58 protein-coding genes (1 of these 58 cut by a window edge) are annotated in these 57,671 nt (G+C 47.9%); 28 read left to right on the forward strand and 30 right to left on the reverse strand.

The window, feature by feature from the left end; genetic code table 11:
- From pdxY to queF, 7 genes are all read left to right on the forward strand, one after another.
- Positions 1 to 256 carry the 3' end of a pyridoxal kinase gene (pdxY, locus tag ABJO30_06275; GenBank protein ID MEP3232415.1) on the forward strand. Its footprint begins 647 nt before the window's first position, so the window shows 256 of its 903 coding nt (coding positions 648-903); its start codon lies off the left edge, out of view; the stop codon is at positions 254 to 256.
- Positions 257 to 374: 118 nt separating this feature from the next.
- Entirely contained in the window at positions 375 to 1,037 is a 663-nt protein-coding gene (locus ABJO30_06280) for a carbonic anhydrase (GenBank protein ID MEP3232416.1), read from the forward strand.
- Positions 1,038 to 1,085: 48 nt separating this feature from the next.
- The gene (locus ABJO30_06285; protein MEP3232417.1) at positions 1,086 to 1,517 is read left to right on the forward strand and encodes a hypothetical protein; all 432 of its coding nucleotides are present in this window, start codon (positions 1,086 to 1,088) and stop codon (positions 1,515 to 1,517) included.
- Between the two features lie 105 nt (positions 1,518 to 1,622).
- On the forward strand, positions 1,623 to 2,933 hold the full coding sequence (locus tag ABJO30_06290) for a transcription antitermination factor NusB (GenBank protein MEP3232418.1): 1,311 nt from the start codon (positions 1,623 to 1,625) through the stop codon (positions 2,931 to 2,933).
- A 119-nt stretch (positions 2,934 to 3,052) separates the two neighbouring features.
- Positions 3,053 to 4,768: a heparinase II/III family protein gene (locus ABJO30_06295; GenBank protein ID MEP3232419.1), complete on the forward strand. Its 1,716-nt coding sequence runs from the start codon at positions 3,053 to 3,055 to the stop codon at positions 4,766 to 4,768.
- 93 nt (positions 4,769 to 4,861) lie between these two features.
- Positions 4,862 to 6,475, forward strand: coding sequence for a bifunctional phosphoribosylaminoimidazolecarboxamide formyltransferase/IMP cyclohydrolase (purH, locus tag ABJO30_06300; GenBank protein MEP3232420.1), 1,614 nt, complete (start codon positions 4,862 to 4,864; stop codon positions 6,473 to 6,475).
- Between the two features lie 34 nt (positions 6,476 to 6,509).
- The gene (queF, locus tag ABJO30_06305) at positions 6,510 to 6,974 is read left to right on the forward strand and encodes a preQ(1) synthase (protein ID MEP3232421.1); all 465 of its coding nucleotides are present in this window, start codon (positions 6,510 to 6,512) and stop codon (positions 6,972 to 6,974) included.
- A gap of 10 nt (positions 6,975 to 6,984) precedes the next feature.
- Here the strand turns inward: queF and ABJO30_06310 are convergent, their stop codons facing one another.
- The gene (locus tag ABJO30_06310) at positions 6,985 to 8,178 is read right to left on the reverse strand and encodes an MFS transporter (GenBank protein MEP3232422.1); all 1,194 of its coding nucleotides are present in this window, start codon (positions 8,176 to 8,178) and stop codon (positions 6,985 to 6,987) included.
- A 167-nt stretch (positions 8,179 to 8,345) separates the two neighbouring features.
- Between ABJO30_06310 and ubiG the strand changes: the two genes are divergently transcribed.
- Positions 8,346 to 9,089, forward strand: coding sequence for a bifunctional 2-polyprenyl-6-hydroxyphenol methylase/3-demethylubiquinol 3-O-methyltransferase UbiG (ubiG, locus tag ABJO30_06315; protein MEP3232423.1), 744 nt, complete (start codon positions 8,346 to 8,348; stop codon positions 9,087 to 9,089).
- Between the two features lie 22 nt (positions 9,090 to 9,111).
- Here the strand turns inward: ubiG and ABJO30_06320 are convergent, their stop codons facing one another.
- From ABJO30_06320 to ABJO30_06335, 4 genes are read right to left on the reverse strand one after another with little or no spacing between them, the layout of a single operon-like run.
- A complete protein-coding gene (locus ABJO30_06320; protein ID MEP3232424.1) occupies positions 9,112 to 9,657 on the reverse strand; it encodes a DUF1178 family protein in 546 nt (181 codons plus the stop codon).
- 5 nt (positions 9,658 to 9,662) lie between these two features.
- The gene (locus ABJO30_06325) at positions 9,663 to 10,505 is read right to left on the reverse strand and encodes a carbon-nitrogen hydrolase family protein (GenBank protein MEP3232425.1); all 843 of its coding nucleotides are present in this window, start codon (positions 10,503 to 10,505) and stop codon (positions 9,663 to 9,665) included.
- A 5-nt stretch (positions 10,506 to 10,510) separates the two neighbouring features.
- The gene (gene grxC, locus ABJO30_06330) at positions 10,511 to 10,768 is read right to left on the reverse strand and encodes a glutaredoxin 3 (protein ID MEP3232426.1); all 258 of its coding nucleotides are present in this window, start codon (positions 10,766 to 10,768) and stop codon (positions 10,511 to 10,513) included.
- Between the two features lie 41 nt (positions 10,769 to 10,809).
- Positions 10,810 to 11,586, reverse strand: coding sequence for a ComF family protein (locus ABJO30_06335; GenBank protein MEP3232427.1), 777 nt, complete (start codon positions 11,584 to 11,586; stop codon positions 10,810 to 10,812).
- Positions 11,587 to 11,716: 130 nt separating this feature from the next.
- Between ABJO30_06335 and ABJO30_06340 the strand changes: the two genes are divergently transcribed.
- Positions 11,717 to 12,586 (forward strand): methyltransferase domain-containing protein, encoded by an 870-nt coding sequence (locus ABJO30_06340; GenBank protein MEP3232428.1) that lies wholly within the window; start codon positions 11,717 to 11,719, stop codon positions 12,584 to 12,586.
- Between the two features lie 75 nt (positions 12,587 to 12,661).
- On the opposite strand, the gene ABJO30_06345 is transcribed toward ABJO30_06340, so the two are convergent.
- The 6 genes from ABJO30_06345 to ABJO30_06370 all read right to left on the reverse strand — a co-directional run bounded on the left by ABJO30_06345 (position 12,662) and on the right by ABJO30_06370 (position 16,600).
- Positions 12,662 to 12,832, reverse strand: coding sequence for a Flp family type IVb pilin (locus tag ABJO30_06345; protein MEP3232429.1), 171 nt, complete (start codon positions 12,830 to 12,832; stop codon positions 12,662 to 12,664).
- A gap of 25 nt (positions 12,833 to 12,857) precedes the next feature.
- Positions 12,858 to 13,139, reverse strand: coding sequence for a hypothetical protein (locus ABJO30_06350; protein ID MEP3232430.1), 282 nt, complete (start codon positions 13,137 to 13,139; stop codon positions 12,858 to 12,860).
- Between the two features lie 99 nt (positions 13,140 to 13,238).
- Entirely contained in the window at positions 13,239 to 13,640 is a 402-nt protein-coding gene (mutT, locus tag ABJO30_06355; protein ID MEP3232431.1) for an 8-oxo-dGTP diphosphatase MutT, read from the reverse strand.
- Between the two features lie 10 nt (positions 13,641 to 13,650).
- Entirely contained in the window at positions 13,651 to 14,433 is a 783-nt protein-coding gene (locus ABJO30_06360) for a GNAT family N-acetyltransferase (protein MEP3232432.1), read from the reverse strand.
- Positions 14,414 to 15,646, reverse strand: a complete 1,233-nt coding sequence (argJ, locus tag ABJO30_06365; protein MEP3232433.1) for a bifunctional glutamate N-acetyltransferase/amino-acid acetyltransferase ArgJ — start codon at positions 15,644 to 15,646, stop codon at positions 14,414 to 14,416. The genes ABJO30_06360 and argJ overlap by 20 nt, the downstream gene beginning before the upstream one ends.
- 42 nt (positions 15,647 to 15,688) lie before the next feature.
- A complete protein-coding gene (locus ABJO30_06370; GenBank protein ID MEP3232434.1) occupies positions 15,689 to 16,600 on the reverse strand; it encodes a peptidylprolyl isomerase in 912 nt (303 codons plus the stop codon).
- A gap of 307 nt (positions 16,601 to 16,907) precedes the next feature.
- Here ABJO30_06370 and secA point away from each other — a divergent pair, with 307 nt between their 5' ends.
- Positions 16,908 to 19,625, forward strand: coding sequence for a preprotein translocase subunit SecA (secA, locus tag ABJO30_06375; GenBank protein ID MEP3232435.1), 2,718 nt, complete (start codon positions 16,908 to 16,910; stop codon positions 19,623 to 19,625).
- Between the two features lie 297 nt (positions 19,626 to 19,922).
- Complete coding sequence (locus ABJO30_06380) at positions 19,923 to 21,152, forward strand: L,D-transpeptidase family protein (protein MEP3232436.1); 1,230 nt, start codon at positions 19,923 to 19,925, stop codon at positions 21,150 to 21,152.
- Positions 21,153 to 21,196: 44 nt separating this feature from the next.
- Here ABJO30_06380 and ABJO30_06385 read toward each other — a convergent pair whose 3' ends face one another.
- Both ABJO30_06385 and ABJO30_06390 read right to left on the reverse strand, forming a co-directional pair.
- Positions 21,197 to 22,192, reverse strand: a complete 996-nt coding sequence (locus ABJO30_06385) for a P1 family peptidase (protein ID MEP3232437.1) — start codon at positions 22,190 to 22,192, stop codon at positions 21,197 to 21,199.
- Positions 22,193 to 22,206: 14 nt separating this feature from the next.
- Positions 22,207 to 23,241 carry a proline racemase family protein gene (locus ABJO30_06390; protein MEP3232438.1) on the reverse strand — a complete coding sequence of 345 codons (1,035 nt, stop codon included), beginning with the start codon at positions 23,239 to 23,241 and terminating at the stop codon, positions 22,207 to 22,209.
- A gap of 80 nt (positions 23,242 to 23,321) precedes the next feature.
- On the opposite strand from ABJO30_06390, the gene ABJO30_06395 reads away from it, so the two are divergent.
- The 4 genes from ABJO30_06395 (at position 23,322) to ABJO30_06410 (ending at position 27,029) form a co-directional block, all read left to right on the forward strand.
- Positions 23,322 to 24,020: a rhomboid family intramembrane serine protease gene (locus ABJO30_06395; protein MEP3232439.1), complete on the forward strand. Its 699-nt coding sequence runs from the start codon at positions 23,322 to 23,324 to the stop codon at positions 24,018 to 24,020.
- Positions 24,021 to 24,320: 300 nt separating this feature from the next.
- On the forward strand, positions 24,321 to 25,070 hold the full coding sequence (locus ABJO30_06400; GenBank protein ID MEP3232440.1) for an electron transfer flavoprotein subunit beta/FixA family protein: 750 nt from the start codon (positions 24,321 to 24,323) through the stop codon (positions 25,068 to 25,070).
- A 20-nt stretch (positions 25,071 to 25,090) separates the two neighbouring features.
- Positions 25,091 to 26,026: an electron transfer flavoprotein subunit alpha/FixB family protein gene (locus ABJO30_06405; GenBank protein ID MEP3232441.1), complete on the forward strand. Its 936-nt coding sequence runs from the start codon at positions 25,091 to 25,093 to the stop codon at positions 26,024 to 26,026.
- 127 nt (positions 26,027 to 26,153) lie between these two features.
- On the forward strand, positions 26,154 to 27,029 hold the full coding sequence (locus ABJO30_06410; GenBank protein MEP3232442.1) for a 3-hydroxybutyryl-CoA dehydrogenase: 876 nt from the start codon (positions 26,154 to 26,156) through the stop codon (positions 27,027 to 27,029).
- Positions 27,030 to 27,101: 72 nt separating this feature from the next.
- On the opposite strand, the gene ABJO30_06415 is transcribed toward ABJO30_06410, so the two are convergent.
- The 3 genes from ABJO30_06415 to ABJO30_06425 form a co-directional block, all read right to left on the reverse strand.
- Positions 27,102 to 28,304, reverse strand: a complete 1,203-nt coding sequence (locus ABJO30_06415; GenBank protein MEP3232443.1) for a hypothetical protein — start codon at positions 28,302 to 28,304, stop codon at positions 27,102 to 27,104.
- 165 nt (positions 28,305 to 28,469) lie between these two features.
- Positions 28,470 to 29,678, reverse strand: coding sequence for a putative 2OG-Fe(II) oxygenase (locus ABJO30_06420; GenBank protein MEP3232444.1), 1,209 nt, complete (start codon positions 29,676 to 29,678; stop codon positions 28,470 to 28,472).
- Between the two features lie 31 nt (positions 29,679 to 29,709).
- Complete coding sequence (locus ABJO30_06425) at positions 29,710 to 30,621, reverse strand: polyprenyl synthetase family protein (protein MEP3232445.1); 912 nt, start codon at positions 30,619 to 30,621, stop codon at positions 29,710 to 29,712.
- 228 nt (positions 30,622 to 30,849) lie between these two features.
- On the opposite strand from ABJO30_06425, the gene mtgA reads away from it, so the two are divergent.
- From mtgA to ABJO30_06440, 3 genes are all read left to right on the forward strand, one after another.
- Complete coding sequence (mtgA, locus tag ABJO30_06430; GenBank protein MEP3232446.1) at positions 30,850 to 31,509, forward strand: monofunctional biosynthetic peptidoglycan transglycosylase; 660 nt, start codon at positions 30,850 to 30,852, stop codon at positions 31,507 to 31,509.
- 144 nt (positions 31,510 to 31,653) lie between these two features.
- Positions 31,654 to 31,839, forward strand: a complete 186-nt coding sequence (gene rpmF, locus ABJO30_06435; GenBank protein MEP3232447.1) for a 50S ribosomal protein L32 — start codon at positions 31,654 to 31,656, stop codon at positions 31,837 to 31,839.
- Between the two features lie 117 nt (positions 31,840 to 31,956).
- The gene (locus ABJO30_06440) at positions 31,957 to 32,373 is read left to right on the forward strand and encodes a hypothetical protein (GenBank protein ID MEP3232448.1); all 417 of its coding nucleotides are present in this window, start codon (positions 31,957 to 31,959) and stop codon (positions 32,371 to 32,373) included.
- Positions 32,374 to 32,448: 75 nt separating this feature from the next.
- Here ABJO30_06440 and ABJO30_06445 read toward each other — a convergent pair whose 3' ends face one another.
- Positions 32,449 to 32,877 carry a heme-binding protein gene (locus ABJO30_06445; protein MEP3232449.1) on the reverse strand — a complete coding sequence of 143 codons (429 nt, stop codon included), beginning with the start codon at positions 32,875 to 32,877 and terminating at the stop codon, positions 32,449 to 32,451.
- A gap of 186 nt (positions 32,878 to 33,063) precedes the next feature.
- On the opposite strand from ABJO30_06445, the gene ggt reads away from it, so the two are divergent.
- Positions 33,064 to 34,653, forward strand: coding sequence for a gamma-glutamyltransferase (gene ggt, locus ABJO30_06450; protein MEP3232450.1), 1,590 nt, complete (start codon positions 33,064 to 33,066; stop codon positions 34,651 to 34,653).
- Between the two features lie 21 nt (positions 34,654 to 34,674).
- On the opposite strand, the gene ABJO30_06455 is transcribed toward ggt, so the two are convergent.
- The 4 genes from ABJO30_06455 to ftsE are packed head-to-tail and all read right to left on the reverse strand — an operon-like array spanning position 34,675 to position 38,055.
- The gene (locus ABJO30_06455) at positions 34,675 to 35,490 is read right to left on the reverse strand and encodes a lysophospholipid acyltransferase family protein (protein MEP3232451.1); all 816 of its coding nucleotides are present in this window, start codon (positions 35,488 to 35,490) and stop codon (positions 34,675 to 34,677) included.
- A gap of 29 nt (positions 35,491 to 35,519) precedes the next feature.
- The gene (locus ABJO30_06460) at positions 35,520 to 36,305 is read right to left on the reverse strand and encodes a YdcF family protein (protein ID MEP3232452.1); all 786 of its coding nucleotides are present in this window, start codon (positions 36,303 to 36,305) and stop codon (positions 35,520 to 35,522) included.
- A 39-nt stretch (positions 36,306 to 36,344) separates the two neighbouring features.
- A complete protein-coding gene (locus ABJO30_06465; protein MEP3232453.1) occupies positions 36,345 to 37,403 on the reverse strand; it encodes an ABC transporter permease in 1,059 nt (352 codons plus the stop codon).
- Positions 37,396 to 38,055 (reverse strand): cell division ATP-binding protein FtsE, encoded by a 660-nt coding sequence (gene ftsE, locus ABJO30_06470; GenBank protein ID MEP3232454.1) that lies wholly within the window; start codon positions 38,053 to 38,055, stop codon positions 37,396 to 37,398. The genes ABJO30_06465 and ftsE overlap by 8 nt, the downstream gene beginning before the upstream one ends.
- A gap of 138 nt (positions 38,056 to 38,193) precedes the next feature.
- On the opposite strand from ftsE, the gene ABJO30_06475 reads away from it, so the two are divergent.
- The 3 genes from ABJO30_06475 to ABJO30_06485 are packed head-to-tail and all read left to right on the forward strand — an operon-like array spanning position 38,194 to position 40,056.
- Positions 38,194 to 39,069, forward strand: coding sequence for an MJ0042-type zinc finger domain-containing protein (locus ABJO30_06475; GenBank protein MEP3232455.1), 876 nt, complete (start codon positions 38,194 to 38,196; stop codon positions 39,067 to 39,069).
- A gap of 43 nt (positions 39,070 to 39,112) precedes the next feature.
- Complete coding sequence (hpt, locus tag ABJO30_06480) at positions 39,113 to 39,658, forward strand: hypoxanthine phosphoribosyltransferase (GenBank protein MEP3232456.1); 546 nt, start codon at positions 39,113 to 39,115, stop codon at positions 39,656 to 39,658.
- Between the two features lie 17 nt (positions 39,659 to 39,675).
- The gene (locus ABJO30_06485) at positions 39,676 to 40,056 is read left to right on the forward strand and encodes a response regulator (protein MEP3232457.1); all 381 of its coding nucleotides are present in this window, start codon (positions 39,676 to 39,678) and stop codon (positions 40,054 to 40,056) included.
- A gap of 26 nt (positions 40,057 to 40,082) precedes the next feature.
- Here ABJO30_06485 and ABJO30_06490 read toward each other — a convergent pair whose 3' ends face one another.
- Positions 40,083 to 42,641: a TIGR02302 family protein gene (locus ABJO30_06490; protein ID MEP3232458.1), complete on the reverse strand. Its 2,559-nt coding sequence runs from the start codon at positions 42,639 to 42,641 to the stop codon at positions 40,083 to 40,085.
- Between the two features lie 312 nt (positions 42,642 to 42,953).
- Here ABJO30_06490 and ABJO30_06495 point away from each other — a divergent pair, with 312 nt between their 5' ends.
- On the forward strand, positions 42,954 to 44,915 hold the full coding sequence (locus ABJO30_06495; GenBank protein MEP3232459.1) for a methyl-accepting chemotaxis protein: 1,962 nt from the start codon (positions 42,954 to 42,956) through the stop codon (positions 44,913 to 44,915).
- Between the two features lie 21 nt (positions 44,916 to 44,936).
- Here ABJO30_06495 and lysA read toward each other — a convergent pair whose 3' ends face one another.
- The 3 genes from lysA to argH are packed head-to-tail and all read right to left on the reverse strand — an operon-like array spanning position 44,937 to position 47,910.
- Entirely contained in the window at positions 44,937 to 46,202 is a 1,266-nt protein-coding gene (gene lysA / locus ABJO30_06500) for a diaminopimelate decarboxylase (GenBank protein ID MEP3232460.1), read from the reverse strand.
- A gap of 18 nt (positions 46,203 to 46,220) precedes the next feature.
- Complete coding sequence (locus tag ABJO30_06505) at positions 46,221 to 46,487, reverse strand: hypothetical protein (GenBank protein MEP3232461.1); 267 nt, start codon at positions 46,485 to 46,487, stop codon at positions 46,221 to 46,223.
- Positions 46,488 to 46,494: 7 nt separating this feature from the next.
- Positions 46,495 to 47,910, reverse strand: a complete 1,416-nt coding sequence (gene argH / locus ABJO30_06510) for an argininosuccinate lyase (protein MEP3232462.1) — start codon at positions 47,908 to 47,910, stop codon at positions 46,495 to 46,497.
- 37 nt (positions 47,911 to 47,947) lie between these two features.
- Between argH and ABJO30_06515 the strand changes: the two genes are divergently transcribed.
- Positions 47,948 to 48,628, forward strand: coding sequence for a TlpA disulfide reductase family protein (locus ABJO30_06515; GenBank protein MEP3232463.1), 681 nt, complete (start codon positions 47,948 to 47,950; stop codon positions 48,626 to 48,628).
- A 14-nt stretch (positions 48,629 to 48,642) separates the two neighbouring features.
- Positions 48,643 to 49,218, forward strand: a complete 576-nt coding sequence (locus ABJO30_06520) for a DUF4329 domain-containing protein (GenBank protein MEP3232464.1) — start codon at positions 48,643 to 48,645, stop codon at positions 49,216 to 49,218.
- A 12-nt stretch (positions 49,219 to 49,230) separates the two neighbouring features.
- Here the strand turns inward: ABJO30_06520 and ABJO30_06525 are convergent, their stop codons facing one another.
- From ABJO30_06525 to ABJO30_06535, 3 genes are all read right to left on the reverse strand, one after another.
- Positions 49,231 to 49,452: a hypothetical protein gene (locus tag ABJO30_06525; protein ID MEP3232465.1), complete on the reverse strand. Its 222-nt coding sequence runs from the start codon at positions 49,450 to 49,452 to the stop codon at positions 49,231 to 49,233.
- A 66-nt stretch (positions 49,453 to 49,518) separates the two neighbouring features.
- The gene (locus ABJO30_06530) at positions 49,519 to 50,607 is read right to left on the reverse strand and encodes a GTP-binding protein (protein MEP3232466.1); all 1,089 of its coding nucleotides are present in this window, start codon (positions 50,605 to 50,607) and stop codon (positions 49,519 to 49,521) included.
- A 5-nt stretch (positions 50,608 to 50,612) separates the two neighbouring features.
- Positions 50,613 to 52,031 (reverse strand): D-alanyl-D-alanine carboxypeptidase family protein, encoded by a 1,419-nt coding sequence (locus ABJO30_06535; GenBank protein MEP3232467.1) that lies wholly within the window; start codon positions 52,029 to 52,031, stop codon positions 50,613 to 50,615.
- A 116-nt stretch (positions 52,032 to 52,147) separates the two neighbouring features.
- Between ABJO30_06535 and ABJO30_06540 the strand changes: the two genes are divergently transcribed.
- The 3 genes from ABJO30_06540 to ABJO30_06550 all read left to right on the forward strand — a co-directional run bounded on the left by ABJO30_06540 (position 52,148) and on the right by ABJO30_06550 (position 55,633).
- Positions 52,148 to 53,236: a TAXI family TRAP transporter solute-binding subunit gene (locus ABJO30_06540; GenBank protein MEP3232468.1), complete on the forward strand. Its 1,089-nt coding sequence runs from the start codon at positions 52,148 to 52,150 to the stop codon at positions 53,234 to 53,236.
- Between the two features lie 168 nt (positions 53,237 to 53,404).
- Positions 53,405 to 54,226: a cyclase family protein gene (locus tag ABJO30_06545; protein MEP3232469.1), complete on the forward strand. Its 822-nt coding sequence runs from the start codon at positions 53,405 to 53,407 to the stop codon at positions 54,224 to 54,226.
- 201 nt (positions 54,227 to 54,427) lie between these two features.
- Positions 54,428 to 55,633 (forward strand): murein L,D-transpeptidase family protein, encoded by a 1,206-nt coding sequence (locus ABJO30_06550; GenBank protein ID MEP3232470.1) that lies wholly within the window; start codon positions 54,428 to 54,430, stop codon positions 55,631 to 55,633.
- A gap of 22 nt (positions 55,634 to 55,655) precedes the next feature.
- On the opposite strand, the gene ABJO30_06555 is transcribed toward ABJO30_06550, so the two are convergent.
- Positions 55,656 to 56,501, reverse strand: a complete 846-nt coding sequence (locus ABJO30_06555; GenBank protein ID MEP3232471.1) for an aldo/keto reductase — start codon at positions 56,499 to 56,501, stop codon at positions 55,656 to 55,658.
- Positions 56,502 to 56,585: 84 nt separating this feature from the next.
- A complete protein-coding gene (locus ABJO30_06560; protein ID MEP3232472.1) occupies positions 56,586 to 57,620 on the reverse strand; it encodes an aspartate-semialdehyde dehydrogenase in 1,035 nt (344 codons plus the stop codon).
- Between the last annotated feature and the right edge of the window lie 51 nt (positions 57,621 to 57,671).

Below are 57,671 nucleotides of genomic sequence, written 5' to 3' on the forward strand. Positions count from 1 at the left end.
ACCGGGGGATTTATTTGCAGGTCTTTTGATGGCACGCTTACTAAGCGGACAAACCCCGCAAAAAGCCTTGCAAACAGCAACCGCTGGGGTTTTTGATGTGTTAGCGCAAACGGTAAAACGCGGGGCCGATGAATTGGTGCTGGTTGAAGAACAATCCCGCATCGACCACCCCATGGCGATGGTCAACATGCGCCGCGTCGGCGGCCCCGTCGTTCGCCGCAAAGGCACAGTGGCAAAACCCACCTCGCTGACATAATTGAACTCAATCATCGCCAAAAACAAATAGGCAAAACCATCTAGCACCGCACAAGGATTGCCACCATCGGCTTGATCTGAAATAAGACGCCGAGATTAACTCATGACGAGGACCTCCCATGCTCGACAAAAAACAATCCTTTCCAAATGACCTGCTTTCTGGATACAAAGAATTCAAAGAAGACCATTTACCAGAAGCCCGCGCGCGCTACGAAATTCTGGCAGAGCTTGGCCAAAAGCCAAAGACCATGATCGTTTCTTGCTGCGACAGTCGTGCAGCACCTGAGACAATTTTCAATTCTGCACCAGGTGAATTGTTTGTCGTTCGTAATGTAGCAAACCTAGTGCCGCCCTATGAAGCTGACGATGGCTTTCATGGCACATCAGCAGCGCTGGAATTTGCCGTGCAAGCGCTCAAGGTTGAGAATATTGTTATCATGGGTCACGGGCGCTGCGGTGGCGTGCAAGCGTTTCTTCTTCAAGATGAAGGTGTGGTCGAAACAAAACCTCTTTCACCCGGTGATTTCATTGGCAAGTGGATTACATTGCTTGAGCCTGCCAAAGATAAAATGATCTGCGAAGATGGCGCTGATTTTGCTTCCCGCAAGCGCGCCATGGAAGAAGCTGGCATTCGCAATTCTATTGACAACCTTATGACTTTCCCCTGTGTTAAAACACAAGTGGAGCGTGGGAAAATCACGTTGCATGGTGCTTGGTTCGATATTTCCACTGGTGAACTCTACACGATGGACCATGAAACAGGCGAATTTTCAACGGCCTAGGGACAACCTTTAGATCGGGCCCTAGTATCAAAGATACGGGAGAAAGACATGAAAATCTTATCACTATCGGTCGCGCTATTGATGGCGGCAATGCCAACATTTGCAACGGCGCAAACAACGATTGAAAAAGATGAAAGTCTAACCGCATGGTACGCCGCCCTTCAAAAGGCCGATGTGCCCGCGATGGAAGGCTTGATGGCGCCAGAAGATTTCTCACCGTTCAACTATGAAATCACCGATCTTGGTGTTGAACAAAACCGCAAAGAATTCATCGAATCCATGGCCGAGTGGGCGGGCGCGATTAACGGCGGCTCGATCGACTATAAAATCACCGAAGAGGGTGAAGGTTTTTTCAAAGCGCTGGTTTGTTATCGTTTTGTTGGCAGCGAATTGCTTGCCGAAGAGAATGTTGGCGTATATGACACAAAAATCACCTCCATTGCACAAGTTGCCAAAGGTGATAGTTGCGCTGATTTCTAGACACGCTGGACCTTTATCCTGACCCAACAAAACAAAAATGCTGACAACGGCAAAAACGATAAAAACCCCCGCCATAAACAAGGCGGTAAGGGTGGTAAAAACACTGTGGGCTTAGCGGCCAGAAAACGCAGCCTGCATTTGCTCACCAAAGTGATTGATGAAGGTGAGCCGCTCGAATATTTGCTGGATCGCAAAGTGCTCGATGAGCTGCCCCCTAACGACCGCAGCCTCGCACGTGCCATCACGTCCACAACCTTAAGACGGCGCTTTCAAATTGAGAAAATCCTCAGCGGCTATATGCAAAAGCCGCTCGGAAGACGCGGTGGCCCTGCCATGCATTTGTTGCGGCTTGGTGTTGCTCAAATCTTGTTTTTGGATGTTGCAGATCATGCTGCCGTCAGCACCACAATGGAGATTGCAAAAAGCGACCACAAGGCAAAGCATTTTTCAAAACTCATCAATGGCGTTTTGCGCACCATTGGCCGCGAGAAAGAAGAAATTCTCGCAAGCCTTGACCCCATCGACATCTTGCCGCAGTGGCTTTGCAAAACTTGGATTAAAGCCTATGGCAAGAAGACAGTTCTCGATATGGCGTCAGCTCTTTGCCATGAACCCTATCTTGATATTGCAACCAAATCAGATGCACCAAAATGGGCTGAAACGCTTGAAGGTGTCGCCCTGCCAACAGGCTCAGTACGCCTAAAATCACGTGGCGCTGTTCCTAACTTGTCAGGCTTTGAAGAGGGTGAATGGTGGGTTCAAGATACGGCCGCAAGCCTCGCGCCATCTTTGTTGGGTGATGTAAACGGTAAAACAGTCGCAGACCTTTGTGCCGCTCCTGGTGGCAAAACCGCTTATCTAGCAAGCAAAGGCGCACTTGTTACAGCCGTTGACAGCTCAGCACCGCGCCTTGAAAAACTAAACGAAAACCTAGAACGCCTCAATTTAAATGCTGACTGTGTGACCAGTGACGTTATGGCATGGAAGCCAGAGCAGCTTTTTGATGCAATTTTATTGGACGCCCCCTGTTCTGCCACAGGCATTGTTCGCAAACACCCCGACATTCTGTCGCTCAAAGCCGAACAACAAATCCCGCAAATGGCGACACTTCAGCGCAAAATATTGAAGGCATCCGTTGCCTTCTTAAAACCTGGCGGCACTTTGGTATTTTGCACATGCTCGCTGCAGCCAGAAGAAGGCGAAGCGATACTTGAGTATATCGAGGCGGAAAATTTACCACTGAAACTTGATCCAATCAGATCTGATGAAGTGGGCGGCGTTTCACAATTACTCCAAGAAAACGGCACCATACGCACCCTGCCTCATTATCTTGAACACGCCGACCCCGTGCTATCTGGCATAGACGGATTTTTCATGGCGCGTTTTCAACATGTAAATAACAAGAACAACAGTTAATCCTGCCACAAAGTTCACAACCTATTGCACACAAAGGTAAGATTTACTTATGGTGGCGATCCAGCCTTTATTAGGCGATGCGTAATCGACTTAAAAACCAATCAAGCAAAGGGCCTTCATTGCCAACCGCAACCACTTTTTCTGATCGGTTGAAACTGATGCAACTCAACATAGAGCATCAGGCCATCGGCTTGTATAAACTCGCGACCTATAACCCGCTGGGAAGATTGCGTCTTATGGGGTCGGCTGACAATGAGCTTTTTATCGCCCCGCAAGATATTTCAACCACTGATCCTACCCGCGCTTCAGATTTATATCAGGGCTATTATTCACTGTGTGGATACACAGTAAACTGCGGTGGGCAATCGCCTTTTGAAATACAAGGTCAGCCGAAAAAGTGGGAAGAGGCCTTGCACGAATTTAGCTGGCTCAAGCACTTACGAGCCGCAGAAACATCTGTCTCGCGCATACAAGCCCGCACATTGGTCGAAGACTGGATAAGAGTTTACGGATCATTGCACAGCATGACGGCCAGCCCCCGCATCATGTCAAAACGGGTCATTGCATGGCTCAGCCATTCGCCTTTACTCCTTCAAGATTGCGACCATGAATTTTATCAACGGTTCATGCGTAGCCTTACAAAGCAAGTGCGTCTTCTTCGTTCCACCCATAATAAAACCCCTGCTGGCATGTCACGTATGTATACAGGCATTGCTCTTGCCTATGCGTCGGTCTGCATGGGAAAAGATGAAAAAACCATCCATTCAGGGCTCAAACGACTTGATCATGAATTAACCAGCCAAATTTTGCCAGACGGCGGTCATATTGGACGCAACCCGTCCAATTTGATTGTCATCATGTCCATGCTTATGCCCCTTCGCCAAGCCATCATATCGCGCGACATTGTGCCAAGCGATGTCATGATTGCTGCCATTGATCGCATTATGCCGATGTTACGGTTTTTTCGTTTGGGCGATGGAACATTTGCGAAATTTAATGGCATGGGTCACACACCCATCGACCTTGTCAGCACCATGCTTGCCTTTGATGATGCAAAGGGTACGCCGGTACTCAATGCCAAACATTCAGGCTATCAACGGCTAGAAGCAAACCGCACAATTGTGGTGATGGATACAGGCGAACTGCCGCCACAAAATGTTAGTGGTGAGATGCATGCTGGGTGCCTGTCTTTCGAACTTAGCGATGGAGCTGACCGGATGATTGTCAATTGCGGCTCAGCAGCCAACGTCAATATTCAAAACAATCAATCCCTTGCTGAGATCGCACGATCAACTGCCGCACACTCGACCCTTTCAATCAACGAGGCATCATCAAGTCGCTTTTTACCAGAGCAAAAATACAACCACCTTTCAGGTGTGCCCATTCTCTCTGGCCCCAAAAAAGTCAAATGTGATCGCAAACTCCATCAAGACTATACAATGATCACCGCCAAACATGACGGCTATGTCTCTCATTTCAACGTGTGCCACCACCGCGAAATTCAGCTTGATACAACTGGCACAGTGCTGACCGGCCGCGACAAAATGTTGCATGGAAATGGCACTTCGATTTCGCCGGACAGCAAACATTCATTCCAATTGAGGTTTCATCTTGATTCCAATGTTGCAGCACACGCTGGTTCCGACAACACAATCGACCTCAAATTACCATCCGGCCAACGCTGGCTATTCACATGTGAAAACCACCCTGTTGAATTAACAGACACCATCAATATTTCAGATATTTACGGCACCAAGCCCGCCTTCCAAATTCTAATGCAAGGCTCACTTGCCAAAACATCTATTTTAAATTGGACCTTCCAACGTCTTTCTTGATGAGAAGAAAAGTGGTATCCGCTCTCCAAACCTAAAAAACCTCTCGCCTGTTAGTGGCTGAGAACTAAAATCCAAAAAGAGGACCTCCCACCCATGGCTGTATCTGCCATCACTTTTGATATTCCAAACATCGTACCTGCAAAACGCGCCTTGCTTTCTGTTTCAGACAAAACTGGCATTGTAGATTTCGCCAAAGCGCTTGTTGATGCAGGCATTGACCTCATTTCAACAGGCGGCACGCGCAAAGTAATCGAAGAGGCAGGTCTTCCCGTCTCCGATGTTTCCGACATTACGGGCTTTCCAGAAATTATGGATGGTCGAGTCAAAACGCTGCATCCATCAGTACATGGCGCGCTGCTTGGTGTTCGCGACCACGCTGACCACGCCAAGGCAATGGAAACGCACGGCATTGTTGGCATCGATCTTGTGGTGGTGAACCTTTACCCGTTTGAGGAAACTGTTGCTAAAGGTGCTGATTATTCATCCGCCATTGAAAACATCGATATTGGCGGTCCGGCCATGGTGCGCGCTTCTGCTAAGAACCATGCCTATGTGAGCATCATCACCGACCCTTCAGATTATGACGCCGTGCTTGCAAATATTGCGGACCAAGGTGGCACAACATACGAGCAGCGCCAGAAATTGGCTGCCAAGGCCTTCGCGATGACCGCAAGCTATGACGCAAGCGTGTCTAACTGGTTTGCTGATGAGCTAACAATCGACATGCCAACAAAACGCGCCATCGGCGGTACGCTCGATGCCGTGATGCGTTACGGTGAAAACCCGCACCAACAAGCAGGTTTTTACAAAACAGGCGAGCACCGTTTTGGCGTGGCAACAGCCACACAGCACCAAGGCAAGGCGCTATCATTCAACAACATCAATGATACGAACGCAGCCTTTGAACTGGTCGCAGAATTTGATCCTGAGCAGTCAGCAGCCATCGCGATCATCAAACACGCAAATCCGTGCGGTGTGGCAGAAGGCGCAACACTGATTGATGCTTACAAACTTGCCCTTCGCTGTGATCCCGTTTCAGCCTTTGGCGGCATCGTTGCCATGAACCAAACGCTTGATGCACAATCTGCAGAAGAGATCGTGAAAGTCTTCACCGAGGTGATTATCGCCCCTGATGCAACGGATGAAGCAAAAGCAATTGTTGCTGCGAAAAAGAACTTGCGCCTCCTCACCACTGGCGGACTACCAGATCGCCGTGCCAAAGCGTTGGATGTTCGCACTGTTGCAGGCGGATTGCTGGTACAAGACAAAGACAACGGCGTCATCGACGACATTGACCTTAAAGTCGTGACCAAGCGCCAACCAACCGAGCAAGAAATGCAAGATTTGCGTTTTGCTTTTAAAATCGCAAAACACGTGAAATCAAACGCGATTGTTTACGTAAAAGACGGTGCAACTGTCGGCGTGGGTGCAGGACAAATGAGCCGTGTAGATTCGTCCCGTATTGCTGCCCGCAAGGCACAAGACGCGGCAGAAGCAGCGGGCTTATCTGAAAACCTTGCCATTGGCTCTGTTGTTGCGTCAGACGCTTTCTTCCCATTCGCGGATGGCCTACTGTCTGCCGCAGAAGCAGGTGCGACCGCCATTATTCAACCTGGTGGTTCCATGCGTGATGATGAAGTAATTGCCGCAGCTGATGAAGCAGGTCTTGCCATGGTATTCACCGGCATGCGTCACTTCAGGCACTAAGCTTTTATAGGTTAGCGAGAGTTTTATGAGCGACATCAAAAAGACAGACACATCAAACCTAACCATGCTGGGCGGTCAAACCGTCCAGCCACAAAGCCCAGATGAGGCCGTGTTGGAACGCGTGCCGAATAATAATGCGGGCACGGATTATGTGGTTCGCTTTGTGCAACCTGAGTTTACATCGTTGTGCCCGATGACAGGACAACCTGATTTCGCGCATTTGGTGCTTGATTATATTCCAGGCGAGTATTTGGTCGAATCTAAATCGCTCAAACTCTTCCTCACCTCATTCCGCAATCATGGTTCCTTCCATGAAGATTGCACCTTGTCAGTGGCCCAGCGCATTGTTGATACCATCAACCCTACATGGCTGCGCATTGGTGGCTATTGGTTCCCGCGCGGCGGCATGCCAATTGACGTTTTCTGGCAAACGGGCGAAGCACCAAAAGGCGTTTGGATACCGGATCAAGCAGTACCCGGTTATCGCGGTCGCGGTTAAGCTCTCACAATCATTCAGCTCGCTTGTCTTGTTTTTTAACAAGCGGCCACATGGCCCAAAGCCCAAACAATGGGCCGGGTACAAGCAGCAAGAACACATATTGAATGCCCATTGGCTCAATCATGTGGTTGATCAACTGAACGCTGACAATTGAAATCATATACCCAATGGCGTTGGCAACAGCGAGCGCACAGCCGACCAATTCTGGCGGCGCGAATTGTGCATTTAAAGTCGAATATTGCGGACTATCGCCTGAAATCAAAATACTCCAAACGATCAAAAATGGCAGGAATATTTCTTGAGGTGCGAGGAACATCAATGGAGAAATCAAACATCCAATGAGCGACCCAAAGAGTTGAAACGTTGCGACCCGCGCACTGCCAAACCGACGCACCAATACCCCGCCTATAACACAGCCAACAGCACCGACCCCTATCAGGATAAAGGTCCAAAGCGAGATACTTATGGTGAGCTCTGGTCTGGTCGCCACGTAGCCAACCAGCAGAACGGGAAAGAACGCCCAAGCCGCAAAAATTTCCCACATATGGCCGAAGTAACCGAAGCTAGAACTGCGAAACTTCGCTGAGGAAAATACTTTCCCCACCGCGCTAAAATCGAACTTTGAACCTTGCTTCAAATACGGACCATCGGGCACAAAAGCTGCCATCAACACGCCACCGAAAGCCGCAAGTATCGCAACGCTGATAATAACCGTCTGCCAGTCCCATGATTGCCCCATTGCCCTCACAAGATGCGGAGAAGCCGTGCCAAGTACCAGCGCGCCAATCATAAATCCAAGCGCAAGACCCAAATCTTGCTTAAACCAGCCAGAGGCGATTTTCATGCCGACGGGATAAATGCCCGCCAGAAGAAATCCGACCAGAAAACGATTAGCCAAAAACAGCGAAAGACTTTCATCTATCAACACCGTTGATGCCGAAACCAACGCCCCACCCAAACAACAAATGAGATAAATTGCGCGCGGTGAATAACGATCCGCCAAGGTCAAAACCGCAAAGCTCAATGTGCCTGCGATAAATCCTATTTGCACCGCCATCGTAATATGGCCAAGCGCTTCAGGAGCAAGGCCCCAGTCTTGTTCAAGGTCCGGCAAAATTGCATTGCCAGAAAACCATAACGACGTGCTCGCAAATTGCGAGACCACAATGATAAACAGCAAAAAATTCAATCTCGGTGTCGCCACAGCATTCTCCCAAGTTCGGAGCATGGCCCTAATAGAAAATTGTTACAATCACTGAAACTATAAGGAGCAATATTCGACTGTATTTAAGACAGAGCTATCCGAAAAACCTTGAAGTTCAACCAGATTGATGCACATAAACATGCAAGAACAACCAATGGATAGATGGCATGAGTGAGCAAGCGACCACTATTGATGATGCAGAAGTCGCCCGATTTTCTGCAATAGCGGCTGAATGGTGGAGCCCAACGGGCAAATTCCGCCCCTTGCATAAATTTAATCCGGTTCGCCTTTCCTATATCAAAGAGCGGGTCTGCCAACATTTCGAAATTGATGCGTCCAAACCAAAACCGTTCGAAGGTTTACGGATTTTGGATATTGGCTGTGGTGGCGGCTTGTTATGTGAACCAATGGCTCGTCTTGGCGCTGAGATTGTTGGTGCGGATGCTTCTGAGGTTAATATCGAAGTCGCAAAAATTCACGCAGAGCAAACAGGTGTTACAGTTGATTACCGCGCCACCACATCGGAAGACTTGGCGGCAGCGGGCGAGCAATTCGACATCATCTTAAACATGGAAGTGGTGGAACATGTCGCAGACGTGGACCTTTTCATGGCAAGTTGCTGCGAGATGGTAAAACCTGGCGGGCTGATGTTTATGGCCACCATCAACCGAACGGCAAAAGCGCGGATGCTTGCGATCTTCATGGCAGAAAAAGTGCTGCGCTGGTTGCCTGTTGGTACCCACGAATTTGAAAAGCTTGTAAAGCCTGAAGAGCTGGAAGAAGCATTCGCCAAAGGCGGCATGTCGCTGCTTGATGAAAGCGGCGTCACCTATAATCCAATCCTTGATCGTTGGTCCAAATCAAAAGACATGGATGTCAATTACATGATGCTGGCAACCAAGCCTGCCTAAGCGCAGAACTTAAATTCAACGTTTAGTTATTGTCTTCTGGCAGGGCGGGCAAAGGCATGAAGTCCACGCCCTCATCAATCAGTTCTTGCGCCTCTTCAAAGGTCGCTTTGCCAAAAATACCGTGAGCATCTTCTTCACCGTAGTGAATTTCGCGTGCTTTTTCGGCGAATTTATCGCCAACGTTGACGGCATTGTCTTCAACCCAAGTGCGTAGCTCACGCATTTTATCAATCACCGCTCGCATGGTGTCATCACCATGAACCAGAGGTTCTGGAATAGTCGCGGGAATGATATCAGCTTCAGTCACATTGGACGCAGGTGATGGAACGGGAACGGGTGCCGAAGCAGCAGCCTCGCCATCTGTATCTCCTGCTTCAGCGTCAACGGCTTCACCTTGCATTTTAGTGCCGGTAACCGAAGGCGCCATCAAAGTCTTCTCAACCTCATCAGTGCCACAGTAAGGACAGGTCACAAGGCCCATTTCCTTCTGCCTATCAAACGCAGCGGAACTGCCAAACCAACCATCAAAAAGATGGTCTTCACTGCATTTAAGGGCGTATTTAATCACTGAGGTTACTTTTCTGAACTGTAAGAGACCGACGACGTATCAAATTCTCGCCCATGGGTCAAAACCGGAATGCGTTTACGTGCTTTCACAACATCTTGCAAATCAATTTTCGCGATAATAAACCCCGGCTCATCATTCTCGCTATCAGCCAGAACAGTCCCCCAAGGGTCAACGATAATGCTGTGCCCGAAAGTTTTGCGACCATCTTCATGGGTGCCGCCTTGGGCCGCCGAGATCATGAAGCTCGCATTTTCAATCGCCCGCGAGCGCATGAGAACATGCCAATGGGCTTGTCCTGTCTGCCGTGTGAAACAAGCAGGCGCCGTCAGTATATCCGCACCCGCCAAAGCTTGGCGACGGAACACTTCTGGAAAACGAACATCATAACAAATCGCAACACCGATTTTTGCGTCGGGTGTTTTCACGACAGGCGAGCTTACACCAGGTTCATAGGTGTTCGATTCCCGCCAACGCTCACCATTGTCCAAATCCACATCAAACATATGGATTTTATCATAGGTCGTGACCAACCCACCATCAGGCCCAAAGACAAACGCCCGATTGGCAACCTTGCCATCAGCACGAAGAATCGCAAGAGAGCCAATGTGAAGTGTTATGCCAAGCTCTTCAGCCAAAGCACCAAACGCCTTCACACCTTCATCTTGCGGTTCCTCAACGATTTTTTCCATCAAAGGCGCGCGACCGGTTTCAACCAGATGGGTCATTTCCGGTGTTTGGATATAAGTCGCGCCATCCGCTGCAGCTGCCCGTATCAATTCAGACGCCGTTTCAATGTTCTCACCCACAGATCGGGTTGAACGCAGTTGGATACAAGCAGCTTTAAACATCGCCGTTAGGCAGACAAAAGCGGGTCAAGTTTGCCAGCGTCTTCCAAAGCATAAAGCTCATCACAACCACCCACATGGGTTTTGCCGATGAAGATTTGTGGGAAAGTTGATCCACCATTCGATTTTTTGATCATTTCACTGCGCAGCGCTTGGTTCATTGTCGCGTCATGCTCTTTAAAACTTGCGCCTTTGTGCTTCAAAAGCTTTTTTGCAGCCGTACAGTAAGGGCAGAATTTCCGAGTGTAGATAATAACGTTTTGCATTGGATTTCCTTTCCCAGCAATGGGGTAATTCATTCAGCTGCTTATATGAGATTTTTATCTGCATCTACAACCTTCGCAAAGGCAAGAACGTCCACATGGGCCGCCTGTTCACGAAGAAGTGCTCTAACACAGGCAGAAACCGTCGCGCCAGTGGTCACAACATCATCAATCAACACCACCCGTTTGCCGTGCACATTAATCGTTTGTTCTGCTGGCACCTTAAAAGCACCTTCGACATTTCTATGTCGTTCATTGCGTTGAAGGCTTGTTTGCTGCCTTGTTTCTCTGATCCGCTCAATCGCTTGTAAAGCGCAAGGCACGCCAGAGAGATTACTAATTTCACGACTTAAAAGAGCTGCTTGATTAAACCGACGACTAATAAACCGGCTGCGATGCAGAGGAACGGGAATTAAAACATCAGCCTCTTCCAATAAAGCCGAACCCGCGCGCGCCATGAAGCCTGCCAAGGGCTTTGCCAAGTCGAGGCGGTCATGAAACTTCATAGACAGCGTCAGTTTTTGCGCTGTTCCATCATAGCGGCTGGCAACCCGCATCTTTCGGTAAAGCGGCGGGTCCGCGATTGCCTCAGCGCTTGTTATTGCTTCGCCCAAATCAAACGCAAGAGGGCTGCCCGTACGCTGGCAAACTGGACCATCAATAAGCGGCAATTCAGCCCAACATGACGAACAAAGACCGCCCTGATTTGCGACCATGTCATCGCAAGAAAGACAACGCGGTGGTAAGACGAGATGAAACATCGCTTTCGCCATGTTTTTTGTATGCGCTGATAGGCTATGAAAATCGAAAATCTGGCTCATCTAAGCTCAAGACCTATGTTTTGCTTGTATCTCACTCCGTCTTTCTTTATTTCAGCATCAAAACCGCGCTACGTCCAATTAAGATATCTTGACCGCCCGCAATCATTGCCTGCCATAAAAGGTACAACCATTGGCAACACAGCAAAAACCACCAGTAATCGTCGACAAAACCGCTCTGCGCCGCAACCGAGAGCGTGCACACCTGATTGCGAAATCTGACGCCGACTTTCTTGTGCGTTATGCAGCAGATGATCTCGCACTCAGACTATCGACGATTACCAAACCTTTGAAAAAGATCGCTGATCTTAATAATGCTGGTTCGGCAATTTTCGATGCCCTTCAAAAAACAGGGCCAGACACCGAAGTCATTCAAACAAAGTCATCGGCATTTGCGACATCAAATTCTATCGTTTGCGAAGATGATATTGTACCTTTTGCCAATGCATCCTTTGATCTCATTGTCTCAGCACTCAATCTTCAATTTGTAGATGACCTACCTGGTACGCTCATTCAAATCAGACGGACCTTGCGCCCTGATGGGTTGTTCCTTGGCATGGTAATGGGTGGTTCGACCCTGCACGAACTACGACAATCTTTTCTCGTCGCTGAAGCAGAATTGACCGGTAGTGCAAATGCTCGGGTTCTTCCGTTTATTGATGTGAAAGACGCAGGCCACCTTCTCCAACGCGCAGGCTTTGCCCTCCCTGTCACCGACACTGAGCATTTAACCGTGCGCTATGACCATCCGATGGATTTAATGCGTGATCTAAGAGCGATGGGGGCGACGAATTGTATTCATAGTCGACCAAAAACCTTCATGCGACGCGATGTTTTTGACCGTGCCGTTGAACACTACGTGGAAAATTATTCAGACACAGATGGCCGGATAAGAGCCACCTTTGAAATTATATCAATGTCTGGATGGGCACCACATGAGAGCCAGCAGAAACCTTTAAAACCAGGGTCCGCAAAAATTAGTCTTAAAGATGTACTTGGGTAATATTACGAACTGCAAAGGCAACAGCTCGTATCGAAATTTCTAATTGATGCAATAATTTAATCTAATTTGTTTCGTCTAAAATGAATTAGCTATTGAGGTGTAAATGCTTTCAACCTGCTCACCAGTCGAGCCAACAGAAGCGACGATCACCAAAGCAACTAAACTTGCAATAAGGGCATACTCTATTGCCGTGGCTCCACGGCGATCTAAAAAAAATTTCTCAAAAAATCTAATCGTTATACTCAAAACAAATTCCTAACTAATATGAAGGCTATTCCAGCCCCTTCGGAAGCTTGTAGACACGGTAAGTCTTTGTATCACCGTCAATTTGAACGTCTGTGGTCAATTCACCTTGCTTCTTAGATGTCGATGCAGTTGTCACGTAGTCGATTTCGACAGGCTTAAAGCCTTCACGCCAAGCAATAATCTGAGGTTTGAATTGATCGCCCAAAACAGCGACACCCGACACAACCATGATAGCCATTGCGCTAAGGAACAGCGCGTACTCAATGCTAGCACCGCCACGAACGGAACTTTCAAACTTCTTCCACATAACCCTACCTCGATTTAACTAAGAGTTTAAGCATTTTGCCTTTTTTCGCTTAACAATTAGTTCACATGAGGAGATAAACTTATGCACAACGATTAAAAATCAAAGCAGAAGATCAATCAGTGGTGGAATTAGAGGTTCGTCAGCTGGTGGCATGTCAAAACTTCGTAGCTGATTGGCACGGACCCACTTAATTTCTTGGCCTTCTTTACCCCGTGGCTGCCCCCAAAACCGCCTACAAATATAAAGCGGCATCAGGAGGTGGAAATCCTCATAACCGTGGCTTGCAAAGGATAGTGGTGCCAAACAATCGACTTTGGTTTCAATGTCGAGCTCTTCTTTTAATTCACGCACAAGCGCTTCTTCAGGTCGCTCGCCAACCTCAAGCTTTCCACCTGGAAACTCCCAAAGACCCGCCATCGCTTTGCCTTCAGGACGTTTGGCAATCAGTACACGATTGTCCACATCAACAAGCGCGCAGGCCACAACAAGAGTGAGTTTCATTGAAAATCCATTATTGATCGAGTGAAGCATAAATATAGCGGTAAAAGTCCTGAAATCCGAGGCTTTTATAAAGGGAAATAGCCGCTGCATTATTAACTTCAACCGCAAGCCAACACCAATCGAGTGACTGTGATGCAGGATCATTAAACAAAGCATGCATGGCAGAACGAGCAAAACCCTGACGTCGGCATGCCTCATCCGTCACCACATTTTGGATGGTCATAACACCTACATGGATAACCCCCATTGCCGTTGCAACAGGCTTGCCGTCTTTCAGCACCACAACATAGCGGGTTTCGTCCAAAATACCGTCCAGCATCGCCGCCAGCAGCGCGCGCTGCCCTTGAAAGCGCGGTGTACAGTTGATGAAGGTATCAATCCATACATCCGTGTAACTTGATGATATTTCGATATTCACATCAAAACGGTCGACATCGACAGCCAGAGGCAAATCCCGCTTCAAGGTTAAAGTTGGATTTTGAAACGCATAACCACGCTTTTGAAGGGAACTAACCACATGTAACGGCGCCAGTGGGCTAAGGCGAACCCGAGGCGGCAAACCAACACGTCGGTATGTCGCCTCCATCCAATCAAGGCGACCTTCAACATTTTTATCGTCAGATGGGTCAAGAAAAAACAAGGAGTTAGCACGACCTGAAACACCTTCGGCCATGCCAAGCAACCAACGTCCTGAAAGGCAGAGTTTCAAAGCAGGCCACGCAGAGGCGACCATGGATTCAGCATGAAGAATGTCTGACGTCGTGACTTTAGGATCAGCTCCGGTAGTCGCCATTGATCGCCACATATTGTTTGGTTAGATCGCACGTCCACATGGTGGCTTTGCCGTTGCCAACACCCAAATCCACAACGAGCTGAATGTCGTCATTTTTCATAATGGCAGAAGCTGCCTCTTCGCTGTAGTCAGGATCACGTTCACCATTGACCGCCACGCGAACATCGCCAAACCAGATGGCGAGCCGATCTCGGTCGGCTTCTTCACCCGCCTTACCAACAGCCATGACAACGCGCCCCCAATTGGCGTCTTCGCCCGCAATTGCGGTTTTGACTAGAGGTGAGTTGGCAATTGCTTTTGCAACATTTTTTGCAGCGCGCGCCGATTTTGCGCCAAGCACATTGATCTCGACAAACTTGCTTGCCCCTTCACCATCACGAACGATTTGGTGAGAAAGGTCCAGCGCGACCGTGTCAATCGCCTTTGCAAGCAGTCGCAACCTCTTGTCTTTGTTGTCACTGATTGGGTCTATTGACGCTTTACCCGTTGCAAACAAAAGCACAGTGTCACTGGTGGATGTATCACTATCCACAGTGACCGAGTTAAAGGAATTGTCGGCTGATTTTGCCAAAAGCTTTTGAAGAAGTTCGCTGGAGATTGGCGCGTCTGTCACAATGAAGGAAAGCATCGTCGCCATATCTGGCGCAATCATGCCTGAACCTTTTGCAATCCCGTTGACCGTGATGGTCTCACCATCAATATCAACACTTGCGGTTGAAACCTTTGGAAAGGTATCAGTCGTCATAATGGCTTTTGCAGCCTCAAGCCATGATTTCTCATCCAAATCACGATGAAGGTCACCCAAAACGCCATCAAAAGCAGACGCATCAAGCGGCTCGCCAATCACACCGGTTGATGCCAAATAAACCTGATTAACCGGGCATTCGACTTGCTCAGATACAAGCTCAGCCGATAGCCGAACTGCTTCCCAGCCCTTTACACCCGTAAAAGCGTTTGCATTGCCAGCATTGATGAGCACGGCACGCGCTGTGCCTGCTTGCAAGATTTGCTTACACCAATCAACAGGAGCTGAAGCACATTTTGATGTCGTGAACACACCAGCAACTGCAGCGCCTTCATCAAAATGCATAAGCAAAACGTCTTTGCGTCCCGCATACTTAATGCCGGCTTCCGCCACAGACAATCCAACACCCTTGAGTGCAGGCAATTCAACAAAACTGGAAGGGGCAAGCGGTGAAACGTTGTCCATCAAACTACCTTTAACCGACTGGATAAAACCAGCAAATAGTGACTGTTACTCAGCCTTCTTTTCTTCTTCAGCAGCTGGTTCCTCAGGAATTTGACCTTCTGCGATTTCCACCTTCGCATCCTCACGAAGTGCCAGCACTTTTGCTCGGAACAAATTGCCAAATACCTGCCCACGCAATTGATCAACAATACTATTGTAAGTAGGCGCTTCAGTTTTCGAAATTTCCACGACTTTAATCACATGCCAACCAAATTGCGTTTTCACTGGCTCTTTCGAAATTTCACCAGCCTTCAACGCAGCCGCAGCATTGTAAAAAGGTTCAACCATCTGACCTTTACGGAAAAAGCCGAGTTCGCCGCCATTTTCTCCACTTGGGCCAGTGGATTTTTCTTTTGCAAGTTCCGCGAAATCTTTGCCAGCACCCAAATCTACGATGAGCTGCTTTGCTTCGTCTTCCGTCTCAACGAGAATATGGCTAGCCCTAATTTGATCTTCCGATTCAAAACGAGCAAGACGCTCAACATATTGTTCCTGAAGTAATTCGTCTGTGACCTGTGACTGAACTTTTTCAGTGACATACAAGTTTCTCAAATTCAAACGTCTCAAATGCGCCATCCGACGTTTGAACAAATTACCATCTTGGATTTTTACTTTTTCCGCTTCATCAGCAAGCAATATCATATCAATCAGAATATTGATCAAAGCTTGTCTGCGCTCTTTAGGCTCTACGCGTTGCAACTCGTCAGAAAAATCAACGGCAGCTATGGAAAGGTCTTGATTGGTATATTCAACACCATTGACGGAGAAGGCTACATCTTCCAGCTTAAATGCTGATTGCTGAGCATAAGCTGCGCCTGACAAACTAAAAACCGTTGCACTTCCAACTATCATAGATGACAGAAGCATCTTTCTCATGGATGCGAGAACGAGGGGTTTTACGGCGGATGAACGGATCATCAAAATCTCCAAATATTAATCAAGAGCACCATTTTTAGGGCTCTTGAGCGTTAGGTATTTTCGTTGGCGTGTGGCTCGCACGACAATATGTCAAAAAATCGACTTCATAAATAGCAATCCATAATCGAGATTAACTCTCGAGGCTAGCCCATTCTTTCATCGATCAATCGACGTTGACATAAACACTGCCCACTCTTATCTGTCTCTCAATAGATCGTCTAGGATGGTTTATTAACCTAAACGCATCCTTTTCTGGTTTAAGAAGACCAAACAAATTCGTCAATATGTGACTCAATAGGAAAATCCAATGGTATTTGGCGCGATCGCCCGCAAAGTTTTTGGCACTCCGACAGACAGACGTGTCAAAGGCTACCAGCCTAAAGTTGATGCAATCAATGCGTTAGAACCGGAATTAGAGGCGCTAAGTGATGAAGAATTGCGCGCTAAAACTGATGAATTCCGTGATCGTTACGAAAATGGGACGTCTGTTGACGATCTTTTGATCGAAGCATTTGCGGTTGCTCGCGAAGGATCAAAGCGTGCTCTTGGCATGAGACCATTTGATGTTCAGCTTATGGGTGGCATGGTTCTCCATGAAAATGCCATTGCTGAAATGCGTACGGGTGAAGGTAAAACACTTGTTGCAACCCTGCCCGTTTATCTTAACGCAATCACCGGCAAAGGCGTTCATGTCGTAACTGTGAACGATTACCTTGCCACCCGTGATGCGGAATGGATGGGCAAGCTCTATAATTTCCTTGGCCTCAGTGTCGGCATCATCGTGCACGGCCTTGATGATGAAGAACGCCAGCAGGCTTATGGCTGCGACATTACCTACGCGACAAACAACGAACTTGGCTTCGATTATTTGCGCGACAACATGAAATACACTGTCGACACCATGTCGCAGCGCGGCCACTACTTTGCGATTGTGGATGAGGTTGATTCGATCCTCATTGATGAAGCACGAACACCGCTCATTATTTCAGGTCCGCTGGAAGATCGCTCTGACGAATATATTCTGGTCGATAAATTCATCCCGCAGCTCACAGAAGAGCATTATGAGATTGATGAAAAACAAAAATCTGCCAACTTCACAGAAGAAGGCAATGAGTTTTTGGAAGGCTTGCTTAGAGAAGAGGGCCTCTTAAAAGGTGATAACCTCTATGATGTAGAGAACGTGACGATGGTTCACCACATCACCAATGCCTTGCGTGCACACAAGCTTTTCTTAAAAGACAAAGACTATATCGTTCGCAATGATGAAGTTGTGATTATTGATGAATTCACAGGCCGCATGATGCCTGGACGTCGTTTCTCAGAAGGCCTGCACCAGTCGCTTGAAGCGAAGGAAGGCGCAGAAATTCAACCAGAAAACCAGACGCTCGCCTCTGTAACGTTCCAAAACTATTTCCGCATGTACGACAAACTCGGCGGCATGACGGGTACAGCTCTTACGGAAGCTTCAGAGTTTGGTGATATTTATGGCTTGGAAGTCGTCGACATTCCGACCAACCTGCCAGTGCAACGGCTCGATGAAAGCGATGAAGTTTATCGCACGGTCGAAGAAAAATATAACGCCATCGTTTTAGAAATCGAAGAAGCGCAGAAAAAGCGCCAACCAATTCTCGTTGGTACCACCTCGATTGAAAAATCTGAGTTAATTGCTGACTTGTTGAAGCAAAAAGGCTTGAAGGATTATAATGTCCTCAACGCCCGCTACCACGAGCAAGAAGCGCAGATTGTAGCCCAAGCTGGCGTTCCAGGTGCGGTTACCATCGCGACCAACATGGCCGGTCGCGGTACTGATATTAAACTTGGCGGCAACCTTGATATGCGCATCGAGATGGAACTCGGCGACATGGAAGAGGGCAAAAAGCGCGACAAGAAAATCGCGGAAATTGAAGCCGAAATTGACGTCCTCAAAAACGAGGCGCTTGAAGCGGGTGGCCTTTATGTTCTGGCAACAGAACGCCACGAAAGCCGCCGGATTGATAACCAACTGCGCGGCCGTTCGGGTCGTCAGGGTGATCCAGGGCGCTCAAAATTCTATCTCTCATTGCAAGATGATCTCATGCGCATCTTCGGCTCAGACCGTATGGATGGCATGTTACAACGTCTTGGTCTTGAAGAAGGTGAAGCTATTATTCACCCATGGATCAATAAGGCGCTTGAGCAAGCTCAAAAGAAAGTTGAAGCTCGAAACTTCGACATTCGTAAGAACCTTTTGAAATTCGATGATGTGATGAATGACCAACGTAGAGTCATTTTTGAACAACGCATCGAAATGATGGGTGATGATGATTTGGCTGAAACGGTTGCTGAAATGCGAACCGATGTGGTTGATGATTTGATCTCCAAACATATTCCTGAAAAGGCCTATGCAGAGCAATGGTCTGTTCCAGAACTTAAAGGTGAAGTCGAAACCTATTTGGCACTAGACCTCCCGATTGAAGAATGGGCTGAAGAAGAAGGCATTGCAGACGAAGAAATTCGCGAACGCCTTCAAAATGCAGCAAACGAGCATGCCGCATCACGCGCTGTTCATGTTGGCACTGACAACATGCGCCACATCGAAAAAGCCGTAATTTTGCAAACTCTCGACCATCTATGGCGCGAACATTTGGTAACGCTTGACCATTTGCGTCAGGTTGTTGGCCTTCGTGGCTACGGTCAACGCGATCCTTTGCAAGAATATAAGCAAGAAGCCTTCTCCCTATTTGAAACCATGCTAGCAACATTGCGTCAGGCGGTAACGGGCCAATTGATGCGCGTCGAAATAGCAGATGACGCACCAGATCTTGATGACGAATATCCGTCCGATATGGAATTTGAGCATGGTGATCTTGAGCAAGAGGGGCTGGACGCCGAAGATGGTATGGCCGTTCAAATGGTCAATATGGCTTTCGTAAATCCAGAAGATAGAGACCCTGAAGACGAAGAAACTTGGGGCAAAGTAGGCCGCAATGAATTATGCCCATGTGGGTCTGGCAAAAAATACAAACATTGCCACGGCGCGCTTTAAATCGTCTTCATAGTGGGCATTAAGAATGCACTTTAATGGTGCATTGCTTAGCCATCGATCACATGACAGCAAACAAAATGCCCGCATTTGCGGGCATTTTTTATATTAAAAAACACCCAGAAGTTGCATATACGTACGCACGTTAACTGGTTTCAGCGATATTTCCCCCCAAAATTACGATTTCGATTGAACGTTGTTCAAACGCGATTTATCAATTTGCATGGCCTTATGTGCATTCTATCTAAGGCTAATTCTCGGGCATTTGAATTTTATATTAAATTACAAATTGGGGATATTATGCTGATAAAAAACCTTACGATGGCATTAGGCCTTTCAACCTTAGTTGCTGCGCCTACTTTTGCCGCAAATATATCGAAGGTAGCGACACACGTTATCATCGATAGAAATAGCCAAACATTAAAAGTTTACAATGGGACTGAAGTGATTGCGAAATCGCGCGTCTCAACCGGTAAAAGTGGTTACACCACACCAACTGGTGTTTTTTCAATTTTACAAAAACGCCGCAAGCATTTCTCAAATATTTATGACAATGCGCCGATGCCGAACATGCAGCGTTTAACATGGACAGGCATTGCACTTCACGGCTCAACCAGCGTTCCAAGACGTCCAGCCTCCCATGGCTGTATCCGTCTACCACGCGGTTTTGATGCTAAGCTCTTTAAAATGACTCAATACGGCGCCCATGTCATTGTATCGCGTGGTGCGGTTGCGCCGACCACCGTTCAACATGACGCTTTATTCCGGCCAAAAATCGAGATCCTCGATAAATTGGCATCCAATGAAGCCAGCTCAACCAATGATGCAGAACGCCCAAGTGCTGTTCTTTCTCGTCTTACTGTCATCAAAGGCAAAAAAGTTGAGAAGTCCAATGGCAAAAGTAATTCACCACTTCGCATCTTGATCACACGTGGTGGCGCAGAAAACAATGAAACACTGCAAGTTCAACAAATGCTCAATGAGCTTGGTTGGAACGCCGGTGACGAAGACGGTTTTTTTGGCGGCTCCACGAAAGCAGCAATCAAACGTTTTCAAACGCTAATCGGCGACGAGACAACAGGTCGCGTTACTCTAGAGCTTGTGAAAAAGCTTCGTCGCTTCACGGGCAAAGGCGAAATCCCAACGGGCCGCATCTATGTACGCCAAGATTTCAAACCTGTTTTTGACGCGCCAATCGAGATCAAAGATAGCCACCTTGAACTGGGTGCTCATCTGCTTTCGTTGACCAGCCTCAACAAAGATAATGGGACCGCCAATTGGGTTTCAATGAGCCTTCGTGATCGCCTGTCAAAATCGCAGCGTCGCAAGTTCAATGTAACCGAGACCGATGTAGCCGCTCAAAAAGACATCAACGAAGTATTGTCTCGTTTTAAAATTCCGCAAGAAGTGCGAGATCGCATTGAAGGCCTGCTTACGAAGGGCACGTCAATTTCAATTTCTGACAAAGGGTTCAGTGATCTGACAAGCCGCGAAGGTGGTACAGATTTCATCCTTAGAACCAGCGGTTGATATTAAACACCATAAGTTTTCATGAACGCGCCTTTGTGGCGCGTTTATTTTTTAAAGGCAGGTATTAAATCATCGGGCATTGACGTCGCATGATAAACACCCCGCGCAATAGCTCGGGTCAAACAATGCGCTGCGGCATGACCAATTTCGAGCAAATCATAGGTTGGGTTTTCCATCGACTTTTTCGCAGTAGAAACAGAGAAAATCAAATCGCCATCAACGGGGCTATGGGCAGGTACGATAGCACGAGCAATCCCATCGTGAGCGGCGACTGCCAATCTCTTTGCTTGCGCCTTGGTAAGGTCAGCGTCTGTCGCAACAATTGCGATTGTCGTGTTACCTCTCGGATTAAAGGCATCGACCTTTAAGCTTTCAGGGCGACGTACAAGGCCTGCACGCGGGTCAACACCAAGCCCACCAAATTCCTTGTCCATCTCAAAGGGGGCAGCCCAAAAGTGCTCACCATCAGGTGTGGTAACAGACCCAAATGGATTAACGACGACCAGAGCACCAACGGTGATACCATTTTCCAAAACCAAAGAGGCCGAACCAAGCCCACCCTTTTGCATGGCAGCCATTGCGCCCGTGCCAGCCCCTACAGTCCCAAGTTCAAAATCGCAGCTCGCATTTTCAAGGGCCGCACGACCAAGTAGCGGATAGGGGTTTTCATCCCATTCTTTATTGCCACCATTTAAGAGATCAAAATGAATAGCGGCAGGAACGATGGGCACGTTTTTATCACCCACAGCATAACCACGCCCCATTTTAGAAAGTCGATCAACAACGCCGCCTGCCGCATCAAGCCCAAAGGCAGAGCCACCTGACAAGACTATAGCGTCCACCTGCTCTACAAGTTTATCAGCGGCCAAAAGGTCCGTCTCCCGCGTACCCGGCGCACCGCCCATCACCTCAACAGAGGCGATAAACGGTTCATCACCAAACAGCACTGTTGTCCCCGATTTCAAAACATCGTCAGACGCATTACCAACAAGCAGACCTTCAACGTCAGTAATCAGGTTTTTCTGGCCAACTTTCATCAGCAAATCCCTATCTCTCAGTTCTCAAGCATGGGCCATGTGTCAGAAAGACGATAACCAGCTGGATAAGGATCTTCCAAATTACGAACCAATTGCCGCGTTCCCGTAATCCATGCACGACCTTGCACTGTGGGAACAATGGCAGGCTTATCGCCGATCAATGTTTCCTGCTCGATCTTACATTGAAATGTAGACCCAATAATCGACACGCCAACAAAAGGCTCTCCCACATCCAGCATGCCACGCGCGCGCAAAATCGCCATGCGAGCCGAGCAGCCTGTTCCTGTCGGACTTCTATCAATTTTTCCCGGTTGAATAACCACGGCATTGCGGCCGTGTTTCACGCCATCGATCACCTGCAAGGGAGCGGCGAATTGGCAAAAGGAAATATGATCCCATTGTTTGTTCCCAGGATGGGTAAAGCCAAGCTGCTCATTGGCAGCCTTCGTAATTGCAACACCAAGTTCGGCCAAGTCACGTGCTTCATCTGGCGCAATTACAAATCCGAGCGCTTTGGCATCAACCACGACAAAACTATCGCCACCATAAGCAATATCGACGGCTAAGGTGCCATGCCCTTCCACTTCCAGCGGCGCATCAAGGCGGTCCACAAAAGATGGGACGTTTTGAAGCGTGCAGTGCTCCACCTTACCATTTTTGCACGCCGCCCGCACCTCAACGACACCAGCAGGGGCTTCAAGGTGCAATATGGTCTCCGGCTCACTCATTGGCAAAATACCGGCTTCGAGCAGAACAGTTGCAACACAAATCGAATTTGATCCAGACATCGGCGGCGTGTCTTCTGGCTCCATAATAATGAAACCCATATCGGCGTTTTTAGAGACGGGAGGGACCAGCAAATTGACGTGGCGAAAAACCCCGCCGCGCGGCTCATTTAAGACAAACGACCGCAGCATATTATCATCAGCAATAAACCGAGACTGTTCCCAAACACTCGCCCCCGCCGGTGGTGCCACACCACCGATGATAACATCGCCCACCTCGCCTTCTGCATGGCATTCAACAATATGGATTGCCGCTTCAAGATCGATCAAAGTACATCGCCTCACTTTACAAAGTGCACTGGGTCAAAGATGATGCCTCGCACATTGGGCATCAGGACCACCTTTACATGTTTATACCGCTTTATGACGGCAATCCGCTACGCAATATATCGCGATCATGGGTGAACTGGGCATTTATTGCCATCAACATCGTCGTTTTTGTTCTGGTCCAGAAACCATTGGGCATCAATCACGTCGCGTTTTCACTGGGATTAATCCCGACTGTTGTGAATGATTTTAAAGAACTACCTCCCAGTGCGGTTTGGGTGCCCGAAGAAGCGACTTATCTTACCTATGCCTTCTTGCACGGTGACTGGATACATCTGATCGGTAATATGCTGTTTTTATGGGTCTTCGGTGACAATGTGGAAGACGCCATGGGTCATGTGCGTTATTTCTGTTTTTATCTGCTTTGCGCCACTGCTGCAGGCCTTTTGCACAGTCTTTTGTTTTTAGATCACGAAGCGCCACTCGTCGGGGCATCAGGCGCGGTTGCAGGTGTTGTCGCTGCCTATCTAATATTACACCCCCGCGTAAAGGTTTGGGTGTTGCTCTTTGCCCGCATCCCTTTACCTATCAGCGCTATGTGGTGCCTTGGATTATGGGTTGTGTACCAATTCGCCATGTTCATTTACGATCAAACCTCAGCGACTGAAAGCTCGGTATCATGGAGCGCTCATTTAGGTGGCATCATAGCAGGCTCTATTTTGATCCTATTTTTACGATTTCGGCATGTGCCATTATTCGACAAATCGACAACAGGGTAGCCCTGCTTATGGGTATTCTAGCAAACCCAAAACGCAAATTTGTGAAATTTACTTGTATTGACGTTTACGTAAGCGTTCACTATTTACATAGATACTAGGATTGAGCTCTGCCAAAGCCATTGGAAGTTGACAGTAAATTCTACTCACCCTAGTTTTGCGCAACTTTTTTGGTGCATGAAAGTATGCGTGAAAGTGTAAGAATTTGTCGTATCAGCGATAAACACATTATGCTTCAAAATGATATGAAGAAGAACAATAGGTTCGCTTAGCGAGTAAGACAGACCGTCTGGAAGGAAACAAATGAAAATTCTAGTCCCCGTAAAGAGGGTTGTTGACTACAACGTCAAAATCCGTGTGAAAGCCGACGGCTCTGGCGTCGAGCTCGCCAACGTTAAAATGTCCATGAACCCGTTCGACGAAATTTCCGTCGAAGAAGCGCTGCGCCTTAAAGAAGCAGGCAAAGCGGATGAAGTTGTGGTTGTTTCAATCGGCCCACAACAGGCACAAGAAACATGCCGCACAGCGCTTGCTATGGGTGCTGATCGCGCAATCCTTGTTAAAACTGATGATCTAGTGGAGCCACTGGCTGTTGCTAAAATCCTCAAAGGCGTTGTCGACGAAGAAAATCCAGGTCTTGTCATCGTTGGCAAGCAAGCGATTGATGACGACAGCAACCAGACAGGTCAGATGCTTTCAGCGCTTCTTGGCTGGTCGCAAGCAACTTTTGCATCAAAACTTGAAATCGACGGCGACAAAGCTGTTGTTACACGCGAGATCGATGGCGGTTTGCAGACAATCAACGTGTCTATGCCAACCATCTTGACCACTGATCTGCGTCTCAACGAACCACGCTATGCGTCGCTACCAAACATCATGAAGGCGAAGAAAAAGCCTTTGGATGAAAAAGCACCATCAGATTATGGCGTTGATACAGCACCGCGTCTTAAAGTTCTTGAGACAACAGAGCCGCCAACCCGTCAGGCTGGTGTGATTGTTGGTTCAGTTGCAGAACTGGTCGACAAATTGAAAAACGAAGCAAGCGTAATTTAGGCATTGAGAGGAATAAGAACATGACAACACTTTTGATTGCCGAACATTCAAACGACGGCCTATCTGAAGAAACTGCAAAAGCAATGACTGCAGCCGCTGAAATTGGCGCTGCTGTAGACATTCTTGTTGCAGGCAAAGGCTGCCAAGCAGCCGCTGATGCAGCCGCAAAACTTGATGGTGCCGCTAAGGTGCTTATGGTTGAGGCAGACGAACTCGCTGTTCAACTTGCAGAGCCAATGGCTGCGCTGATCGTTTCCATGGCAGACAGCTATGACACCATCATTGCACCAGCGACAACATCGGGCAAAAACATCTTGCCGCGCGTTGCAGCCTTGTTGGACGTGATGCAGGTTTCTGAAATCACAGCCGTGAAAAGCGCTGATACGTTTGAGCGCCCAATCTACGCGGGTAACGCGATCCAGACAGTGCAAGCAACAGACTCAAAGCGCGTAATTACCGTGCGAACTGCTTCTTTCCAAGCGGTTGGTAGTAGCGGCTCTGCTGGTATCGACAGCGTTGCAGCGGTTGCTGACCCTGCTCTTTCAAGCTTCGTGGAAAATGCGCTTTCAGAATCTGATCGCCCAGAACTTACATCCGCAAAAATCATCATCTCTGGTGGTCGCGCGCTTGGTTCTGCTGAGAAGTTCCAAGAAGTGATCATTCCAGTTGCTGACGCTTTGGGTGCAGCAATTGGCGCTTCACGTGCGGCAGTTGATGCTGGTTACGCTCCAAACGATTGGCAAGTTGGCCAAACTGGTAAAGTGGTTGCACCAGACCTATACATCGCATGCGGCATTTCAGGCGCTATTCAGCACCTTGCCGGTATGAAAGACTCGAAAGTAATCGTTGCCATCAACAAAGATGACGAAGCACCGATCTTCCAAGTTGCTGATTACGGCCTTGTGGCTGACTTGTTTGATGTATTGCCAGAATTTCAGGCAGCGGTTTCTAGTTAACCGTTAAGCTCAAATCAAAACTTAAAAATGCGGTGCAACATCATATGTTGCGCCGCATTTTTTTATGCGTAAACTAATGGGACAAAATGCACATAAGAGTGCCCTTAGAAACAAGCGCGAGTATCAAATGAGTATCAAATCTGTCGGCATAATTGGTGCGGGACAAATGGGCGCAGGCATCGCTCAAATCTCTGCACAGGCTGGATATCAGGTCGTTATAAACGATCAAAATCAAGCCGGTTTAGATCGAGGTACTGCTGCAATCAGCAAAGGGCTGCAACGGTTAGTTGCTTCTGAAAAGATTTCACAAGCAGACTTTGAGGCAAGCCTTCAACGCATCAGCTCAACCCTTACAATGAGTGACCTTTCCGATTGTGATCTTGTGATCGAAGCGGCAACAGAAAATGAAAAAGTCAAAATTCAAATTCTTACAGAGCTATGTAAAACACTGAAGCCTGAAGCAATTTTGGCAAGCAATACGTCGTCAATTTCAATTACAAGACTGGCCTCCGCCTCCGACAGACCTGAACGCTTCATGGGTATTCACTTCATGAACCCAGTTCCTAAAATGCAATTGGTTGAGATGATCCGAGGTATTGCCACCAATGATGAGACATTCAAATCAAGCACGAGTTTCATCGACAGTCTCAACAAAACCATCGCCGTCTCAGAAGATTTTCCAGCCTTCATCGTGAACCGCATTTTGCTACCGATGATCAATGAAGCAATCTACACTTTGTACGAAGGTGTTGGTTCAATTGAAGCGATCGATACGGCTATGAAGCTTGGCACCAATCATCCCATGGGGCCATTAGAGCTGGCTGACTTCATTGGCCTTGATACGTGTTTATCGATTATGCAGGTGCTCAACGAGGGCTTGGCTGACACAAAATACCGACCTTGCCCGCTGCTGGTGAAATATGTTGAAGCGGGATGGCTAGGCCGCAAAACGGGGCGTGGCTTTTACGACTATAAGGGCGATGTTCCTATTCCTACCCGCTAAAGCCCTGCCCAATAAAAAACCCACCGACACAACAGTACCGGTGGGCAATAGGAGCATTCAAATGGAAAGGCGTTAAGACGCCTTCTTCCACATTTTGAAGAATTCTTTGGAGCCGCATTCTTCTTTTCGTTTGCCGATAATGCGGCGGATTTTTGCAACTGATTGCTCAACCGTTTTATCGCCAAGAACCGAGTAATTTGCCTTAAGCTCATTTTCTTTGACGAAGTTAGCCGTTGGCACATAAAAGGCTTCGCCTTCCAGCATTTTGGCACCACGCGGATAGCCAACAAGGTTCATCAATTCCAGACGATCACTCGCCACATTGCCAAGACCTTTTCTCACCGCATAATCACGCACAAAAGCCAGTTTGCTTACCTGAATCATCGGGCCGATATCAATATCAAGATTGAGCGCGTGAATAGCACGGCCAAGCTGGGTTCGCCCTAGCGCACGAAATTCTGCCCAATTGTTCTTTCTGCCAGAGTAACGCGCAATATATTTTTTCATATCAGCGTTGATAACCTCAACCAGCTTTGCTTTCGCTTTCAGTGCCCGCTTGCGCTTGCCTCTGTTTTGTTTTGCCAAAGCACGAAGGCGGGTAGAAATGCGTTTTGCTTCAGGACCCTTCATGTTGCCATGCACGGTGCTTGAAGTGTTTGCATTGAGAAGCTGAAAATAACCAAGCGCTGTCGAAAGCGGACGTCCAACGTAGCTTTTAACCGTACATTTGCTGCTCATTCTCGGAATTTCACCGGAAACGCGGTCATAAGGACCAAGACCGCCCGTCTCAAGCGCGTAAACACCAATCACTTGTTCAGCCGTTAAGCCATGTCGCTGTGCTTCTAGCGCATAAGAAAATTTATAATCCCGCTCACTATATTTCGGCAGTTTCACACCATAGATTTCACGCATTGCTGCACGTAAATCATCTGCACGTGGCAATGTGCTGCGTTTTTTCTTTTTCTTGCCAGTTGAAGCCACCGCATTCGGGTTTTTAGGACGTTTTGGGCCCGTGTATTTCGGCGGTTGTGACAAGACAAAATGCTTACGTTTAAAGGCTTTGCCAGCCTTGCGACGTTTGGTGCGAACATCTTTCAGTCGATCAATTTCCGCCCAATAGCGTTTTGTTTTCACCTGAAAAGCATTGTAGGCAGTACGATAAGCGGATAGTTTTTCTTGATATGTCGCAGCACCAGCCTGCTCAAGACCGGCAAAACCGACCACTGACAAAGCGACTGTCGTGACACAAAGAGAACGTAGAAAAGACCTGACCATATCGGCGCTCCGAATTAGGTTTGAATGGAATTACTTAAACGATACTCAGACAATGTTAGTATTAACAAAATATTACTCATAGTCGCTCTCACAATCTATTGATGCATTTTCAACATCAAATGTGATCGAAATACGCCTATCAGTGGGAATAATTTCACTGAACCATTATTTTTCAGCCACCACGTCAAAAGCAATTGAAATTCGGCGATCCTTCGATTCAAACGGCACCGTGTTGTGGAAGAAGTACCCTGGGAAGATGATCAAGCGCCCTTCCTTTGGCTGAATCGTATAGGTATCGGACTCAACGGCGACGGGAAAATCTTCTGGCGGATAGCCAAGTTGTAAAAACCCGCGCTGATCTTCGCCACTATTGGCTTCATCTGCCTGCATTTCAGATGGCAATTCAGGATAATAGACCATGCCCAAATAACCATCGAGGTGGATATGAGGCACTAGATTACCGCACCCCTTAAGCAACGTACCCCATGACGTCAATCGAGATTTTTCTGGCCAACGCTTGATAAAATCATGATCAACCTCAGCCCGTTTGCGCGATAAGTAATCATCAACTTTCGCCGCAATCATTGTCTCTAAATCCGCAACAGGCCCCGCATCATCTTTAGCATTCGGGCCAATAAGTTCGCGCGTAATATTCAACTGGTCATTGTGATAAGTCGGGTGGTCCTTATCAGGCACCGCCATTGTTGGGTGATTAACAACGTGGTCAGCAAGCGCCTTATTAAAGGCTTTCATATCCGCATAACCTTCTGGTGCTTCCAAATCATGGACCTCCACCAAATCGTCAAACGCAAATACGGCGCGCCCTTTTTCGCGCTCACCTTGATGATAATAAGCCATGCCTTCAAACATTGCCGTGTCTGTGCGATGCGGTTCATGCTTTAAAAGCTTACGGCAAAACTCTGGAATTTCTTTCGTATCGCCAACGACCCATAAAAGCTCTATCAGCAAGCGAAGCGGTTCAGCAGCTCCTTGGCTTAATTCAACAGCCGCGCGAGCCGCTGTTGCTGCCTTATTAAAAGCGCCAAGCGTTTTATGGGCAAGTGCTAAGCCAAATTGAGCTTTAGCGTTCTCAGGTTCTTGTTTGACGGCGGCACCATAAAGGGAAGCCGCTTCTTTATACTGCTGCAGATCGAATGCAACGGTTGCAGCCACAACCCGTGCAACATTGCGGTTTGGCTCATGTTTAAGGATCAGTTTAAACCCAGCAAGCGCCTGCTCAAGACGTCCAGCTTGTCGATCTTTCACTGCATCTTGAAGGATAAGCTGAAGGTTAGGCTGGCCATCGGTCTTTCCTAGCTGGTTTTTCTTAGCCAGTTTTTCAGCTCGTCGTCTTTCTGCACGCGACATTGCCATTATCTGATCTGCCTTCTCTTCAAAATATCAATTAGTGTGCACGGTTCGCAATAAAACGTGCCATCTCGCGCAATGTGTCTGCCTTGTCACCATAGGGTGCCAATAGCTTTTCAGCTTCTTCAACCTGTTCTTTCAAAAGCGCACGAACACCATCAATGCCATGCAATCCAACAAGTGTGGCTTTGCCTTGTTCAGCATCTTTGCCGGTCGCCTTGCCCATGGTTTCAGCATCGGCTGTCGCATCAAGCAAATCATCAGCCAGTTGGAAGGTAAGACCAACCACTCCACCAAAGCGCACAAGCGTTTGACGGTCTGCCTCATTGGCGCCCGCAACGATTGCACCCATGTCACAACCCGTACGGAGCAAAGCGCCGGTTTTCATGGCTTGTAAAGTCCGCACTTCTTTCTCGCTCTTTTCATTGTGCTCAGCGTCAATATCAAGCATTTGACCGCCTACCATACCGATAGGCCCAGCCGCCACTGAGAGGCTTTGCACCAATGCGGAGCGAATGGCCGCATCACTGTGCGTTTCTTCAGAAGACAGAATGACAAAAGCCTGTGTCAACAAGCCGTCCCCTGCCAAAATAGCCGTTGCTTCATCATATTTCTTGTGGGTGGTTGGAACCCCACGGCGAAGATCATCATCATCCATCGCTGGCAGATCATCATGCACGAGGGAATAACAATGAATGCACTCAAGAGCTGTCGCTGCACGGCGCACACCTTCATTTTCAACACCGAACAGACGGGCCGTTTCGATCACCATAAAAGGCCGAACCCGCTTACCACCATTGAGGCTTGCATAACGCATGGCTTCAAATAAGCGGTCAGGCCAGCCAATACCAGCAGGCGGCGTGAAGGTCAGATACTTGGTGAGATCAGCCTCAACAAGGGAAGCAACATGTTTAAGGCGGTCTTGAAAGGCAGCAGCGGATGACGTCATAAGAGCAACTTTTTATTTTCGTAAGAATTGATCGTTGTTATTTCACGATTTTGATGCAGGTGCAAAGGGGTGCGTGATCAAGTTTTCAGACCTCACTTTTGCAATTTCCCAAGGAAGCCCTTATTTAAAGCGATAAATCAGGATCTCCATACAGTGACGAAGCAACCAACCAAAAAACGCGCTAAGAAAGCGACCAAGCGGACCCGCAAACCGTTTTGGCGGCGCCTTATGGGTGGCCTTGTTAAGATTGGTCTTGTGTTGGTGGCGCTTCCCTTGATTTTAGTCCCGCTTTATTCGGTCGTGCCGCCGGTTTCGACCTTGATGATAAAAGACCTCGTGACCTTGAAAGGGTATAAACGCGACTGGGTGCCTCTCGACGAGATTTCTACCGTCGCTATTCATTCAGTTATGGTTTCAGAAGATTCTCGCCATTGTATTCACGGTGGCGTTGACTGGGTGGAAATGAAAAAAGCTTGGAGCAGCATCCAAAAAGGGGGGCGCGGGCGTGGGGCGAGCACTATGACCATGCAAGTCGCCAAGAATTTATTTTTATGGAATAGCCGTTCTTATGTCAGAAAAGCGTTGGAACTCCCTCTTGCGCTTTATATCGACCTGATTTGGTCGAAACGACGCACCATGGAAGTCTATCTCAACATTGCTGAGTGGGGTGACGGCATTTATGGCATTGAAGCCGCAAGCCAACATCATTTTAAAAGAGCCGCCAAAAAGCTCAATCGCACTCAATCCGCGCTGCTTGCCGTTTCGCTTCCAAACCCCATAAAACGCAGTGCTGGCAAGCCTTCCAGAGGGTTGAAACGGCTCGGAAACAAGATCATTTCACGGGCCAGAGCCGCCGGTCCTTATGTGGGATGTTTGAAAGCAAATTAGACATGTCGTTTTTTTCCAACAAACCCCTAGTCAAAACCACCATTTGACTGTATAAGCCAGCACGCTTTCGAATTTGATGTGAGACGGCCCCACGCGTGAGCGATAGAGCGGCCTGTCTTTTAGAAGAACAAACTGGAGCCCAACATGGCCGTACCAAAGAGTAAAATTTCCCGCATGAAACGCGGTCATCGTCGTTCTACTGACGCGCTCAAAAACCCTACATATGTGGAAGACAAGGATTCTGGCGAATTGCGCCGTCCGCACCACATTGACCTGAAAACTGGCATGTATCGCGGTCGTCAGGTTCTTGATGCCAAAGACGATGTCTAGGCTCAAGCATTAAACCTCTTAAAAAAGCCAGCTTTTGCTGGCTTTTTTTATGCCTGAATGCACGATAGGGCCAATCGAATCAGTTGATTCCCAACAGCTCTGCCTCAAGGAGGCCTCATGACACTCATTAGACATTTCCCACTGCTCCTCATCCCGTTGGTGATTTACAATCTCTATAGCCTTGGATTCATTTCCACAGTTGGCAATGTTTGGGGCGCTCAAGCGTTGGGCATTAATCTACCCTCTGGTGCTGAATTTGTGCTGTCGCGTGGCGGTCTTCTAGTCAGTTTAGGACTGACGCTCTTGTTTTTCGAAATCTTAAAAGCAACCAGAACGGCACAAGCAACCATTCTTGATCACCTGCTTTCCACTTTCGTTTTCATTATTTTTCTGGTGCAATTCATCATTGAACCGAATGCGGCAACATCAACATTCTTCATTTTGATGTTTATCGCGTTCTTAGACGTTGTTGCGGGTTACACGATCTCTATCCGCGTCGCATCACGCGATGTTACTTTTGATCGCGGCATATAAAAAGCTCAACGATCCAATTAAAAAAGCCCGGATGATCGACAATCATCCGGGCTTTTATTTTGAAAGATAGATTGATTAGCCACAGTCTGCTGAGAGACCAGCAGCTTCGATACCTGCAACAGCCGCCGCTTCATCATTGTCTGATGTGTCGCCTGTAATACCCACAGCGCCAATAATCGCGCCACCATCACGGATCAGCACGCCACCTGGAACGGGAATGATCTTGCCGCCGGATGCCGCCACAACGCCATCCATGAAGTGTGGACGGTCGATACCATTTTGATTGAGCCAGCGCCCACCAACACCAAGCGAAATACAGCCAAAGGCTTTGCCAGTTGCAACATCGGGGCGCAACGTTGATGCGCCATCTTGTCTGCCGAGAGCTTTCAGATGCCCGCCCGCATCAAGAACCGAAACTGTCAATGGTTTCAAACCAAGTTCACTGCCTTTAGCCAAAGCCGCATCAATAATTTTATTGGCTTGCGCCAAAGTCACATTTCCCATTGTTGGTCTCCTAACCAGTAATTCTTATCGCTGTTTCTACGTTAAATCTCGACAAGGAGACAAGAGTACATTGCCAACCTCAAGGAATATGTGTTTTTACAATTTTGCAATTAAAAACACATGATTTGCGATCTGTATTGAGTTAACTTGTCGCAAACGCCTGTTATTTTCAAGACTGGACACACCATGCGCGATTTTCATGATCCAAAACGCTCTCCAATTTACGCAGCTAATGCAGCCCTTTCCACATCGCACCCCTTGGCAACAGAAGCAGGCCTCGCCGTTTTAAGGCGTGGTGGCAATGCTGTTGATGCTGGTGTCACCGCTGCGATGGTGTTGGCCGTGGTTGAACCTGCCATGACAGCAATTGGCGGTGATGGCTTTGCAATTGTCGCAAAACCAGGCAAACCGCTTTACGGTCTCAATTCATCTGGCCGTGCCGCGAGCGCCCTTTCAACTGAAATGTTGGCGAGCCAAGGCTGGAGCGAGATGGACACGCTCTCCCCTCATTCTGTTACCGTACCCGGCGTGATCAAATGCTGGGAAAGTCTGCTTGCAAGCCATGGCACAATTGGCATGGAAGAAGCCTTACAGCCCGCTATCAACGCGGCTGAAAACGGTTTCGTCGTCGCTCCACGGGTTTGGTATGACTGGAATGTCGCCCAAGACAAACTTGTCAGCCAAGGCGGCGGGTCACATAATTACCTCGTCAATGGCAAGGCGCCATCGCTTGGATCTATTCACAAGCTCCCTGCCTTGGCTGCGACCTTGAAGACAATCGCCAAGCAGGGTTCCAAAGGCTTTTATGAAGGTGCGGTTGCTGCTGACATTGTTGCAGAACTCAAAGCACGCGGCGGTGTGATGAGCGAGGAAGACCTTGCGAACCACGAAGTCATCATTGAAAATCCTGTTTTTTCTAACTACCGCGACATTCAGCTTGCTGAATTACCGCCAAATGGCACGGGCATCACAGCGCAAATTATTCTAAATCTGCTAGAGCGCTTCGATCTCGACGCGCTGGACCCGCACGGCCCTGAACGCTTCCACCTCGAAATGGAAGCAGCCCGTATCGGTTACGCAATCCGCGACACGCATATTGGTGACCCATCCACGATGAATGTTACGGTTGAAGCCTTGATCGATAAAGCTTTTGCCAAAGGCCTGTCTGCAACGATTGACCCGACAAAGCGCAATGAAAAATTGCCTGATCCTAATCCGAATGCAGGCAGCGACACGATTTACTTATCTTGTGTTGACCGTGATGGCATGGCGATTTCACTGATCAACTCAGTCTTCAAAGATTTTGGCTCCGGCATCATTACCGATAAAACTGGCATCACCTTGCAAAATCGTGGCGGTGGTTTCCGTGTGGAAGCAGGTCATCCCAACACCATTGAAGGTGGCAAGCGCCCACTACACACCATCATTCCAGCCATGAGCATGAAAGACGGCAAAGTGCAGCATTGCTTTGGTGTTATGGGTGGCCAATATCAACCAGCAGGCCATGCCCACGTCATCACCAATATGCTGGACTTCGGCATGGACCCACAAGAAGCGCTAGAAAGCCCGCGTGTGTTCTGGGATGAAGATGGCACCATGATGCTGGAACCTACATTGGAACCATTCGTGCTTGAAGGCATGAAAGCAAAGGGTCATCCAGTTGGCTGGACAAGCTCACCACATGGCGGCGGCCAGATCATTCAGATCGACCATGAAAATGGCGTCCTGATTGCTGGTTCAGACCCACGCAAAGACGGTTGTTCAATGGGCTTTTAAAAAAGCCTATTTGATGGGGACTTAGGACGGCTTGGAGGCACTCGGTCGCACTGAGCTGATATCAACGCCACGCTTTTCAAGTTCATCAAGTGCTGCATGAATGCTTGGCGGTGGGTTTGGTGTTGCCGCAGTTTCAAGCAATAACCTGTTGCTTGCCTCTTCGACATCCCGCTCCAAAATTGCCATTACTTCCCGAACTGGTTTCCCAGGCTGGATCGGCGGAAGGTATTCGACAATTAGATTGCCCGAATAGCGCCAAAAAGAGTTACGTGGCCAAAACAAACCAGCGTTCAGCGCAACAGGCACAATTGCGCAATCAAGCGATTCACCAAGCCTTGCAGCACCTGTGCGGTAACGGCCCTTTTTACCGGCAGAAACCCGTGTGCCTTCCATGAAGATGATAATGCGGTGGCCTTTATCGACAGCCTTTTTTGCCGCTCTCGTCATTGGGCCAACAACTTTGCCCTTATCTTCCCTTTTGATTGGGATCATCCCTGTTCGCCATGTAAACCAACCAAACATCGGCAAATACATAAGCTCTTGCTTCATGATGAAAACGATTTTGTCGAGCAAAGTACCAAACGCCAGCGTTTCCCATGTGGACTGGTGTTTAGACGCGACAATAAACCCACCCTCAGGGATATTCTCTTCGCCTCTAATCTCAATCGTGGAATTGGTCGTGAGCATCCATAAAAACATGGTCACACGTTTCCAATGAATGGCGTACAGATAAACCCACCTTTGTGGGAAGAATAGGACGAAAAAACACATCCCGCCAAAGCACAAGAAGTTAAGATAAAAGACGATCTGACAGATGATGGAACGAATAAAAGTCATGGGCCACTCTCAATTGAAGTGGTTATGGCTTAACGACTGACGGGGTTGGGTTCAAGTTCTTTCGTGTAGTTGACGCTTTTGATCAAAGCATCAGAGCTCACATTCCGCCCCGGCATTGTCGGCCAAGGCCAATCCATGACATGGTTTAAAACATCACGGGTAATAATCACGGAAAATTTCATATATTCACGCACCATATCCCTCAATCGCGCGCGATTTCGCCACCATGCTTCACCTTCTGGCACATTAACAGGAGCCGCAATAAGCTTCACGTCAGGGAGTGCATGGGAGAGCTCTTTGATTGCACGTGGCATATGAAGGGCACCTGTCACAACAATCAATGACTTAGCGTCCAACTGTTTGTTCCATTGACGGGTTGCTAGTGCATTACCAATCGTGTCGGTCGCGGCACGATCAATGGCAACGCAACAATCCACCGCATCCATTGGAAGGCCAAGTACTTTTTGAAAAGAGGATAATGAAAGCGTTGGGTTTACACCCGTCACCAGCAAACGCTCACTCGCGCCTTTTGAAAACAACGAAGCACCTTCGCGCAACCTATTTTCACCACCGGTTAAAACAACAATCCCGTCCGCTTTGGTTGCAGGATGGGGGACAGGCGACGTGACAATTGAAGCGTAACGAATAAAACCGCCCACAAGCACGCCAAAACCAATGAATGCGCCAAGCAAAGTGAGCGACCAACAAAAGCTGGTAACGCGCCGAATTAGGGAGCGCTTAGGCTTGGAAACTACCTCGCCTTCCTCAAGACCATTATTTGTCTGGTCTTCAATGCCGATACCTTCTTCTGCCACCGTTGATCTATCCCTTACCCTGTAGCAAATAAACGTCCATTACGTCATCTTTGTCAAATATCTTATGACAGCAAAACGACAGGTTACCGCTGTTAAGAGTGCAACGATAATAATCAAGAATATAGTTCCTAAAAAGGCAGACCAACCAATTTGAAAATTGCCAAATAAAGCTGAAATCTGATCGGCCTGCGGTGTGCCAACCGAAAACCTGCCCCAAAAGTTGAGCAGGATGAAACACAATATTGCAACTCCACCACCTGCAACGCCGCCTTTTAGACCTAAAGACATAAACCGCCGCTGAAACTCTGTTGCAATGAAGGTGTCACGCCCTCCAACAAAATGCAGCACTTCTATCACTTCTTTATTGCTGGTCATCGCGCCATGAGTCGCAAAGGTCACACTCAGTGTCATGGCCGTCAACATCAAGCCCATTATGATAACCCCCACCGCTACCGTGGTATTGGCCATCGAGTTTAAACGGTCCAGCCAAAGGCGATGATCATTCAAGGACGCGCCTTGCACATTATCAGAAAGACGTTCGGCCAATCCACGCAGATTAGCGCGCCGCGATTGGTCAAGTTCCAACACCAGCATACGCGGTACTGGCAACTCAGAAAGGTCAAATTCATTACCGAGCCAAGGCTGCAAAAGGCGTTCAGACCATTCATCATCGACAATTTGAACATTCGCGATGCCCGGTGTGTCTTCCGAAATTTTGATGGCTTCACGAATTTCCTCTTCAAAGACTGCACCATCAACGGGGCGCACCTGAACAGTTACTTCCTGCGCGATATCAGCCTGCCAATCAGTTGCTTGTTGCCAAACAATCGTCACCATCGCAAAGGTGAGACAGGTGAGAAAGCTCATGATAGCAACCACAATCATCAAAGTTTGGCTGGCGACCGAGCGTTCTGGAACGATTGAATTTCGCCCCTTCTTGCCACCAAATAGGCTGCCTATTGAGGCAACCAACGACGACAGCAAGCTATAGTCAGTTGGGTTGCTGATCATATTTTTCAGTTTGGGCAGAGTTCGCCGCTTTGCAGGCTGCGCGCTATTTGCACCTTTTTCAGCGTTTGGGGCTTTAGTATCATTCATAAATCAACAACCGCCCCTCTTCTAAAATCAACCGACGCGCATCAAACTGATCCATCAAGTTGATATCATGCGTTGCAATCACCACAGAGGTGCCAGAACGATGAAGCTCTTGAAACAGGCGCAACAAACGTTTTGCAAGAGGGGGATCAACATTGCCTGTTGGTTCATCTGCCAACAAAATTTGCGGTTGTGAGATTAAAGCCCGTGCAATGGCCGCACGTTGTTTCTCACCACCAGATAAAATGGGCGGCAAAACATTCAATTTATCGCCAAGACCAACCCACTCTAAAAGCTCTTTTACATCCGCGCGATATTTAGCTTCTTCTTGTCCAGCAACACGCAAGGGCAACGCAACATTCTCAAACGTGGTCAAATGATCGAGCAATCGAAACTCTTGAAACACAATCCCAATGCGGCGACGTAATTTTAAAAGCTCATCTTTGGGAAGAGTAGCGGCATCTTGATCGAAAATGCGGATAAGCCCTCGTGAAGGCTTCAGGGACAAAAACAAAAGCTTCAGCAAAGACGTTTTACCTGCGCCAGATGGGCCAGTGAGAAATTGGAACGACTTTTCAGGGATTTCAAAGGTGACATCACGCAGCACCTCTGGGCCAATCCCATACCGTAATCCGACATTTTCAAATTGAACGATTGTCACGAAATTTACCGCCGAGCTGTTTATGTGTCATGAAATCATTGTTTGGACGATTTTTCCAACGCGAAAAGATCGATTTTAGGAACTTGTTAACCATAAACGTGAACAACCATATAAGACATTATGGGATCAACCATGCAAAAAATCACGTGCCCCTCTTGTAGTACTTCTTACGAACTGCCTCACAATTCGATCGGCGCAGAAGGTCGAAAGGTGAAATGTGCAACATGCGGTATTAAGTGGCTCGCTAAAGCCGAAAGCGTGCAGACCATTGATCCTTTACTTGATTCGATCTCAACTGGCATTACCGATGACGTAAAACCGGAAGATATTGCTGCTGGAACTGTTGAAACAACAAAACCAACATTAGCCACTGCCAATACCGATGTACCCATTGATGCGGATTTTGAAGAAGATCAGCCTCCAATGAAGGGTGATCCAGGTGGTGACGTTTCATTACAGTTACCCGCACTCACTCAGGAAATGCCTCGACCTAAACCGGTAAATCCGTTGATGCGCAATAAACAGGCGCAGCAACGAAAGCCTGGGTTTGACAAAACTGAACGAAGAGAGCGCCAACAGCAAAAAATATCAGCTATTCTCCGGCCGACAGCCTTCGCAGCAACGATCCTTATTTTAGCGGGCCTTGTTTACGCTCGCGAACCTATTGTTCGTTTAGTGCCAGACCTTGCGAGCCTCTATGCGAAGGTTGGTTTGGATGTAAATTTGCGCGGCTTTGCGTTTCGCGAGATACGCTCAGAACGCGTTGTTGAAAGCTCCGGCCCCGTCTTAATCGTTACGGGCGAGATTCAAAACATCAAAGGCACGATTGCCCAAGCGCCTAAATTACGGTTTGGCCTTAAAACCAACACCAATGAAGAAATCTACGCTTGGAACCACGAACTATCCGTTCCAACAATTGTTCCAGGCGGCATTGCGCGCTTCCAAAGTCGCCTGCCAGCCCCTCCCCCTCTTGGTCGAAATCTATCTGTACGCTTTACCGATGGCTAACACCGTGGCATAGGTCTTTACCATCTGAGTAAGGAGCGACACGATGCCTCTGGTTCGAGGAAAAAATATTCGCGTTTTGTTTGACGAAGCAACCATTGCGAAACGCAATCAAACGCTTGCTGTTGAGATCGCGAATGAGGGCTATGAACAGCTGCTTGTGATTATGATTTTAAAAGGCAGCTTCGTGTTTGCTGCTGACCTTGTTCGTGCTTTGCATAATGCAGGTATGGAGCCTTATGTTGAATGCATGTCATTATCGAGCTATGGCGCTTCCCAACAATCTGATGGAACAGTAACCGTTTTACGCGACATTGAAGAAGATGTTGCTGGACGAGATGTTTTATTGGTTGATGATATCTTAGAGTCTGGCAGAACCCTTAAGTTTGCTAGGGATTTGATGCTTAAAAGAGGTGCTAACCGCGCCGATTGCGTCGCTCTTTTGGATAAACCACGAAAAAGAGTTGCAGATTTAGAGGCTTCGTTTACCGGATTTGAATGTCCTGATGCTTTTGTGGTTGGATATGGAATGGATTCAGCGCACGCCTTTCGGGAACTTCCTTATGTTGGCGTGGTTGAGGGTGAAGCTTAAGACGGGAACGAAGTAGTATGGCGCGTTTATTAATTGCAGAAGATGACGAAGCAGTCAGAGCTTTCGTATCACGGGCACTCATGATTGATGGTCATGAGGTAGTCACTGCTGAAGATGGTGCCAATGCTCTTGATGTTCTAGCAGAAGACAGCAAATTTGATCTGCTTTTATCAGACATCAAAATGCCTGTTATGGATGGGATCGCGCTGGCTCTTAATGTCGCGCGCGACCATGACCACCTGCCAATCTTATTGATGACCGGTTATGCTGACCAACGCGAACGGGCCGATGGTCTTGAAAAAATTGTTATTGATGTGGTGCAAAAACCATTTTCCTTGGCAGACATTCGCGAAGCGGTGAAAAAGGCGCTTGAGTTGGCGAGCAGTCGCGTCGCTTAATGAGCGAAGCCGTAAAATCACAGCGCTTACTGGCTTTGTAAAAGCCGCTCCAAATATTCTAGTTCAATCTTTGGTCGCAAACTTTCACCCAGACGCTGGCGGATTTGATCCAGAATTTGGCGTGCGCGTTGCGTATCAATTTCGTCAGGCACTTCCACATCATCACCAAAGTCAGCACCGGCACGGCCTTCACGGCGGCCCAGTGGGTCGGTGCCGCGTTCGCCACGTGCTAAATTATGATCGCCTTGCCCTTCGCCCTGCCCTGCCATTTGCTCAGCTAAGCCTTGAGCGCCACGACGAAGCTGGCTAAGTGCTTCAGATTGACTGCCACCAGCCTCTCCAAGTTGACCCTGTCCAAGCTGTTGAGCAGCACCCTCCATAGAGCGTTGTGCTTGTCCCAGTTGATTGCCATTTTCAGAACCATTTTGGCCCAGACGATCCAAAAGCTGCTGCAATTGATCCGCCAGTGATTGTTGGCCGTCTTGAAGGCTTTGGCCAGATTGCCCTTCACCTTCACCGCGCTGTTGGCCTTGTTGCTCTCCACGATCACCCGGTTGGCCGCGTTGCGGACCTTGTTCACCCTGTTGACCTTGATTACGCTCACGAAAGGTTTGATCGCGAAGTTGCTGTTGACGACGGATCATTTCACCCAGCTCGTTCAACATTTGTTGGGCTTGGCTTTGGCCCTGCTGATTTTGCTGGTTTTGCTGAGCTTGCAAGTTTTCCATCATTTGCTGCAATTGTGACAACATTTGCTGGGCAGCATCGCGCGAGCCGGTCTCGGCTAGCTCTTGAATGCGGTCCAACATATCTTGCAGGTCTTGAGGACGTAACGCCTGCGATGGATCGCTGTTGGGTTGATTTTGCGCCGTATCCGCATTGCGTTCTGCTTGTTCAGCGAGCGCTTGCATAAACTCTTGCAAAGCTTGTCGCGCATCGGCCATTAAGCGAGCAAGTTCTTCTTCGCTTGCGCCATTTTCAATACCTTCACGCAGTGCCTCTAGCGCATCGCGCAAGTTGCGTTCTGCCTCAGATAGATCGCCATCTTCTAAGCCAATGGCCAAATCCCATAAATCATCGACGACTTGACGAAGCGCATCATCATCGCGAGCATCGAGGATACCCCGACGGATCGCCGCCAGCGAAATAAAGGCTGCATATTTATTTTCAAATTGCTCAGCGCGCAGCGTGATCACATCAATTACATCAACCAGAATAGGCGCATAATTTGCGTCCATTGCTAAATTGCGGCGCTGCTCAATGACCGCACGCGCCAAAGGATCAACAAACCGACGCAGTGGCAGTGAGATTTTGACAGGCTCGCTGCTCCCCTGCTGACCCAACTGATCAAATGCCCGCAATATCATAACCATTTCAGCACCCGCCCAAGGGTGATCAACAATTGAACGTATTGTCTTCGATTTGCCGTCAACGACACGACCACGATTAAGAGAAAGCGGGAATTGTGGCGCTTCATAAAGTGGGTGTGCATCCTCATCAGAGCCAACGCCATCAGCAACCGGCGCAAACTCGGCAACCGCGCGATTAACGCCGTAATCGTCTTTGATGAGAGCAACCACCTGCAACGCACCTGAGCGTTGAACTTCTGGCGCTTCAGACAAAGAAATCTCCGGCGCGGTATCAGGTAAAACAGTGAAGGTCCATGCAAGGGTTTTAGACGCAGTTGCAACCGACAAAATGCCATCAGCTTCTAACGTCATCGCATAATCAAGTTGAGCGCTGGAGACAGGGCGAGAAGCCACATCGCTATTTTCAGCATCTGCTTCTGGCGAGATGATCGTCTCAACGCCATCTTCGCCATTAGGCACCGATTGTTTGAAGACAACATTTGTAGTGTCAGAATTGACAGAGCGAATGGTGATTTCACTTCCTGCTGGCACAACCAGAGGCTCGCCATCAGCATCAAAAGCATCATTTGTCAGAAAAATCGGTGGCTTTCCCGTATAGCGCGGCGGCGTCACCCACGCATCGAGGCGTGTTGCAATATTCGCCTTGGTTCCGGCAAAATCAGCAATATCAGTCAAACGCGCAATACGGTCAGAACCAGCAACATTGAAACCCACAAACAAACCAAGCACAACCAAGACCCGCAATCCATAAGGGTCAAGCGAAGAGATTTGAGACTTTGGGAAACCTGATCGCAGCGCATTTAGTTTATCAAAAATACGCTTCTTATGTGCCTGCCAAAGAGTGTCTTGCGCAGCATTGCTTGAGTTTTCATTACCCAGCTTATCCAGTGTCGCCGTTAGTGGACGGTGGTCGATACCAGAAACATGCTCAATACGATCAACAACTTGCTCATTACCTGGGAATGTCGTGCGAATAAGTTTCACAACCACATAAAGGCTCATGAGACCAAAGCCGACCATTGCGCAAACGCGCATCCAGTTCGATGTATGCGCCCAAAGCCCAAGCCAAGAGAGCGCAACATAGGTTCCAACAATCAATAAAAGCGCAAAAATGGACGGCCAAATAGCTTCCCACATCACAACCAATCGCGCACGCCTAATAACACGGCTTACATGATACTTCGTAGATTGAGAGGTTATCGCTTTATGGTCCATACTAATCCAAAGGTGATGAGGTACCGTTCATAGTATTCAATATTGATCGTTATTATAAGGCAAAATCACGGCATAGCGATAGCTAGGCTTAGATTTTTACTCACAACCACTTGATGTTCACTTAGTCTGCGAAACTCAATAAATTTTTCCGCGCATTATGTGATTATTAATAAAATTCAAGATAATATTATCGTTATCAGAGCGTTAAATAATAATTAGCATAATTTCTAATCCAATTAATAAAATACGTGATTAGAATCAAGAAAATAGCCTTCCAGTTTAATTAGTTAATTTATAAATAGAGTCTTCACTGTGAAAAAATCATCGATCAAAACAAACTTAATGGCCCTTGCGGCGGCTTTAATTATCACAATGCTAGCATTTGGTGCTTATTTTAGTACGAATGTCTTGGGTGAACTCGCCGTCATCAATACCCATAAAACGGGTACGGCACTCTTGAAAAAAACCTGGCCGCTGACACTTGCAAAAGCGCGCGGTGAAGATGTTTCTGGATTTTCAGATATTACAGCTGAAGCTTATCCTGCTTTTTCAATTTGTTTCACCAATGCCGGTAAAGGCAAAAAAGGTACGCCTGTAAAAGCGCTTTACCAAGTGAGCACTGGAAAGATCGCTGATTTTTCAAAATGTGTACTTAATACCGCGCAATTGATGGAAACGACCGATCGCGGAGATATGTTCTTAGCAGAATCCACCGCAATCTCCGTGCCGCTCCTTACATCCCGCCTACAGACCATGATCAATAGCGGTCGCAAAGTTCAAAAGAAGACGAAGCTCAACCCATTTGATCGCATGATGTTCTTGATCCACGCAGGCCAGTTCAAAGTGATAGGTGACAATCTATCAAAAGCGACCCGCACCGATTTTGAACTATTCAACATTTCAATGGACAAAAATTTAGAGTCCATATCCGAGACGTTTCGAAAAACAAACGGTAAATATCAAGGGGCAGCTGGTAAGTTTTCTGTCTCACTTGGAGCAGCCGAAAGTGGAACTGACCTAAAAATCAAACCACTTAATACACATTATGATGCTTTCCTTACCGTAATCGATGCGCTCAACAAAGAGTTATCCCAACGCTTGATCACTCGGAAGACCGCTCAAGCAGACACGCTAAAGACGAAGCTCACATTGGCAGCATTGGGTGTTATTATCCTAATATTAGCAGGCATTTTGTTTTCTGCTCGCACTTACAAAGTCATCGTATCTAAGATTTCGACCTTGGACGAGGATATTCGTGCAATGGTGCAGACATCTGACGATCACGCAATCATGGGTGAACTTCAGGTTGCCAATTATAAATGTGAAATTGGACAAATCGCCCGCGCTGTTGGTTACTTCCGCGATGCTGTGGTTCAACAAATGCGCAAAGACGAGAAAGTCGCCCGTTCAGAAGCCGCAGAAACACGCAAGAAACAGGTAGACGCCATCGTTGCCGATTTCCAAGCCACCAGTGAAACAATGTTGCTGGCTGTTGAAGGCGGCGTTGAGCGTATGAAAGATAGTTCTTCAACGCTTTTTGATGCCGCACATGGAACCAGCGAACTTGTTAGCAATGTGAATGAATCATCTTTGAATTCATCTAAAAACATTAAGTTCGTCGCAAACTCTGCTGAGAAAATGGAACAATCAATCCGGTCCATCAATCATCAAGCCAGCGAAGTAACCGCGATTGTGGAACAGGCAACTGAGCAAGCAGCAACCGCTAATGATGACATCGCTTTGCTTTCTGAAAGTGCGGGTTCCATTAGCGAGATCGTTTCTCTCATTAAAGACATTGCAGAACAAACCAATCTCTTGGCACTGAATGCCACGATTGAAGCCGCACGCGCAGGCGAGGCTGGCCGTGGATTCGCGGTTGTTGCAAGCGAAGTAAAAGCACTTGCCAGCCAAACGGCGACTGCAACAGAGCGTATTGGCCAAGGTGTTGGTGATATTCAATCGCGCACGTCAAATGTGGTTGAGAAAATGCGCAGTATTTCTGGAACCATGACAGAAGCGAAAGAACACGCCGTACAAATCACTGAAGTTTTGGAAAATCAAAACCAAGTCACAATGGAAATCAACCAGAATGCAAATCACGCAAATCAGGCATCTGAAAGCGTTGCAGCTGATGTTTATAAGGTTGGAGAGGCTGCCCACAGCACCAACACCGCCGCAAATACTGTGCGTGAAGCATCTGAAGAAATGTCAACAAAAACGGCTGATCTGCGCAATGAAGTGAAGACGTTCCTAAACCGCGTCGCCGCCGTTTAACTCAGGCTCTATAACCAGGCTCTATAACCAGTCTGGCAAACTATCCTGCGCAATGATTTGCTCCGCCGTAAGGCGGGGCCTGATCACATGGAACTGGTCACCGTTGACCATCACCTCAGGAATAAGTGGGCGCGTATTGTAGGTGCCTGCTTGCACGGCCCCATAAGCGCCTGCTGACATCACCGCAAACAAATCACCAGCCTCAGGTTTTGGCATGTTGCGGCCAAGTGCTAGATAATCACCCGTTTCACAGACCGGCCCAACAATATCCGCCTCAATCCATTCAGCATTTTGTGACGGTTCTGCGACTGGCATCACATCATGATAGGCCTCATAGAGCGTTGGCCGAATGAGATCGTTCATCGCTGCATTGCCAATCACGAAGGTTTTGCCCTCACCTTCTTTGACGTAGATTACCTCACCAACCAAAATGCCAGCATTGCCAGCAATCAATCGGCCTGGCTCAAAAACAACCTGACAATCAAGCTCATCAATATGCGACCGCACAATTTTCGCGTAAGCACTTGGCTCAGGCGGCGGCGTGTTGTCTTGCTTGTAGGGAATACCAAGCCCACCACCAACATCCACATGGTCAATCGTATGGCCATTTGCCCGCAACGTCTTGATCAATTGGGCAAGCAAAGCAAAAGCATCATCAAACGGCTGTAGGTCCGTGATTTGGCTACCAATATGCATATCAATGCCTGTTGCCTTCACACCTGGAAGCTCTTTGGCCAAAGTGTAAATTCGCTCAGCATCCTTCCACGGAATACCGAACTTATTTTCAGATTTTCCTGTCGAAATTTTCGCATGGGTCTTCGCATCAACATCAGGATTGATACGGAAGGAAACATGGGCTTCTTTCCCCAGCTCACTTGCAACACGGCTTAGCGCATGAAGTTCAGGCTCAGATTCGACATTGATGCACAAAATGCCAGCGTTCACCGCCGCACTCAGTTCTTCGTCTGTTTTGCCAACGCCAGAAAACATGATTTTCTCAGGTGGTATGCCCGCTTTCAACGCACGGGTAAGCTCACCAATCGACACAACATCTGCACCACAGCCAAGTTTTGCAAGCGTGGTCAATACAGCCTGATTGGAGTTTGCCTTCATGGCATAACAAACAACCGTATCAAGCCCATCAAACGCGCTTTTAAACACTTTATAATGGCGCTCGAATGTGGCTGTAGAATAACAATAAAACGGTGTTCCAACAGCTGCAGCAATAGCTGGCAAGGGCACGTCTTCGGCGTGTAAAACGCCATTTTTATAACTGAAATGATGCATGAGACTGTGGTCTTGTTGCTAAAGCAGGAAATCTAAGAGAAAGCCGCGTTTTTCTTTGCTTTTGGAAATAGGCTCTTGCCCATCGGCTTGCCCATCAATGGTTTCCGCAACAGTGGGCTTTTCAAGTGCTACATTGTTGCCTTTGTCGGGAACCTTCAGTTCATTGAGGCTTGGTTTCAAGCCACACCCAACTAGAAAGGTGGCTGCAGCCAAACACACAACACCAGATTTAAATCCAGATTTTAGCAATACGTGATCCATCTCAGACCCTGTTGTCGAAAACATATTAAATTTATTCGGCTTTTTTTGCCTCTTGGTCAAGCGTTTCACTCCAACGCTTTGCTTCACGAGCAACATTTTCAGGCGACGTGCCCCCAAATGCTTTGCGACTAGCCACTGATTTTTCAACTGTCAGCACATCAAATATGCCATCAGTCAAACGCGGTTCAACAGTTTGCATCTGCTCTAACGTGAGACCATCAAGCCCTACGCCTTCACCCTCAGCTAGGGCAACAATCGCGCCCGTTACATGGTGCGCGTCACGGAAAGGCAGACCCAACTCACGCACCAACCAATCAGCAAGATCAGTGGCGGTGGAATATCCATGTCCGGCTGCCTCGCCCAATTTTTCTAGGTTCGGCTTCATATCACCAACCATGCCAGTCATTGCAGCAATCACGAGAGACAGGTTTTCGAGAGCATCAAAGGTTTGCTCTTTATCTTCTTGCATGTCTTTAGAATAGGCGAGCGGTAGGCCCTTCATTACGATCATCAGCGCGTTCATCGCACCAATAATGCGACCTGCTTTAGCGCGCACCAACTCGGCAGCATCAGGATTACGCTTTTGCGGCATAATCGATGAACCTGTCGAAAACGCATCTGACAAGGTGACAAAACCAAATTGGGCAGAACACCAAATCACCAATTCTTCGGCAAAGCGAGACAAGTGGATTGATGTAATAGAGGCAGCACCCAAGGCTTCGAGTGCAAAATCGCGGTCTGATACACCATCAAGCGAATTCGCTGTTGGACGGTCAAAACCAAGCGCTTCTGCCGTGCGGTGGCGATCAATCGGGAATGGCGTGCCAGCAAGGGCAGCACTACCAAGTGGGCATTCATTCAATCGCTTGCGCGCGTCTTGAAAGCGGCCACGATCACGGCCAATCATTTCGACATAAGCCATCATATGATGACCAAGTGTCACGGGTTGCGCCGTTTGCAAATGCGTAAAGCCGGGCATAACGCTCGCGGTATTCTCTTTGGCCACGCCAACAAAGGCCAACTGCAAATCACGCAACTGACCGTCAATCACATCAATTGTATCACGCACCCAAAGTTTAAAATCAGTCGCGACTTGGTCGTTACGCGAGCGGGCTGTGTGCAATCTACCTGCTGCATCACCGATCAAATCGCGCAGCCGCGATTCCACATTCATATGAATATCTTCAAGGGCACGGGAAAACGCAAATTCGCCATTCTCGATTTCTGACGAGATTGTGTTTAGTCCTTCGACAATTTTATCACCATCTTCCTTGGAAATTATGCCGCAATGCACCAACATAGAACAGTGGGCTTTTGAGCCGCGAATATCTTGGGCAGCTAATTTCTGGTCAAAGTCGATGGACGCGTTGATTTCTTCCATGATAGCATCAGGGCCTTTCGCGAACCGACCGCCCCACATCTTGTTACCTGAACTCTTTTGTGTCATGTGCGACCTCGAAACGTAAAACTTGAAGGAATGCCCTATGGCTGATCAGCCAAAAAAACGCGGATTAATTTTCTTTGCACTCGCCCTCATTTTAGGTGTGGGCGTTGGCGTGGTCACCGTATACGTGAATGGTGGCTTTGATGGCAATGCTTCAGGTGAGACAAAATTAGCCGAAGCACAAGCTGCCTGCCAAATGAGTGAGGCTCAACGCGCCGCTTTGGACGCAGCCGCAGTCGGTGATTTAGCCGCCATGCGCATTGCAGACAAGCCCGTACCACTAACAGATATCGGCTTTCAAATGCCCGACGGCTCTGCAAAACAATTTACAGACCTCAACAAGGTGTTGGTTTTGAACCTATGGGCCACATGGTGCGGACCATGCCGCGAGGAAATGCCAGACCTTGCCAATATTCAAAAAGAATACGGCAACGACGATTTTGAAGTCTTCGCTCTCAATGTCGATAGAAATGGTGGCGAAAAACCACAAAAATTCCTTGAAAGCATCAAGGCAACATCGCTCAACCTCTATCTCGACCCTGCCAATAAATCATTCCAAAACTTCCGTTCAAAAGGTCTTGTTTTTGGCCTGCCAACAACAATGATTGTTGATCCGAAAGGCTGTGTACAAGGTGTATTGGCGGGCATTGCACATTGGGGATCAGATGACGCGAAGAATCTGGTAGAGGTTTCAATTAAGACGTTAGGCGGGAAAACATAAACTCGGGTTTTCAATTGAAGCGCATTTTTCACAAATCACTTATTGCCTTCTCTCTGCTTGTCATCGTCACAAGCGCTCCAATCCCAACTGATGCGCAACAGCGTCGCTATAGCGAGCCTGAAATACATGCGTTCGCTATGGCCCAACTAAACGCCTTTCAAGGGGCGTCTTTTCAAAACGATCGTGAATATTGCGGGTTGATCGGCTTGAACAAAGACGGCGTTCTGACAGCCACGGCAGCGCGGCAGGGTGATATTAATGGGTGTCGACTGAAGCGAAAGCCTTGGCGCTTTAAAACCATTGCGACCTATCACACCCACGGTGCTTTCAACCGTCGCGCGGATACAGAAGTACCGTCAATTTCAGATTTGAAACATGATTTTAAACAACGGGTAAATGGCTATATTTCCACGCCCGGTGGACGGGTCTGGTTCAACGACAGCAGTCAACGCATCTCAACCCTATTGTGCCAACAAGGGTGTTTGCAAACTGATCCTAATTATTTCGATTGCCCAACAACCGCCCCGCGGCAAAGCTACACCATTGATGATTTGAAATGGCGCGCGCGCAACGTCAATGAACCTTGTTAAGTTGAATTGCCCCTATACAGAGCGATCAACAAGCGAGCCTGTGCCATCAAGCGGTGGGGCCGCAATTTCAGCAGCTGCCACAGCAAGTGCATCTCTGCTTCCTTGCAAGGATTGAATAAGACTAACAGCCGTTTGGGTGTCAATTTCGGCAATACGAGCCGCTACTGCTTGACCTGCTTCAACATTTCCTCTTGCGGATACAAAACTTGCAACCGCATCTACTGATACTGACATAACGCAACTCCATCAGGGGAAATATCAGGCTATCAGCCAAAGTTTAAGACTTCTTGCGCCAACTGATTAAGATTGTCTGGATTTTGAATACCCTGAAATTGCAAGCGGGTTGTCCATCATGGCAGCGCTATCTGCCTGATCAATCTGGGGCGTTCCGCTAAATCCATCAAAAAGCCGTTGGATAAAGCTTTCGTCCAAACCATCTGCGATGAAAACAATCTTCGTCACACGTTCAGCGCTCGGCCACTTATCCAAAACTCGAGGCGGATGGAATATGGATTGAACGCCGTGAATTAAAACGGGTTGTTCGCTATGTTCAACCACATGGATCAGACCCTTAACCCGTAACAGTTTAGGACCATGCTGGGCCGCCAGCAAATCAAGAAACGCTCTCAACGCTTCATGTTCGATTGGCCTTTCACGCACCAGTGAAAAGGAGCGGATGGTCTCTCCATGGCGATTTTGATCATGGTGATGGTGATCATGATGGTGATCATTTTCACCAAACCATGCCTGAACAATGTCAGCCTTCTCACCTATTTCAAAAAGACCCGTACTCAACTGCTCAACCAGTTCAGCCTCAGAAACATCGACAACGTTGATTGGCGTGATGTTGGGGTTAAGTTGGAAAATTACAGATTTGAGCGCTGTTGTATCCGTTGCCATATCGATCTTCGAAATCAACAATTGATCAGCGACAGCCACTTGTTTGCGGGCTTCTTCATAGTGCTCAAGCGTCGTTACACCATTGACCGCATCAATCAGCGTCACGACAGAACCAAGCGAAAGGCGCTGAGAGAGCAAAGGGTGAGCCATCACCGCCTGCATAACCGGCACTGGGTCTGCAAGGCCTGTGGTTTCAATCACGATAGATGTCAATCGATTTGCATCTGGGCGATCAAGCAGACGCTCCAAGGTCTCAACCAATTCGCCCCGTATCGTGCAGCAAAGACATCCGCTAGAAAGCTCTATGATATCATCATCACCACTTTCAACCAGCAGATGATCCAGCGACACATCACCAAATTCATTAATGATCACTGCCGCGTTCGCCATGTCAGGCGACACAAGAAGACGGTTTAACAAAGTGGTTTTACCAGCCCCCAAAAAGCCGGTGATGATGCTGACCGTTAAGGGCTTATCTAAAACCACCAAAAATCCTATTGATGCAATGAGCTAGCAGCGCTCGCAGGCTTGACGGCAGCAGCCCCATTAGACGCATTTGCAAATGCGCTGGCTGATGATCGAACAGCAGGACGAAGGTCCGTTGGTGCTGCCGGTGTGGTTACAGGCGTTGCACGGCTTTGACGTCCCGCAACCAGAGGATTTTGGCGCGGCAAAGGAATTCCAAATGCTGGCGTCGCATTCGCTTCTGCTCTTAACGCTTCTTGCTTTTGCACCTTTGCTAATTGCTTGCGCGCCTTCTTACTAACGTTCACCGTAAAAGGAACCTTCACATCAGGACGGTGTGGGCCCGCATAAACCCGAGAAATAGCGCCTTCGCGGCGTGGTTGCAAAATATGAGACCGAGATTTACGACGCCCAGGCACACCAATGAGCGCGCCTTGCGGATGGGATTTATCACCGAGGTTTGGACCAAAGTTTTTACGCTGCGGTGACGTGTATTTTGAGCGTTTAAAGATGCCCTTCTTTGGGCGCGGTTGCGGCGCTACGATCTGAAACTGTCTAATTTTACGGTGTCCACCGCAAACATGCGGACGAATATCAACAGGTGAGCTGCGCGTTGGCCGTGGCTTATAAGAAGCAAGTGCCCCGCGACTTTTGCTAAAAGAACCCCCAAAACCGCGCTCTAAGACCAAGGCTGCTTTTTCAGCACGGTCAATAGAAGAAAGCTCGCCCAAAATAACAACCAGCAAGTTCTTGCCGCCCCGTTTAGCAGAGCCCACCATGGTCAAACCACCAGAACATATAAACCCAGTTTTCATGCCCGTCGCACCGCGATAATGCTCAACCAACAAATTGTGGGAACGCAGATTACTTTTGCCAAAACGAATAGCTGCCAACTTAAAAATCGGCATCACTTCCGGGAAATTACGATGGAAAGCGGCAGCCAAAACAGCCATGTCCCGCGCGGTTACATATTGCGATTTATTTGGGAGCCCATGTGGATTGACGAAATTACTACCTGTCATACCAATCCGGCGCGCGGTTGCGGTCATACGTTTGGCAAAAGCTGGCACAGACCCTGAAACGCGCTCTGCAATGGCCACGGCTATGTCATTGGCAGATTTAACAATCAGCATTTGGAATGCATTGGCCATTGTAACCTGTGTTCCAACTTTGAAACCCATTTTGCTCGGCTGAGCACGCGATGCATTTCTTGACATCTTCAACGTAGATGTAAGCGACAGCTCACCATTACGAATGGCTTCAACCGCCACATAAAGTGTCATCAATTTGGTTATAGAAGCAGGATACCAAGGGTCCGTCGGGCGGTCAGCGGCTAGCACTTTTTCTGAATTCAAATCAACCAAAATGAACGGGCCAGCTTGGGCCGATAAACCACTGGTTACAAAAAGGCTTAGCGCAACAAAGGGTACTAAGAACAACTTTAGCATTTAAAATCGGCCTTTTTTCGGTCGAATAAGTGGTCAATTAATATTTGTGGGCGATAATCGTTTAGTAGCACGAGACTGACACCAGTTTTGTTAAGTAGAATCGAACGTCGTGGCAAATGATAAATAGCTTCCTCACACTTGAAAATCAAAGTCTTACTCACGATGCAGTTACTAGACAGAGTGACCAAGTGCGCCGTTTTGCCTTTATGGCCCTCATCGCTGTGTTATTCCTAGGTTTTATAAGCACCAACAGTCCTGCTCGCGCCGACGTTACTTATAATTTTTACACCGGAAGTTCTTCAAGCAACTACCATCCGGTTGGCGTTGCCCTTGCAACACTCATCAAATTGAAACGATCTGAATCAGATAATCTTCTGCTAAAGGTCCAAGGAAGTCGCGGCCCTACCGACAATATGCATGCCTTATTGACCGGCAAAGCAGATGTTGCCTTCGTTGATGCATCAACCCTATTGGCAGCAATCACAAAGAAACCCCCATTTGATCAATACAAAAACGCCAGACAACTAAGGTCATTGGCCACCCTATGGGAAGCAAACGCGCATTTGATCATACGCGGAAACTTTGTGCGAAAAGATGACTTAGAAGACTTCAGGTCGTTAACCAGCCAAGCGATATCATTTGGTCAAGCAGGTTCTCTCTCCCACGATGCTGCAAAACTTCTTTTCCGCAAAAATGGCTTGATCCACGACAAATTGTTTAGCCTGCCCAACCTCGACCCCCGTGAAACGGTTGATGCTTTTGCCAACGATGTCATCAACGGATTAGCCCTGTTTTCTCATTCGGGCGACCATACAATCAAAGATGCTTTCTTCAATAGAGACAATGAAGCTGTATTGCTGAATATTTCAGACGAGCATTTATCAAAACTCAACGATGACGAAATCCCAATCTGGAACCGTGTCACGATTGAGGCTAACACTTATCCTAATCAGACCAGTCCAGTACAAACAGTCGGGCAGAAAAATTTCCTTGTTAGCCTTAGCTCTTTTCCAAGAGAAGACGCACTGCATCTTACCCGCACACTTTATGAAAACTTGACCTTCCTAAAGGCGCTGCACCCTGCTGCTGAGAAAATTGAAAACGAAATTTCCAGAACAAATTTGATTGCTCCGTTGCACGCGGGATCAGAAAAATACTTCCTTAGCGAAAAGCCATGCTCTGGCTTATTTTGCTTGTTTAACTAACAATTACACAACCAAATTTCACCAACTCAACCCTTCGTGACCACGCTACGAGTGGATTCAATTGCTATTATGTGTGTAGGCTTAGGTGCGCGGGACTGGTTTTTGGTCTGCACTAGCCGTCAATTCACCAGTCTCAATTTTAGATAATTTGATTTTGGGGAAAGAAAAATGTGCCATCATTGTGTCGTAGAAAGCGTCAAACAACGCATGTTGAACCGCCGCGATTTGTTCAAAGCAGGATTTGCAGCAGCAGCCAGTGCAGGAGCGCTTACAACAGTTGCTAATGCGCCAGCAATGGCTGCAACGCCATCAAAAATTGCAGACATGACCCACACTGTTTCAGATCAGTTCCCGACTTATTTCGGGGCGCCTGGTATCAGCATGGATCAAAAATTCAACTTCAAGGAAAACGGTTTCAATCTGTTTGAAATGAATGTGAATGAGCATACCGGAACTCATATGGATGCCCCGCTGCACTTCTCCGCAGATGGCCTTTCCGTCGATGAGATTCCAGTCGACAATCTCATCGTGCCACTTGCCGTTATCGATATAAAGACGAGAGCACAAGACAATGCAGACGCCGAAGTAACACCTGACGACATCAAAGCATGGATCGCCAAAAATGGTCCATTGCCAGAAAAATGCTGTGTCGCAATGAATTCAGGCTGGGACAAGCTTGTGACATCGGACAAGTTCCGCAATCCAGATGGGGATGGCAAATTGCACTTCCCTGGGTTCCACATTGAAGCCACAAAAATGCTGCTTGAAGAATCCACCGCCGTTGGTATCGCCTCTGATACCCTCTCACTGGATCATGGCATCTCAGCTGACTTCAAAACCCATTATGCTTGGCTACCAACCAATCGCTGGGGCATTGAAAACCTCGCAAATCTCGACGAAGTGCCAGCAGTAGGCGGAACATTAGTTGTGGGCGCACCAAAACACAAAGGTGGCACTGGCGGTCCTTCGCGCATTTTCACAATGTACTAAGCATTATTTCTTATTAAAAAGACCAATGGCGACATCAAAAGGTGTCGCCATTTTCATATCGTTCAATAACAAATGCTGTTCACAGAGCATTTATCACAAAATCGGCGTGTTTATGCTAGAAATACATGAAATATGCTGCTGGCATGGCCTTTGGTAAGCTATCAGTAATGATGCGTTGCAATAATGCAGGTGATTTTTTGGTTGTCTAAGGGACAGGTCTTGGTCGAATTAAATAGAAATTCCAGCGCTAAAACCGCCCTATCTGTGAACGCTTTTCATAAAGCATCTCGCAAGGCTCGCCGCCTGTTAACAGGCGCAGGTTTGTTGGCAAGTGCGGCTCTTTTATCAGCCTGTTATGGTGGCGATTTCGAAAAAGAAAACACGCCAATACCTTCTTATTTAAAAGCCAAGATGGCCGATATTAACGTTGGAGAGCGCGACGGCATCTTCATCCGTATTTTCAAAAAAGAAGCCGAGCTGGAAGTTTGGAAAAGAAAATCTTCTGGCAAATACGCTCTTTTGAAGACTTACGAAATATGCGCGTGGTCTGGCGACCTCGGTCCTAAGTTCAAAGAAGGCGACCGACAAGCGCCGGAAGGGTTTTACCGCGTCACACCCGGTTTGATGAACCCAAACTCTTCGTTCCACCTCGCGTTCAATCTCGGTTTTCCTAATTCCTATGATCGTTCCCATAACCGCACCGGTTCCTTCTTGATGGTGCATGGCGCTTGTTCATCGGCTGGTTGTTACTCAATGGAAGACGCGCAAATCGAAGAGATTTACGCATTGGCTCGCGAAGCTTTCTTAGGCGGACAAAAAGCCTTTCAAGTCCACGCCTTCCCGTTCCGGATGTCTGCTGAAAATATGGCGATCTTCCAAAACGATGAAAGCATGCCATTTTGGCGGACACTTAAACGTGGCTATGAACATTTTGAACTGACAGGTGTTGCGCCAAAAGTAGATAGTTGCAATCGCGGTTATGTGTTTAACGCGAAGGCGACAGACGGCGGTAAGTTCAATGCTAAAAATGCTTGTCCAGCCTATGAAGTGCCTAAAAACTTGAAGCTTGCGGTTGATACAAAGATCAATCAGGACAAAGCCATTGAGAATAAAATTGCTGCTCGATTTTTCACCGACAAAGACCGTCGTCATGCTGAGTTGATATCACGGTTAGAAATTGAAGAAGCCCGCATTGATAAATTCAAAGATCGTGGCCTTGCTTATAGTTCGCATATGAAGCGCCGTCTGATCGGCATTCAAAAGCAACTGGTGGCCCTTGGCTTTAATCCCGACGGCTCCGCCCCAGCAAATGGCGGCGCCCAAACTGGCTCAACAGACGCCGGATCAACGGGAATATCCGCACCCAATACCCCAACACCTGCAAAACGTCCGGGCAATGCGGCTTAGATAGTCCGTCTTTATTCTCCTGCTATAAAAGATCAAGCGGTGCTGCATGGCTCGGCGGCGGAAACATGCCGTCAATTGCCGACATTACTTCAGTGTCTAACGTTGTTTGTGCAGCGCGCAGCAATCCATCTAAATGGTGAGGCTTCGAGCATTTCGGTATCGGGACAGCTCGCCCGCTCGTCATATGCCATGAAAGCGCGAGTTCAGCGGGTGAAAAATTGAGCGATTGTGCAAGCTCAGCAAACGCGCCATTACGCCCCAGCAAGGCCGGTTCTATCGGCGTATAGGCAACACAAGCGATCGTGTGGAGCTGCATCAAAGGCAAAAGATCAAACTCAATACCGCGCCTTGCCGGATTATACATCACTTGATTGACATCTATGAGATCGCTAAGTCCTCCATCGATCAAGTCACCCAGTTCTTGAAAGCTGAAATTGCTCACCCCAAACGCGCGGATTTTACCCTGCTTCAACAATTGATGCGCACCTTCCAGCGTTTCTTCAAACGCCGTCGCCCCTGGCCAATGGAGCAGGTAGAGATCGATATAGCTCGTCCCCATGCGTTCAAGACTATCCTCGCAGGAATTCATCATCGCTTGTTTGCTTGCATTAAACGGATAAAATTTGGAGGTGAGAAACAGGTTTGAACGATCAGCTGCTGTGAGTGCTTTACCAAGCAACAATTCAGTCGAACCATCACCGTACATTTCTGCCGTATCAAAATGGCAAACGCCGCGCTCCAAGGCCTGATGGATGGTTGCAATCTCGTCTGCCTCATTAGCGGCGATCTCGCCCATCTTCCAAGTGCCATAGCCAAAAGCGGGCATATCCAAACCAGATTTAAGGCGTATCGTTTGACCTAATGACATTGTGCGCTCCTCCATCGCCCCATTTTGCACAAAAAAATGCCCCGGCAAAACCGAGGCATTTTTAATGTCGTATTGGATAAAGCTTTAAGCAGCTTTTGCCTTTGGCTGGATCAAGCCGCGATTAACAAGCACTTCTGCAATTTGAACCGTGTTAAGCGCTGCACCTTTGCGAAGGTTGTCTGAAACCACCCACATAGCAAGACCGTTCTCGACGGTTGAATCTTCGCGGATACGAGAGATATAAGTCGCATCTTCGCCCGTTGCTTCATAAGGAGTGATGTAACCGCCATCTTCGCGCTTATCAATTACCAAACAGCCCGGCGCTTCCCGCAAGATTGCACGTGCATCATCTGCAGTTAGTTCTTCTTCAAACTCAATGTTAACAGCTTCAGCGTGACCAACAAAAACAGGCACGCGCACACAAGTGGCGGTGAGTTTGATTTTTGGGTCGAGCATCTTCTTGGTCTCAGCGACCATTTTCCACTCTTCTTTCGTGAAGCCATCATCCAAGAACACATCAATATGCGGGATCACGTTAAACGCGATGCGCTTGGTGAATGTCTCGTTCTCGATTGGGTCCGACACGAATACAGCACGAGACTGAGTGAAGAGTTCATCGCCACCCTTTTTGCCAGCGCCAGAAACAGATTGGTATGTTGAAACCACAACGCGCTTGATCTTCGCTTTGTCATGCAATGGCTTTAGCGCCACAACAAGTTGAGCGGTTGAACAGTTTGGATTTGCGATAATATTGCGCTTTGTAAAGCCTGCTGCATCATCTGCGTTTACTTCAGGCACGATCAACGGCACATCAGGGTCATAGCGGAAGGCAGATGAGTTATCGATAACAACACAGCCCTGCGCGCCAATCTTTGGTGCATATTCTTTAGAAATAGAACCGCCCGCAGACATCAAACAAATGTCCGTGTCAGAAAAATCGTAATTTTCCAACGCTTTCACTTTCAGTGATTTATCACCGTATGAAACTTCCGTTCCCAAGCTACGACGTGAAGCAAGTGGCACGACTTCGTCAGCTGGAAAGCCGCGTTCGTGCAAAATATCGAGCATTTCACGGCCAACGTTACCAGTTGCGCCTGCGATGGCAATTTTAAAACCCATTGTCTTCGTTCCTTTTATCACCTCTCCCAACCGCGCTTTGCCTTATGGCAT

This window comes from Hyphomicrobiales bacterium (assembly GCA_039973685.1).
GTDB lineage: Bacteria > Pseudomonadota > Alphaproteobacteria > Rhizobiales > JACESI01 > JACESI01.

Bases quoted from the DNA above. Each gene is read 5' to 3' on its own strand.
- ABJO30_06280 (MEP3232416.1), top strand. From the start codon at position 375: ATGCTCGACAAAAAACAATCCTTTCCAAATGACCTGCTTTCTGGATAC.
- ABJO30_06285 (MEP3232417.1), top strand. From the start codon at position 1,086: ATGAAAATCTTATCACTATCGGTCGCGCTATTGATGGCGGCAATGCCA.
- purH (MEP3232420.1), top strand. From the start codon at position 4,862: ATGGCTGTATCTGCCATCACTTTTGATATTCCAAACATCGTACCTGCA.
- ubiG (MEP3232423.1), top strand. From the start codon at position 8,346: ATGAGTGAGCAAGCGACCACTATTGATGATGCAGAAGTCGCCCGATTT.
- ABJO30_06325 (MEP3232425.1), bottom strand. From the start codon at position 10,505: ATGTTTAAAGCTGCTTGTATCCAACTGCGTTCAACCCGATCTGTGGGT.
- grxC (MEP3232426.1), bottom strand. From the start codon at position 10,768: ATGCAAAACGTTATTATCTACACTCGGAAATTCTGCCCTTACTGTACG.
- ABJO30_06335 (MEP3232427.1), bottom strand. From the start codon at position 11,586: ATGAGCCAGATTTTCGATTTTCATAGCCTATCAGCGCATACAAAAAAC.
- ABJO30_06350 (MEP3232430.1), bottom strand. From the start codon at position 13,139: ATGTGGAAGAAGTTTGAAAGTTCCGTTCGTGGCGGTGCTAGCATTGAG.
- mutT (MEP3232431.1), bottom strand. From the start codon at position 13,640: ATGAAACTCACTCTTGTTGTGGCCTGCGCGCTTGTTGATGTGGACAAT.
- ABJO30_06360 (MEP3232432.1), bottom strand. From the start codon at position 14,433: ATGGCGACTACCGGAGCTGATCCTAAAGTCACGACGTCAGACATTCTT.
- ABJO30_06370 (MEP3232434.1), bottom strand. From the start codon at position 16,600: ATGATCCGTTCATCCGCCGTAAAACCCCTCGTTCTCGCATCCATGAGA.
- secA (MEP3232435.1), top strand. From the start codon at position 16,908: ATGGTATTTGGCGCGATCGCCCGCAAAGTTTTTGGCACTCCGACAGAC.
- ABJO30_06380 (MEP3232436.1), top strand. From the start codon at position 19,923: ATGCTGATAAAAAACCTTACGATGGCATTAGGCCTTTCAACCTTAGTT.
- ABJO30_06395 (MEP3232439.1), top strand. From the start codon at position 23,322: ATGTTTATACCGCTTTATGACGGCAATCCGCTACGCAATATATCGCGA.
- ABJO30_06400 (MEP3232440.1), top strand. From the start codon at position 24,321: ATGAAAATTCTAGTCCCCGTAAAGAGGGTTGTTGACTACAACGTCAAA.
- ABJO30_06405 (MEP3232441.1), top strand. From the start codon at position 25,091: ATGACAACACTTTTGATTGCCGAACATTCAAACGACGGCCTATCTGAA.
- ABJO30_06410 (MEP3232442.1), top strand. From the start codon at position 26,154: ATGAGTATCAAATCTGTCGGCATAATTGGTGCGGGACAAATGGGCGCA.
- ABJO30_06415 (MEP3232443.1), bottom strand. From the start codon at position 28,304: ATGGTCAGGTCTTTTCTACGTTCTCTTTGTGTCACGACAGTCGCTTTG.
- ABJO30_06420 (MEP3232444.1), bottom strand. From the start codon at position 29,678: ATGGCAATGTCGCGTGCAGAAAGACGACGAGCTGAAAAACTGGCTAAG.
- ABJO30_06425 (MEP3232445.1), bottom strand. From the start codon at position 30,621: ATGACGTCATCCGCTGCTGCCTTTCAAGACCGCCTTAAACATGTTGCT.
- mtgA (MEP3232446.1), top strand. From the start codon at position 30,850: ATGGGTGGCCTTGTTAAGATTGGTCTTGTGTTGGTGGCGCTTCCCTTG.
- rpmF (MEP3232447.1), top strand. From the start codon at position 31,654: ATGGCCGTACCAAAGAGTAAAATTTCCCGCATGAAACGCGGTCATCGT.
- ABJO30_06440 (MEP3232448.1), top strand. From the start codon at position 31,957: ATGACACTCATTAGACATTTCCCACTGCTCCTCATCCCGTTGGTGATT.
- ABJO30_06445 (MEP3232449.1), bottom strand. From the start codon at position 32,877: ATGGGAAATGTGACTTTGGCGCAAGCCAATAAAATTATTGATGCGGCT.
- ggt (MEP3232450.1), top strand. From the start codon at position 33,064: ATGCGCGATTTTCATGATCCAAAACGCTCTCCAATTTACGCAGCTAAT.
- ABJO30_06455 (MEP3232451.1), bottom strand. From the start codon at position 35,490: ATGACTTTTATTCGTTCCATCATCTGTCAGATCGTCTTTTATCTTAAC.
- ABJO30_06465 (MEP3232453.1), bottom strand. From the start codon at position 37,403: ATGAATGATACTAAAGCCCCAAACGCTGAAAAAGGTGCAAATAGCGCG.
- ABJO30_06475 (MEP3232455.1), top strand. From the start codon at position 38,194: ATGCAAAAAATCACGTGCCCCTCTTGTAGTACTTCTTACGAACTGCCT.
- hpt (MEP3232456.1), top strand. From the start codon at position 39,113: ATGCCTCTGGTTCGAGGAAAAAATATTCGCGTTTTGTTTGACGAAGCA.
- ABJO30_06485 (MEP3232457.1), top strand. From the start codon at position 39,676: ATGGCGCGTTTATTAATTGCAGAAGATGACGAAGCAGTCAGAGCTTTC.
- ABJO30_06490 (MEP3232458.1), bottom strand. From the start codon at position 42,641: ATGGACCATAAAGCGATAACCTCTCAATCTACGAAGTATCATGTAAGC.
- lysA (MEP3232460.1), bottom strand. From the start codon at position 46,202: ATGCATCATTTCAGTTATAAAAATGGCGTTTTACACGCCGAAGACGTG.
- ABJO30_06505 (MEP3232461.1), bottom strand. From the start codon at position 46,487: ATGTTTTCGACAACAGGGTCTGAGATGGATCACGTATTGCTAAAATCT.
- argH (MEP3232462.1), bottom strand. From the start codon at position 47,910: ATGACACAAAAGAGTTCAGGTAACAAGATGTGGGGCGGTCGGTTCGCG.
- ABJO30_06515 (MEP3232463.1), top strand. From the start codon at position 47,948: ATGGCTGATCAGCCAAAAAAACGCGGATTAATTTTCTTTGCACTCGCC.
- ABJO30_06525 (MEP3232465.1), bottom strand. From the start codon at position 49,452: ATGTCAGTATCAGTAGATGCGGTTGCAAGTTTTGTATCCGCAAGAGGA.
- ABJO30_06535 (MEP3232467.1), bottom strand. From the start codon at position 52,031: ATGCTAAAGTTGTTCTTAGTACCCTTTGTTGCGCTAAGCCTTTTTGTA.
- ABJO30_06540 (MEP3232468.1), top strand. From the start codon at position 52,148: ATGATAAATAGCTTCCTCACACTTGAAAATCAAAGTCTTACTCACGAT.
- ABJO30_06545 (MEP3232469.1), top strand. From the start codon at position 53,405: ATGTGCCATCATTGTGTCGTAGAAAGCGTCAAACAACGCATGTTGAAC.
- ABJO30_06555 (MEP3232471.1), bottom strand. From the start codon at position 56,501: ATGTCATTAGGTCAAACGATACGCCTTAAATCTGGTTTGGATATGCCC.
- ABJO30_06560 (MEP3232472.1), bottom strand. From the start codon at position 57,620: ATGGGTTTTAAAATTGCCATCGCAGGCGCAACTGGTAACGTTGGCCGT.